Below are 55,825 nucleotides of genomic sequence, written 5' to 3' on the forward strand. Positions count from 1 at the left end.
GGAGGCTGTCTCAAAAGTAAAAATGGTAATTACAAAACGGAATTAAATTTCGCGAACCTTGTTTTCAATCTAGTATATCATGTAAAAGTGGCTACTTTCAAATCGAAAATAGCCTCTTTTGATTCCAAGCTTACCAGCTTTAGAATTTAATTTGGTGTTCTTTGTCAAAAAATGACTTTTGAGACAGTCTCTTGAAAATTTCTTTTTTATTCGGTTATTCCCACTTAAATACTTTTACGGCTACTGCGTAAATGCCAATGCCCCAAAGCAATAGGATCATAATCTGAAATTTAACATCCCACAAACCTAATCCTTCAAATGCTACCTTGCGCATGGCATCGTTTAAATAAGTAAGGGGTAAGGCTCTGCTAATCGGTTGTAGCCAGTTTGGAAAAGCCTCTATAGAAAAGAAGGTTCCCGATAGTAAAAACTGTGGCAGTGTAACGATATTCGAGATCGGGGGTACCATGCTCTCGTTTTTGGCAATTCCAGAAATGATAAAGCCAAAGCCCATAAACACGATCACACCGAGTGTGGCCAGTATGAGCATATTGACGACGGTGAGCACACCGTGAACGAGTGTAAAACCAAAAAAGAAATGGCCGATCAGGATAATAAACAGCGCACCAATTAAAGCAAAGCCGATACGTGCAATACCTTCGCCGATTACGATGCTGGAGCGTTTTACAGGGGTAGCAAAAAAGCGTTTAATGACCAGCGTTTGGCGCAGGCTTAAAAATACGAAAGCCGTTCCAAAAACACCAGTACTTAATAGGGAAAAGCCCAATTGTCCTGGAAGAATAAAATCAATGGTTTTATATTCGCGACCGGTAATGGTGCTTTCTTTTATCTCCGCTACTGTTGGTTTTAGGGTTTTATTATAAAAGATATTGTTTAAAACCGATTTTAAAATCCCGCCTTTATCCCTTGATGCAGAAGTATATACTACGTTAACCGAATAAGCGGCAGAGTTTACTTTTCTGTGCACATCGATCATCGCATCAACATTACCTTTTTCTAACAATTTGTCAAAGTCGGCTTTCGATTTATCTTTAACCAGTCGGATCATACCTGTTTTTTCAAGCATGCCCGTAACCGGGTTGTTCACATCCGATCCTGGTGTAACACCAACATCGATACGGGTTCCGCCGCCACCTAAAAAGCCGAAGACCAAAATAAATATCAAAGGAAAGGCAAGGGTAAATACCACTGCCGATGGGCTTCGCATAATCGATCGGAAACTTGCTTTGGCAAGGGCGAGGGTTGCGGTGGTGTTACTGTAACCCCCCAACCCCCTGAAGGGGGCTTTTTCCTTTCCAGTGTGAATATCGTTTTGCATATTGCTATTGTCTTATTTGTTCTTTAAAATCTATAATATTAAAAATGGTTGTTTTTGGAGTTTAGTCAAGATAAAAGAGAGAAATTAGTCTGTTTTTGCAATTGCTACTTCCATATCGGCTGTAATCCTTTCCAGTGTGAATATCGTTTTGCATATTGCTATTGTCTTATTGGTTCTTTAAAATCTATAATATTAAAAATGGTTGTTTTTGGAGTTTAGTCAAGATAAAAGAGAGAGATTAGTCTGTTTTTGCAATTGCTATTTCCATATCGGCTGTAATCCTTTCCAGTATGAATATCGTTTTGCATATTACTATTGTCTAATTAGGTCTTTAAAATCTATAATATTAAAAATGGTTGTTTTTGGAGTTTAGTCAAGATAAAAGAGAGAAATTAGTCTGTTTTTACAATTGCTATTTCCATATCGCCTGTAATTCCCCCTTCAGGGGGCTAGGGGGTGATTTACTCACGCCACTCTTGGCCTGTCAGGTTAATAAATACATCTTCCAGATTGGCTTTTTTAACTTCTTTTTTACGCTCAAAGCCACTGCTTACCAGTTTATCGATTAAGTTATCAGGAGTGTCTAAGGCAATAATCTGTCCGCGTTCTACAAAAGCCACACGGTCGCAAAGTTGCTCTGCTTCGTCCATATAATGCGTAGTAATTACCACTGTTGTTCCAGCATCGCGGATTTCGGTAATTAAATCCCACAGATTCCTTCTGGCCTGTGGATCTAGGCCGGTTGTAGGCTCATCAAGGAAAATAATCTTCGGTTGATTGATCAGGGTGGTGGCGATAGAGAAACGTTGTTTCTGGCCTCCGGAAAGGGCTTTGTATTTTGCCTTTGCCTTATCCTGAAGATTTACTTTCTCCAGCATTTCCATTGGTTTGATATTCGCACCATATAAACCGGCAAAAAGTTCAATCAGTTCAATCAGGTTTAAGTTAGGATAATAACCTGCAGCTTGTAGCTGTACGCCAATAATTTGTTTAATGTGCTGTGCTTGTTTGTCTACCGAAAAACCATCAACAATTATTTCACCCGATGTTTTATCTCTTAAAGTTTCGATAATTTCCAGTGTGGTTGTTTTGCCTGCGCCATTCGGTCCGAGTAAACCAAAGATCTCGTGTTCGTAAACTTCAAAACTAAGACCTTGAACAGCCACAAAATCATCATATTTTTTTACCAGGTTTTTAACGCTGATAATGGCTTTTTTTGTTTCCATATTACGAATGTAAGGAGCTTTAAATGAATAGAGAATGAATTTGTAACTGGATAACCGAAAATGTCGGTAAAATGATGTTTGTAATAGGTAAAATCATTAATTGCTGTTTTTTCGGATTAAAATAATAACATCCCGATCTATCGAATCTATTTTATAACTGTTTTTGGCTTTGTTAAAAATGCTATCAAAAATAACTTGATCTTTTAAGAAACTGAATGTTCCTTTTGTATTGATGCTGTCGCTCGGAATGGTGTACGATTCTCTATAGGTGCGATCATATTCCATGCGGTGTTTCCAGGGGTTTTGATATTCTCGTACTTTTTTCCCGGTATAGGTGCCGTTGGTTTTAAGCGATAACGAATAAGTAGTTTTTAAATCATATGATTCAGCACTCCATGTGCTGTCGGCTTTCTTTGTTGCTTTAAATTTATAGATCAACCCATATTGTACTTTTTCAACAAACGCTTTATTGTTGGTTACTGAATTTTGGAGTCTAAAATTGGCATTGGTTCCATACAGCGTATCTAAGTTTTTATTGGCTGCAAATGTCCAGTTAGTATAAATGTAATCTTCAGGCTTAATTACTTCATTTACTCTTTTGAGGTAGATGGTGTCAATACTTGAAGTAGCTCCTTTTTCCTGTCCACCACCAAAGGGGTTATGTCCTTCAATCGTATAGCTTAAAAAGCCTTCCTTTTTTATGTCTTCAGAAATGTGCAGTGGTGGAGCTTCCATCATGAAAATTTCAGGTATGAAAAATTTATTGTAGCGGATTTCTTTTAGATAAAACTTTCCGTTTTTGTCGGTAACCGTTTCGCCTACCTTACAGCCAACAACAGGTTTGTTCTGATAATCTAGAATTGTGCCGGTAATTGCTGGTCCGGACAGCCTGGAAATACATGAGCTTAAAAAACATGTCGAAAGCGCAAGAAAAGTAATCAGTAGGTCTTTGAGCATGGTCTAATTTAAATAAAAAAAACACTGCTCATATTTATTGGCAGTGTTTTAATGCTTTAACAGAATGACTGATATTTTACCAGCTTAATTCACCTTTCATTACCTCAACAAAATCGTCGAATAAGTAACGCGAATCGTGCGGGCCTGGAGAAGACTCAGGGTGATATTGAACTGAGAATGCCTTTTTGCCTTTCACGCGGATACCTTCGATAGATTTATCGTTTAGGTTAATGTGCGTGATTTCCACTTTATCTGAGTTTCTAACCTCATCAGGAACTACACCAAAACCGTGGTTTTGTGAAGTTACCTCGCAGTGGTTTTTAATGATGTTTTTTACTGGGTGGTTTAATCCACGGTGGCCATTAAACATTTTCATTGTGCCGATACCGTTGGCCTCAGCCAATAATTGGTGACCTAAACAGATACCGAACAATGGTTTATCAACCGCTAAAATGTCTTTAATGGTTTCTACTGCATAAGGCATCACTGATGGATCGCCAGGACCGTTAGAAATGAAATAACCATCAGGACTAAATTTTTCCATTTCGGCAAAAGTAGTTTTAGCAGGGAAAACCTGAACATAGATATCGCGGTTTTCGAAACTGCGCAAGATGTTTTTCTTAATGCCTAAATCTAAAGCAGCAACTTTTAAGCTTGCGTCAGGATTGCCATAAAAATAAGGTTCGGTTGTACTTACTTTAGAAGAAAGTTCTAAGCCATCCATTGAAGGTACTTCAGACAGTTTTTGTTTTAATTCTTCAAGATCAGTGATTTCTGAAGAGATAATTGCGTTCATTGCACCTTTATCTCTAATGTGGCGAACCAATGCACGGGTATCGATATCAGAAATGGCAACTAAATTGTCGTTCTGGAAATAATCCTGAATAGATTCGGTTGCTTCTTTACGGCTATAAACGATGTTGTAATTTTTACAAACTAAACCAGCAATTTTAATCGAACCTGATTCGATTTCATCTTTATGGATACCGTAGTTGCCAATATGCGCATTGGTGGTAACCATTATCTGTCCAAAATAACTTGGGTCAGTAAAAATTTCCTGGTAACCTGTCATCCCGGTATTAAAACAAATTTCGCCAGTAGTGGTGCCAATTTTTCCGGCCGCTTTGCCGTAAAAAACTGTGCCATCGGCCAGTAATAAAATCGCAGGTAACTTGGTGTAGTTAGTCATGGTAATTACAATATGGATTTTGATTTAAAAAAGAGTTGAAAAAAGAATGGCTTTCGGCATTAAAGCCGTTTTTGCGGGGTGCAAAAAAAGATGAATATATCCCTTCCATTTCGGGGTACAAAGATAGAGTTTTAGATTGGAAATGTAAAGAGAAAAATGAAATAAGGTTTGAGGTGTAGGGTATAAGGTGTAAGGTGGATTGGCCCTAAACCTTAAACCTTTTACCTTGTACCTTTTTAAAGAAAAAACAATACTTTTGGCAACACAAAACAAATCTTATGTCGGTACATAAAGAAATCAAACGCATCACCACACACACTTTACAGGAAATGAAGCAACGTGGTGAAAAAATATCTATGTTAACGGCCTACGATTTTTCGATGGCTACCATTTTAGATGATGCAGGATTGGACGTTCTACTGGTAGGCGATTCTGCTTCTAATGTAATGGCTGGTCATGAAACCACTTTGCCGATTACCTTAGACCAGATGATTTACCATGCTGCTTCGGTAATCAGGGCAGTAAAACGTGCTTTTGTGGTAGTCGATCTGCCTTTCGGCTCTTATCAGGGAAATTCGAAAGAAGCTTTGAATTCGGCAATCCGGATTATGAAAGAATCAGGTGCCCACGGCGTTAAATTAGAAGGTGGAGAAGAAATTATCGAATCTGTTCAAAGGATCATTACAGCAGGTATCCCTGTTATGGGACATTTGGGTTTAACCCCTCAATCTATCTATAAATTCGGAACCTATACGGTTCGTGCAAAAGAAGAAGAAGAAGCAAATAAGTTGAAAACTGATGTTTTGGCTTTACAGGCTGCTGGTTGCTTTGCCATTGTGCTGGAGAAAATTCCGGCTGCTTTGGGTAAAGAAGTAACAGAAAGCTTGCATATTCCTACGATTGGTATTGGTGCTGGCCAGGCATGCGACGGACAGGTTTTGGTGGTAAATGATATGATTGGCCTAACAAAAGGTTTTAAACCCCGTTTTTTACGTCAGTATATTAATTTATACGATGACATTTTGGGCGCTGCCCAATCCTATATCCGTGATGTAAAAGCAAACGATTTTCCGAACGAAAAGGAACAGTATTAACCCCAAACCCCTAAAGGGGCTTTTTGAATGCATTGGGATAGCTTGAGAAAATACAAATCAATATATTATTAAAACTTTAAGTTCCCCTTTAGGGGCGGAGGGGTTAAATGCCAATTACCGATAACGACATCCTTTTTGAAGATAACCATTTAATTGCCATTAATAAAAGGGCAGGTGATATTGTGCAGGTTGACGAAACAGGAGATGAGCCATTAGATGAGCAGGTAAAAAAGTATATCGCTAAAAAATACAATAAGCCGAATGGTGCTTTCTTAGGGGTGGTACATCGTTTAGACCGGCCTGTAAGTGGTGTAATTTTATTTGCTAAAACCAGTAAGGCTTTGGAGCGGATGAATGCTGTTTTCAAAAATAGGGAGGTAAAGAAAACCTATTGGGCAGTAGTGAAAAACAAACCGGAAAAAGAATCTGCTACATTGATCCATTGGTTGGTTAAAAATCCACAGAAAAATGTGGTTTCTTATTACAATACAGAGGTTACCGGTAGTCAACGGGCCGAACTTTCTTATAAAGTAAAGGCGAAAGTTGGCGATTATTACCTGTTGGAGGTAGATCCGTTAACTGGTCGTTCACACCAGATCAGGGTTCAGCTTTCCTCGATGGGTTGCCCCATTATGGGCGATAATAAATACGGTTATCCACGGGGAAGCCGAAAGGGAAGTATCTGTTTGCATGCCCGTCGTTTACAGTTTATACATCCCGTTAAAAAAGAACCTGTAAATATTTTTGCCAAATTGCCTGTTGATGGTTTTTGGGAACGTTTCGAAGACTTATAAAAGCAATACATTTAATATCATTAAGATATCCGGTTATAATATTTAATATTTGACCGGATTTTTTATGATTGGCATTATATTTCGTCTGTTCAAGATTAAAATCAAATTAACCATGAAAAATACCATCTTATCTATCGCTACAGTAGGCCTATTAGCGGCTACGTTGGTTTCTTGCGAGAGCACTAAAAAAACAGAAACGACTAAAGATTCGAGCGAAATTTCTGCTAATGGAGACACCATTACCAAAACAACAACGAAAACGACAGAAACGGTCAAAACCGACATCCCCACTTTCTCAAGTGAAGAAGTAAATAAGGGTTTAGCAGAATATACTAAACTTAAAGACGAGTATGTTGCCGCTGTGAAAAGTAAAAACGCTACTGAAATTAAAGCCATAAACGATAAATATACCGCTTGGGCAAATCAGGCAACTGGTTGGGCGGCCAAATTAAAACCAGATGAAATACAAAAGTATTCTGAATATATGATTAAGTTAAGTGAGGAGTGGGCAAAGGCTGCAAAAGATGCGCTAAAATAATTTGAAATAATAAAGGAGCTAATTATAATTTTTACTGTAACTGTCATGTTGAGCCTGTCGAAACGCCTTAAATACATTTTAATGTCCTTCGACAGGCTCAGGATGACAATCCTATTGTGATGGTTCAGCCTCTTTTATTTACAATCAACTTTACCAAAAGCCATTGAGCCATTAAATTTTAGCTTAGTTAAATCTTTATATTTTACTTCGCCTTTAACTTCCTGTACATCACCAAAACCTTCTACTAATTGATCACCCTGTTTTAAAAACGCAACTTCTCTAACCGATGTTTGTCCTTCAGACTGGAAAGTATAATTGGCAATAATGGTGTCGCCCCTAACCATACCAGCGATAGTACCCGAATTTTTATCTTTTTCGTATAAATTATAACCTAAGGTGCCTGTTATCTTGTTATCTTCTGTTTTTAACGAGAGCGTGGCGGTATCGCGGTTTTTAATGTATTGGTAACATTGAAGCGCACCAGGTGCTGCCTCTGCATTGGTTACAATTGTCGAATCTATTTTTGCCTGTGTTTTCTTTGCTGTACCGCCCTGGCATGAGGCCATAAATAAAGCAGCAACTCCTAGCATTGGAATAATGTTTTTCATAGGGATGTGATTTGTTTTCTTATCGGATTGATTTAACAATCTACTGCAAAGCCCCTGCCAAAATATGGCTATAAACTAGAAAGCCCCGCAATGCGAGGCTGACTAAACAATTTAACTATATAAATTTTACCAAACGTAAGTGCCAACAGCGCCTTTATCTAAACTGCTGCTTATCGTTTTACCATTATATTTAATATTGAATGCCGTTTCTGTACTGTTATTATTGCAAACTATGAGTACGTTTTTACCATCAGGTGTTTTAAATGCCACATTCTGAAGGTTATTCGTAATATTTGATGCAATCCTCACAGAACCTGGTTTTACGAATTTAGAAGCATGGGCAATTACATAGTAGGCCACATTTCTGCTTACCGCAGGAGCGATGGTAATCGCGCCCAAACAAGTGGTGCATCCCCCTTTATCGGTGTGAGGGTTGTAATTGGGATCGGCAGCCAGGTTCCACTCTAGAACATTGCGGCTCCAGTTACGTGTTGCACCAACAATTAAGGTAGATACATGCCATTTTAAATCTTCGGCAAAGTTGCCCGGACCACCAACCCACTGTTCGGTAAAGTAAACATTGCGGTCGGGATGTGCTTCATGTACCTGAGTAAGGGCTGTAATTGGACCTGCATATAAGTGGAATGCAGAACCATCCACATATTTCTTGGCATCAGCATCATTTAAGATCGTAATCGGATACTCTGGCTTATCTGCATTATGATCGTAAACAATAATTTTTGTTTTAATGTTATTGCTTTGGAAAATAGGTCCTAATGCTGTTTTAATGAAATCTGCCTGATCTAAAGCCGTCATATACATACTTGGATTATTGCCCGGGTGTAATGGCTCATTTTGAGGCGTGATGGCATCAATTACAATACCTTCGGCTTTCATGGCCTGAATATATTTCACCAGGTATTTTGCATAGGTTTGGTAATATTCGGACTTTAAACTGCCGCCAATAAAACTTTTATTTGTTTTCATCCAGGTAGGGGCTGTCCATGGGGAACCTAAAATTTTAATTGCTGGGTTTATAGCTACAATCTTTTTTAATATTGGGATTAAATCTGCCTGCTCTTTAGCGATAGAGAATTTAGCCAGATGATCATCTGTTTCGCCATCAGCTAAATCATTATAGGTAAAAGGCGTTGCGCTTAGATCTGAAGCGCCGATACTGATTCTGATGTAACTTACAGCAATGGCATCTTCGGTGCCCGCAAATAGCTCGTTTAACAGCTTATCTTGTGCTGCAGCGGGTAGGGCATTAATCAAGCTTGCGCTTCCGCCTGTTAAAGTATAACCAAAACCATCAATACTTTGAAAAGTGGTGGCAGGATCTACTTCAATAGTAGGATTGTTATTGGTTGAGGTAGAAAAGTTTAATGCAATATTTTGTTTTTTCAACAATTGCGACTGATCACCCTTGGTGAGCCAAAATGCAACGTCAGTTTTAATCGGGTCGGTAGAAGGAGGTGTTTCAGAAGTCCCACTGCTTGCTTCTGGACTTTTGCTGCAGGCACAGGCCATAATCAGAATGCTTAGCGCAGTGCCCAAGTTGTAAATAGGTTTCATAATTATGGCTTTGGTTAGAGATTTCAGGGTATTTCGCATAGTGTAAAAAATGTGGGTAATAAATAGAAGCAGATTTTAAAACTGTCATCCTGTCCAAAGGACTCCTACGGAGAGCCTGTCGAAGGACAAGTTTCAATGTTTCGTGAAACGTTGTGAAGCGCTTAACGTTTGGTTATTTTTTTTAAAAAAAAAGTTATAAAACAAAGGCGACCGTAGCCGCCTTTGTTCTAATAAAGAAATTAACGTAGGTTAGGATTTCTATCCAATTCAGACTGTGGAATCGGGAATAAAAGGTTTGCCGTGGTAATGTTGTAATTCAATGAATTACCGTTGCCATCTTTTTGAGCATTCATTACGGTAACAGCTCTGTTCGTTCTTAATAAATCGAACCAACGCTGTCCTTCAAATGCCAATTCTAAACGGCGCTCTTTCTCAATAGCCAAACGCATCGAAGCCTGATCGGCTGCTGGTGTTACACCTAAATTTACACGGTTACGTATTTCGTTAACAATTGTAGCCGCTGCAGACCAACCTGAAGCGCTTAATTCGTTTAGTGCTTCTGCTTTTAATAATTTGATATCAGCCAAACGGATCAAGTAAGTATCTGTTTTATCGTCAGCTCTATATTTATTGATGTGTGGATATACAGCAGGGTTTTTCCAATAATCATCATCCCATCCAACTCCATCGATCAAAATGCTCGATTTTTTACGTACAACATCATTTTCAGCATCAAACGTGCTTACTAAATCATTGGTTGGTGTATTAAATTTTTTCCATCCGGCACCAAATAGCTGACTTGGCATCCAGTTGCCATGTAAACCACCCCAGCCATCATATTGCATTTCCCAAATGGCTTCTGAGTTGTTTTTGTGGTTTTGATCCCATAGGAAATCATAATTTGGCACCAAAGTATAACCACCGCCAATAACAGCATCGGCATAAGTACTTACTTTATCCCAGTCAGGATTGGCCTTAGTAGCATATACTTTAGCTAAAAGCGCGTTGGCAACGCCTTTGGTCATTAATCCTTTGTTTGGTGCAGAAATGCGTGCATTGGCTGCACCATATTCAAGATCTGCTATGATTTGAGTATATATGGCGTCTACGCTTGCTTTTGGTGGTGAAAACTCTTCAGTTGTAGAAGGGATTTTTAAAACAAGAGGGGCAGCGCCGAACAATCTTACCACATTAAAATACATGTAGGCACGTAGAATCCTGGCCTCTGCAAGTATCTGCTTACGTCGGTCGTTTATATCTAATTTAGGATCCTGTATGTTAGGTACATTATCGGTTACCAAATTGGCATTTTTGATGTCCCTATACAATGCGGTATAATCTCTGGTAACATTTGCATTGGTATTTACTACTTTAAAAAGGTCAATCTGGATATTATCCGGGTTATCACCACCAGCATAACAGTTATCAGAAGTAACATCACCATTGGTCATAAAATCCATGATGTGGTAATCATTGTACATGCCATCATAAACACCTTGGATTAATTTTTCTGCAGCTGCGGCATCAGCAAAGGCAACATCTGGTGTTACCTGACTGATCGGTTGCTTATCCAGAAAATCTTTTTTACAGCTGCTTAGTGCCATCGTAACGGCTCCGACTGTTATTAATGAATATATTTTAAGTTTCATTTTCGTTTAAATTAAAAGCCTACGTTAACACCAAATAAGAAAGTTCTAGCTTGTGGGTATGTTCCATAATCGATACCCATTGATGGGCTATTTCCATCATAACGCTGTACTTCTGGATCGAAACCTGTGTATTTAGTAAAGGTTAACAGGTTATAGCCGGTTGCAAATACAGTTACTTTTGTCATATTTAATCTCTTCAACAGATCTGAGCTGAAGTTGTACGATAAAGTAGCCGATTTTAAGCGCAGGTAAGAACCATCTTCTACAAATCTGCTCGAAGTACGGGAGTTATCGGTATTGCCTTTTGATGCTTTTGGAATATTGGTAATCTGACCAGGAGTTGTCCATCTGTCTAATACTGCAGTTGATTGATTTTTTGAATCATAAAGCCCTTCAAGATCAATACGTGATGCATTAAAGATATCATTACCCTGAACACCCTGGAAGAAGAACGATAGGCCAAATGAACCATAATTCAATGTATTGTTCATCCCGTAAGTAAATTTAGGCTGTGCATTTCCGATGTAAGTACGGTCGGCTGCGGTTATTTTACCGTCATTGTCTAAATCAGCAAATATTGCATTACCATTTGCCGGATCTACACCTTGATAAACGTAACCATAAAAAGCACCTAGCGGTTTACCAACTTCTACTCTGATGGCGTTGTCGCGGCTATCGATGCCACCGAAATTGATCGAAGTTAAGGAGTTGCCTAAACTGGTTACTTTGTTGCGGTTTAAAGAGAAGTTTAAGTCTGTAGACCATGTAAATTTATCTTTAACAATGTTTTTTGTTGATAATACAAACTCAAAACCTTTATTTTCCATCGAACCTACGTTTCTGGCCTGGGTATCAAATCCAGTACTAAGTGCTAAAGGAACATTCAAAAGTAGATCGTCGGTTTTTTTAATATAGGCATCAGCTGTAAAGGTAATTCTTGAGTTAAACATGCTTAAATCTAAACCCACGTTGGTTTGTGTGGTTTTTTCCCATGTTAAATCAGGATTGGCCAGTTGAATAAAGTTGTATGAACCTGAAGTAGTGGGTTGATATAGTGCTAAATACGCGTAATCTCCAATACCTTCATCGTTACCCACTTTACCCCAGCTGCCTCTAATTTTTAAGTCGTTGATGGTTTTACTCTCTTTCATGAAGTTCTCACCAGAAATACGCCATCCAATCGATGCAGATGGGAAGTAACCATAACGGCCTTCTTTTGCGAAACGTGATGAACCATCTGCACGGAAATTAGAGCTGAACAGATATTTGCCATCGTAAGCATAGGTTACACGGGCCAGATACGAACGTTTAGACCATTGTGCGAATGATGGAATGGTTAAGGCTACAGAGGTAGCGGAGGGTAACAAATTTTTGTTTGCATCCAGGTATTTAGAATCTTCATAAGTAAAATATTTGTAATCAGATTCTTGAATAGTCATACCGCCAGTAGCCGTAAAAGCATTTTTGCCAACGTTTTTGGTATAGTTTACGATATTTTCGTTTAACCAAACATTATCTTTTGTCCGGTTACTCTGGTACCGTCCTTGTTGTGTTCTACCAAATTCAGAAGTAAAAGGATCCAAGAAACTTTGATAACGGTTTCTGTTTAAGTTGGTACTGATGCTCGATTTAAAGAATAAATCTTTGGTGAAATTGATCTGTGCAGCAAATGATCCTAAAAAACGGAAATTGTTGGTTCCGTTGGTCATACGGTAGGCATAAGAAATTGGATTTTCCCAGCCACCCTGGTTAGGATTACCTGCATATTGACCACTGCCATCTGGATTGTAAATTCCAATAGTAGGAGGGGTTGATAATGCGGCTAGGATTACACCACCACCGGCAACACCGCTGTTATCGCCAACGTCAACCGATTTTCTGTAAGTTAAAGCGGCTGTACCAGTTAATTTTAACCAGCTGGTGATGTTCTGTGAGCCATTAAAGTTAATGGTATATTTATCTAGTACCGCTGGAGCAACAGTACCTTTATCTTGTTGGTAGCCACTTGAGAAGTAATACTGCCCGCCTTTAATGCCTCCGGATAAGGAAACCTGATAGTTGTTCTGCGTTCCGGTACCAAAAGTAACATCCTGCCAATCGGTATTTTGGTTGCCGAATGCCGTGTAGTTCATTTCTTTTAGCAAAGCATTGTATTGCTCACCGTTTAACACATCCAGCTTCTGCCATAGGTTAGAAAAACCGGTAAAAGCATTAAAACCTACTCTTATTTTATCTGCACTTCCTTTTTTTGTTGTGATTAAGACAACACCATTCGCACCACTAGAGCCATAAATGGCTGCTGCAGATGCATCTTTTAAAATGGTTAAAGTTTCAATGTCTGATGGATTTAAGAAATCTGCATTTCGTGAAGTTACCCCATCAATTACATAAAGCGGACTGTTAGAACCGGTAATTGATGTATTTCCCCTAATGCTTACCGACACACCAGCACCAGGTTTACCCGATTGCGAGATGACCTGAACACCCGCTGCCTTACCCTGAATCGCTTGTAAGGGATTGGTAACCGGTTGATTTTCGATATCTTTTGCCGAAATAGAGGTTACCGCAGTGGTTAAATCTTTTTTGGTTGTGGTACCATAACCAATTACGACCACCTCATTTAGCTGTTGGTTATCGTCAGATAAGGTCATGTTTACCGTTGTGCGGTTATTTACCGCCTCTTCGATCGTTTTGTAACCGATAAAAGTAAATTCTAAAGTCGAATTTTGAGGTGCGCTAATGCTATATGCACCGTTTTCTGTGGTGGAAGTACCTTGGTTAGTTCCCTTCACTTTTACAGATACTCCAGGTAATGGTAAACCTTGTTTGTCTTTTACCAGACCTTTTACAGTTATATTCTGTGCCATACTCAGAGAGATACCGCATAGCATACACACTATAAGCAATGTAAACTTTTGTCTCATAATTTTGCTCTTATTAATATTATGCGGTAAAGTTAACACTCATTTAATGTTAAATACAAGTATTTGGGATGTTAAATTTAATGTAACTATCTGATATTTAGGTTTTTGTGTTAAATTCGATACGCTTTAATACCATAACATAAACGGCCATTTTGAGCCTGATAATCAGCGGTTAAGTGGCTTAGATAAGTAGTTCTTCGGATGGGATCTGATACGCTTAAATACCTGTCCGATTTTCTTTTAATAAAGTATGAAACAAACAAATTTGTGACGAACAACACTGGCATTTATTCAATTACAAGCTGGCTCCAACCGTTTTTGGCTGTTTTTTTCAAAGTTTTCTTCCGGTCGTCCATCACTTTTTTAATGCGGGCACCGAAGGTCCAGCAAGTGCTCTGCCGAATAGAGAGGAGCTCTGATAATTTATGAGAGGAGATGTTACCTTTGGTAGAGTAAATCAGGAAGATCATGTAAAATGCTTTATTGATCGGTATCCTAGTATTGTGAAAAATGGTATAGGTGGTTACCGATTCTTCGTAACCACATTTGCTGCAACGGCGGCTATTTAAAATATGGCCGTTAAAATAGTGGTCATTGCTGCATTTTCGGCAGTGGTAGCCATTGCTCCATTTCAGTTGGGCCAAAAATTCGTAACAAGTTTCCTTATCGGGATAAATTTTGCTGAACTCTTCAAAATCTACCTCGGTAGACATTACCCGATCTCGGGTAACCTTTTCTACGCTCGTTTGCAGTTCTACGTTATCATGTTCCAGCAGCACGTTCATCCGCGAAATTTCTTCCGCTTGTTGCTGTAGCAGGGCATTGACTTCTTCTAGTGCCTGATTTTTACTTTCGATGATGAGCGATTTGTGGTAAACCTCGCGGGTACGTTCCTCCACTTTGCTCTCAAGTTCTTGATTAATACTGTCTTTCAGTTTGGCGTTTACAGCCATTTGCCTGATGATTTTCTGCTGTGCTTTATCCTTTTTTACTTTAAGGATCCGCACTTTATCGCCTATGGCAAATGACAAAAAGATCATCTCCAGCACAAAGCAGAAACTTAAACTATAGTAACTAATAGCCCCAAAATTAAGCCAGCCAATGCCAAGCATAATCAGAAATTTAAGGATAAAACCCGCAAACAAAAAGCTATAACCTAAAACAAAGAAACGGGCAGGTTGATATCCTTTTTTATAAATATAAATCCCGGTAAAAAAAGCAACGGATAAGGGAACGGCCTCGATAAATTTATAACTGAATAACGTTTGATCGAAAAGATAGCAATAAACAAAAAATAGGATTCTGCACACAATGATGCCTACAATAAACTGATTGAGCTTGGGCGCCTTTGCTTTAACATATAAAAGTTCGCGGGTAAACAGCAGGGCAAAAATACTGGTGGCACATAAAGCAAAAGCATATGCTACCTGATTCCATACCGGGGCGTTGGGCCATAGATATTGATAGGCTATCCCATCAGTACTCATTTCGAAAAAGCCAACACTTAAGTTGTAAAGTACATAATAAAGGTATTGCTTTTGCCTGATGGCAACAAACATAATGAGGTTATAGAAACTGAAAACCAGGATCATCCCATAAAAAATACCAAAGTAAAAATACTCGTCTAAGGCATAAGAGATAAACCACTCAGTGGTTCTCAATACGATAATAACATCAGCTATTTGAGAAGAACTGATCTTGAAATAATAGGTCTGTATTTCGTTGCCATCATTTTGCAGCGGTATTTCAAAATTTTTATGGTGGATCAGGCGTTTGTCGAAAGGATTGGCATCGCCTAAATTTTTAAGCTTGTACTTTTGATTTCCCTGTGGGATATATGCAGTAATGTGATCGATAGTCTGATCGAAAAACTCCAACAAAAAAGGTTTATCAGCTAAATCATTCTGTTTAATTTTTATCCTGAACCAATATGTTTTATTGAGCTGTTTGGTTTGTGGAGTACTGCTTAAACTGGCTTTAAATTGTTGATCGAATGCACTGCTTTTAATCTCATCGAAGGTGTACCGGTTATCCGCATCTTCCAAAACCTCGATTTCTTTAAAGGTAAAGATGTGCTGTGCAACAGCATCCTGCATTTCTACTATTTTCTGCGCTTTTAAGCCCGAAACAGAAAACAATAAAATGATAACAGTAAAAAAAGATAAACGCTTTAAATAAGTTAGTGCCAGCATGAACCACAAAGGTACAAATTTGTATTTAGGTGATACCGATCAGGTTATCAGAAGAGTTTCATTTTAAAAAATTAATGAAATACTGGTTCCCTGGTGTTCTTCAGATTTAATGTCGATGTCGATTTTATGGAATTTGGCTATACTTTGAACAATTGCCAGGCCCAAACCAAAGCCACTTTCTTCGGTATTCCCTCTTTTAAAACGATCAAAGGCATCCTCCACAAGTACTTTGCTCATTCCCGACCCGGTATCGCTGATCATTAATACGTATTTTTCGAACTCGGTTTTATCCGTTATCACAATAGTCCCCCCTTCAATATTATATTTAATTGCATTATTAATAATATTGATCAGGAGCGTGTGGATCAATGCTTTATTGCCTGTAAAATGAAAATCTTTGCTCAGGTTTGCACTATAACTGATATTTTTATCTGCTATCCGATCTTCTAAATCTTCATAAATGTCTTCGATTTCTTGTTTCAGGCTGATTTCTTCAGTTTTTAAGTATTGGTTATTCTCAACCTTCGAGATGAGCAACAAACTGTTGATAATCACCTTTAAACGGTTTAATGTTTTTAGCGAAGCATAAATTTTGTTTTCGTGCTCTACCGGAATATTTGGGGTATTGAGCATATTCTCAAACCGGGTACTTAAAATGGAGATAGGCGTAAGCAACTCATGCGAAACATTGGCGATAAACTGTTTTTCTAAAGCGAAAAGTGTATTTATTTTCCGCATTAAAGAGTTGATGCTGTTATCCAGGATTTTAAAATCGTCGGTACTGGTGGGTATATTCTGGTAATTATAGTGAGATGGGTCATCAACCAGATTAATTTTTTTGTCGATAATGAGGTAAAATGGCTTCAACAAGAAATTAGAGAAGGTAAAGTCGGCTACAAGCGTAATCAGCAATGCAGCTACCAGTACAATGAGCATGTAAAAGCGGATCGAATTTTTAATCGATTGCAGGGCTGTCATAGTTTCCCCGATCTCGAGGTTGTACCAGTTTGTATGGTAAGAAAATTTGTAGTTGAGGATGCGGTATACCTCAATATCGCCTTCAATTTCCCGCTTTTCGGTAAATACTTTTGCTGTAGAATCTTTTTGGGTGTCTGGAATATCGGTTAAAACAATAAACTCTTCCTTTAAAATGTTATAATCGGTAAATGATTGTTCTTTGTTTAAAAGGCTATCGATCTCGTTATCGTTTAAATTCTCAATGATTTTGTTTTTCTTCTTGATTAAACGGTTATCGAGCTGGTTATAGGCAAGTCGGTCTAACGAGAATAAAATAATCGCTCCCAACAGCAGGATGATGGCGATTTTGGTTACTGCATTATATAAAGAAAACTTAACCTGTAACTTCATTTTGGTTTAATAGTTCAATGGTTCATTGGCCATTTGTTCATTGGGGGGTAATCGGTTAACTGTTTAATCGGTTAACTGAAGCCAAACCCGGAACTAAACTTCCGACCTCGGACCTCCGACTTTCCGACGCGCTAACAATTAATCCTGTATCCAATACTCCTTACGGTTTCAAACCAATCAGTCGGGCTCACCGCCGCCAATTTTTTACGTAAATTTTTAACATGCACATCAACGAAGTTCGAATCTGAGTTTACTTCTAAGATATCGCCCCAAACATGTTCGGTTAGGCTCATTCTCGATACCACCCGGTTTTTGTTCAGTACCAGGTAATTGAAAATTTCGAACTCTTTTTTGGTAAGGTTTAATCTTTCTTCTCCAAAAGCAACGGTCCTGTTTTGGATGTTGAGTAAAAAATTGTGAATGTTGATTTCATTTTTCTCTAGCTTATGTTTTCTACGCGTAATGGCATGCATCCGCGCTAAAAGTTCATTTAAGGAGAAAGGTTTTGGAAGATAATCGTCTGCACCTTCATCAAGACCTTTAATCCGGTCGTCTACAGCACTACGGGCAGTTAAAATAATTACCGCATCATCGCGGTCTTTTGTGGCTTTTAACTGTTTTAATATGTCAAAACCGTCGCCATCTGGCAGGCCTAAATCCAATAAAATGAAATCGTAATTATTTACAAATATCTTTTCCTCCGCAGAAGATTTTTTCCAGGCATGCTCTACAATAAATCCTTCCTTACTTAAGAATTCATCCATTTCAAGCGCTAAGCTCTTTTCATCTTCAACTATGAGTACGTTCATTCAGTTTACAATTAGTAGTTTTTAATATCCCCCGGTGCTTTGCGCTATGCTTTTAGCTTGCAACTAAGTTAATATTTTTTAGGATGATCGCACAGGCTTCTTCAATTTCTTCTTTTGTAATAATTAGCGGAGGAGCGATGCGCATAGAATTGCTGCAATGTAAAAACCAATCGGATAGTAGGCCATCTAATATGCAGGCGTCGATAATTTTTTTGTTGATCTCGAAACTGTCAAATTCAACGGCCAGCATTAAACCTTTCCCTCTGATCCCTTTAATCGCTGGGTGTTGAAGGAGCTTTTTAAACAATTGTCCCTTTTCCTCCACTTCATCAACAATATGATTGTCGACCAATGTGCGTAAAGTAGCTAAACCTGCAGCACAACAAACCGGATGACCGCCAAAAGTAGTCATGTGGCCTAAAATTGGTGTATGCGATAATACCGACATGATCTCTAAAGAGCTGATAAATGCGCCGATTGGCATGCCACCTCCAATGCCTTTGGCCAAAAGCAAAACATCGGGTACAGTATTGTAATGTTCGAAAGCAAACATTTTACCGCTGCGGCCAAAACCAGATTGTATTTCGTCGAAAATTAATAAGGTTCCTGTGTCGGTACACTTTTTACGCAAGGCCTGCATATAGCTTAAATCGGCCACTCTAATTCCGGCCTCACCCTGAATAGGTTCGATAAAAACAGCTGCAATTTCTGTTGTGATTTTATCCAGATCAGCGATATGATTATGTTCGATAAAACTTACATGGGGCAAAAAAGGACCATAACCAGAAGAATAGAAATCACTTTCCATTAAACTTTCAGCACCTTGGGTGCTGCCATGGTAGGCATTTTTACAGGCAATAAATCCTTTTCTGCCTGTATACCGTTTGGCCAGCTTCATGGCGCCTTCTACCGCCTCTGTTCCTGAGTTTAAAAAGTAGGTACAGCTTAAACTTTCTGGTAAAATATCGGCCAGCGCCTTGGCAAAATTTACTTGTGGTGTTTGCACGTATTCTCCATAAACCATAAGGTGCATATAGGTTTCTGCTTGCTCCTGGATGGCCTTAACCACAGCTGGATGGCAGTGGCCAACATTACTTACGCCGATACCGGCAATAAGGTCGATGTGTTTTTTGCCCTGCGCATCGTAAATGTAAATTCCTTTTGCCCTAACAAATTCGAGCATAAGCGGTTCAGGAGAGGTTTGTGCATTGTGTTGTAAAAACAACTGACGTTGGGTAAGCATGGCACAAAAGTACGGAAATGATGGAGCGCTTTAAAACAAAAAAAGACCTACATTGCTGTAAGTCTTTTTTGTTATGGCTTTTGACCGCCTTTAAATCTATTGAGTAACTCCCTTTTAAAGCCTTCCTGGGCCCTGTAAAATTTACCTACCACTTTAATGGGTAACGCAGATTTAAGCCTGTTGTAATATTTTTTGTCGAGATTAAGGTCTTTTTGTTTGAAATCAAATTCGCTGGTAATCAAACTTTGTACCTGTGCGTCGGTTAAATTATCAATCTCTGTTGTTTTGCGGAAAGAGATCATTTTCTGCATACGCTCTTTGCGTAATGCATTCTGTTCTTCTTGCATATCGTTGTAAATCGGCCAGAAAATTTTAGCCTCTTCAGGTGATAAATCCAGTTTTTGAGTAAAAAAAGCTATTTTAAGAGATTCTATTTCTTCGCCCCTTGGCCTTTGCGCCAATAGGGTGGTAGGTAATAAAAACATTAAAGCAACAAAAAGTAAATTCTTCATGTGTTAATTATTTAATTCTTGAGATAAATCGTTCGACGAGAAATTGCTCAGGATGTAGTTTTCCATTTCTGTATCTGACGCAGAAGTAGTTTTTATATTGGATGTTGTTGTATTTTCTGTTTCTAAATGATCGATGATTGTACTTTCATCAATATCGTATAACATTTGTTCGTTTACTGCTTCGGCAGATTGTACTTGCTGAACTGCAGTAGTTGAACCGTTCTGGTAAAAATAAACACCAAATGAAGCCATTAACAAGAAACAGGCAGCGCTTGCGTATTTAACAAAATTCCTTCTCCATAAAGGAATGATCTTAATTTCCTTTTTAGGTTCAGATGCCACAATTCTATCTGCAATTCTACTTTGTAAGGTGTCGAAATAATTTTCTGGCACAGCAAAAGCATTTTCTGCTTTAGGCAGCTCAGATAGGGCAATCCGTGTTTGTATGCGTTCCGTTAAATCTTCAAAATAATTTTGTGGAACTTCAAAATTATTGTCACTGGTTTTCTGTTTCAATCCATCTAAAAAGACAGCAGAAAAAATGGCCTCATCACAATTTTCGAAATATCCATCAGGAACGGAGAATGGATTACGTTTCCCCATGGCCGCAAGAGCAGGAGCTTCGTTCATCCAATCGTTATTTTCTATATTTTCGTTCATCACAGATATATGATACAATTAAAGTGAAAAGGTTTAATAGTCTATTTCATCATTTGTAATAAAAGCTTCAATTTTTTTCGCTGCGATGTGAAATGATGCTTTTAGAGCGCCTACAGAGGTGCCCAGAACTTCCGAAATCTCTTCATATTTCATATCGTCGAAATATTTCATATTGAAGATGATCCGTTGTTTTTCAGGTAAGGTAAGGATTGCTTTTTGCAATTTAAGTTCGAGCTTATCGCCATTAAAATACGATGAAGCCACCAGGTTATCGGCAAGCTCAGATGATACTTCATCCAAAGGAGTATTGTTGCGCTGTTTTTGTTTGTTTAGAAAAGTGATCGATTCGTTGGTGGCAATGCGGTAAATCCAGGTATATAATTGAGAATCACTCCTGAATTTTTCGAGGTTTTTCCAAACCTTTACAAATACCTCCTGCAAAAGATCATCACAATCATCGTGGTTTAAAACCAGCCTGCGGATATGCCAGTATATTTTCTGCTGATATTTTTTTAATAACAGGTTAAAGGCTTCATTTCGCGTACGCTCTACGGCAAACAGAGCAAGAATTTCTGAATCTTCAACTTGTTTCATAGTAATATAGATTTGAGATGTGAGAATTGAGATATGAGATTTGACTTTAGGTATCAAACCTCATATCCAATTTTTCAAATCTATTTTTTTCTGCCGATTACTTTTTGAACAGCTTCAACAATGTTTACAGCATCTAAGCCATATTTAGACATTAATTGATCTGGTGTTCCGCTTTCGCCGAAAGTATCGTTAGTGGCTACAAATTCTTGTGGGGTTGGCAATTCGGTAGTCAACAAACGTGCTACGCTTTCGCCTAAACCGCCAAATTTATTGTGCTCTTCGCAAGTCACTATACAACCTGTTTTCTTCACCGATTTTAAGATTGCTTCGTCGTCCAAAGGTTTAATGGTGTGGATATTGATGATTTCGGCATCGATACCCAATTCAGCTAATTTTTCTCCAGCTTCAATTGCTTTCCAAACCATGTGGCCTGTAGCAATAATGGTCACATCTGTACCTTCGTTAACCATCCATGCTTTACCAATCTCAAATTTTTGATCAGGATCTGTAAATACAGGAATTACCGGGCGACCGAAACGTAAATAAACGGGGCCTTCGTATTCTGCAATGGCTAAAGTTGCTGCTTTAGTCTGGTTATAATCGCAAGGATTAATCACCACCATTCCTGGCAACATTTTCATTAAACCAATATCTTCTAAAATCTGGTGGGTAGCACCATCTTCGCCTAAGGTTAAACCCGCGTGTGATGCACAAATTTTAACGTTTTTGTTAGAATAAGCTACCGATTGGCGGATCTGATCGTAAACACGACCGGTAGAAAAGTTGGCAAAAGTACCTGTGAAAGGAATTTTACCACCAATGGTCATACCTGCTGCAATACCGATCATATTTGCTTCTGCAATACCAACCTGTGTAAAACGCTCAGGAAAATCTTTAATAAAAGCATCCATTTTAAGCGATCCAACTAAATCGGCACATAAAGCAACTACATTTTCGTTTTTCTTACCAGCCTCATGTAAGCCAGCACCAAAACCCGAACGTGTATCTTTTTTTTCTGTATATGTATATTTTTTCATTGTTTTTTAGATATGAGATATGAGATTTTAGAGGTGAGCTTGAGCGATAGTTCGTCTCAAATCTCATGTCTTCTGTCTCCAATCTGATTTAGTAATCCCCTAAAGTTTCTGGTAATTGCGCTAAAGCTAAGGCCAATTGTTCATCATTTGGCGCAGTACCGTGCCATTTATGCGAACCCATCATATAATCTACACCAGCACCCATTTGTGTGCTCATTAAGTTTAAGATTGGTTTACCTTTTCCTGTTAAAGTTTTAGCGTAGTGTAATCCCTCAACAATTGATTGCATATCGTTACCATCAGTATTGATTACATGCCATCCGAAAGCTTCAAATTTTGCTTGTAAACTATCTAAAGAAAGTACCTTTTTAGTAGGGCCATCAATCTGCTGACCGTTATAATCTACACTGCAGATTAAAGTATCCAACTCATGGAATGGTGCAAACATAGCTGCTTCCCAGTTTTGGCCTTCTTGTAATTCTCCATCGCCATGCAGCGTGAAAACGTAAGATTTATCACCATTTAATCTTTTGGTTAAGGCAGCACCGATAGCTACCGACATGCCCTGACCTAATGAGCCAGAAGCTACACGGATACCTGGTAAGTGTTCGTGTGTGGTTGGGTGACCCTGTAATCTTGAATCAAGTTTACGGAAGGTTGCCAATTCACTTTTATCGAAATAACCTGCATGCGCAAGCGTGCTGTACCAAACCGGAGAAATGTGCCCGTTAGATAAGAAGAATAAATCTTCACCAATACCGTCCATAGTGAAATCTTTCTTGTGGTTTAAGACTTCAAAATATAGGGCGGTAAAAAAATCGGCGCAACCTAATGAACCACCTGGGTGGCCTGATTGACATCCGTGAACCATTCTTACGATATCTCGTCTGATCTGAGAGGCAATATCTTCTAGCTCTTTAATTGTATGTTTCATTAAAATAAGAGGTTGTTGTTACATAGCAAAGGTAATATTTTACCCGCTATATCATAATTAGTTATTGATTAAATCGAGTACTTGTTGTGTTGAATTTTTGGTGTCAACTTTTTTAATGATATGCGAAATTTTTCCGTCGCCATCTATAATGAAAGTGGTGCGTACTGTACCCATGTATTTTTTACCGTACATGTTTTTCTCTGCCCAAACACCATAATCGTTTACAATCTTCTGATCGGTATCTGCCAGTAGGGTAAACGGTAGGTTATGCTTCGTTACAAACTTATGGTGCGATTTTTCATCATCAACACTAACGCCTAAAACCATAATTCCTTTAGCCTGTAAACCCTGATAGTTATCCCTGAAATCGCAAGCCTCAGCCGTACAGCCTGGGGTATCATCTTTCGGGTAAAAATAAAGGACAACGGTTTTGCCTTTATAGTCGCTTAAAGAAACATTAGCTCCATTTTGATCTTTTGATGTAATTGCAGGTGCCTGATCACCTTCTGTTAACTCTGCCATATATAATGATTGAATTTTGAATGATTGATTTTTTGAATGATAGATGGTTTAACCATTTTCGCAATTTAAACAGTTTAACTTATTATACTGTTCGATATATGTTAAAAGATGACATTTTTTAGTACAAATCATTCCGTTTTGACCGCACTTTGATCATGACATCCTTAAATCTTAAAAATCCTGTTCCTATTTAAAGAACGTTACAGTATATTTTCTGGTATTCTCTTTCATATCCATTACCACCAATTCTAATGTATGTTTTCCTGCGCCAGTTCTTTCGTCGAAACTGTGCCACAGGGTCGCTGTTTTTGTGTCAAACTCCATTAAAACCCACTTGCCATCAATATAACCGTTAAAACTTTTAATGCCAGACAGGTTATCGCTGATTTTGAAAAATATTTTCGATAAACCAGCCATGTTTTTTCCTTCAGCAATATTTACGGGTACTACCCTTGGTGCAATGGTATCGGTAGCAATATAAAAGCTGCCGAAATTTTTTGGCGTAGCCTTAACATAGCCATTTTCGAAAAATCCACCTTGCGAGGAACCATTCGTATTTACAATTAAGGCCTTGCTTCTCAGGTTTTCGGGCAGATTATCCGCTTTGATCGAGATGTCGAAACCAATATGTAGTGGTGTATAACGATTGTGAATCTGGTGTACAGCCGACCATGCATTTCCGGTTGGTTTAGGTAGTTTTTTATAGGTGAAATTTAAATCACTATATAATGTTCCCAACGGGAAAACAACTTTAATATCATCGGTATTAAACTCGTTTACCCTATTGTAAGGATAAATTATTCCGGGAGGAACAACCGGACTTGCAATAGGTGCTGAGCCCGCATTTACGGTAAAGGGTAAAACGGATGAGTTTCCTTTTGAATCGGTAATGATGTAACGGAGTTGGTGTTGTGCGCCATCATTAAAATTAATGCGGCCACCGTTTACCAAACCACTATAAATTTTTAAAGGGTTACCAGGTTCTACAAAGCTTTTTTGGATACTCCTTTTGGTATCTAAATAAGTAGGATAATCGATATGCGAATTGATGGCCTTGCTGTCTTCGAAAGCAAAACGCTCCAAAGCCGAAGTGTACACTTTTTTGCCATCAACTTCTAACTGGATAGAATATACACCGTTTGTGCCCGATAAACCGTTGTGCCGATCGGTTACTACAATACCAAAGCCAACTTCTCCGGTTAAACTGATAGGGGCGGTGGTTTTGTAAGTTCCATTCGAACCCGTAATACTAATGGCCTGCTTTGGGGTAAATTCGTTAAAAGTTTTGCCATTTAAACGGTAAACATATAAACCATGGATCACCGGAGGGATGTTATCTGGAATAATAATGCCGAAAAACTGCGGGTTTATCGTCTCTTCTGTTTTGGTATCCCTGATTTCGAAGTGTAAATGTGGACCGCCCGAACTGCCACGGTTACCAGACCACGCAATAATTTCGCCTTTATGTACCGGAATTAATGTGGCATCAGGAAATTCATCGATCTCGAACGATTTTTTTTCGTATTCGAGGTTTTTAACAATGGTCGCAATTTTTGGGGCGAAACGTTGTAAGTGGCCATAAACGGTAGTAAATCCGTTCGCATGGTTGATGTACAAAGCTTGTCCAAAACCACTATTCTGGACCCTCAATCTCGAAATGTAACCATCGGCTACGGCATAAACGGGGTAACCTTCGCGCTGGTTGGTCCTAAAATCGATTCCGGAGTGAAAGTGGTTACCACGGATTTCTCCAAAAGATCCTGCAAGGGCAGGAGGAGTAATATCGAGCGGCTGCCTGAAATCGGTTATAGGATACTTATTCGTGCTGAAAATCTGTTGCGCCTGAACACAAACTGAGGCAAATAAAAGGCAAATTGAAACGGAAAATTTTAACTTGTACTGGATCGGATTTTTAATCATTCGTTACTTTACATCAAAATTTAAAAGTTGCTTTCCTTCTAACCAGGCTTCTAGTTTATCGCCCCTATTTGTTTTGCCTACACCCTGTGGCGTTCCGGTGAAAATTAAATCGCCTTTTTTTAAGGTAATATACTGGGAAACAAAGCTAATTATCTTCTCGAACGAGAATAACAAATCTTTAGTATGGCCAACCTGACGGCTTTCTCCATTAACCTTTAGCTCAAAATTTAAATTGTAAAGATCTTCGAAATCACTTTTGGGAAGAAAAATACTGATGGGAGCTGAGTTGTCAAAAGCTTTGGCAAGTTCCCATGGCAATCCTTTTTCTTTGTGTTTAGCCTGGATATCGCGAGCGGTAAAATCGATGCCCAAACAAACTTCATCGTAATAATTGGCCGCAAATTTTTCGGCAATATGTTTTCCTTCCTTGCAGATTTTTAGCACCACTTCTAATTCGTAATGAACGTCATCAGAGAAATCTGGCAAATAAAAAGGTTTGTTGTCTTTTAGAACGGCCGTATCCGGTTTCAAAAAAATTACTGGAATAGTTGGAACTGGATTGTTCAGCTCTTTTGCATGTTCGGCATAGTTTCTGCCAATGGCGATGATTTTCATTCTTAAGAATATGAAATATGATAAAATAGAAGGGAATTAAATCCGCATCAATCAAAAATAGAAAAGAAAATGATGTTATAAAACTGAGATGCGTTTTACTTGACTTTCTGACCCTGCGATAACCCTTAAAAAGTAAATACCAGGATTTATTCTGCTTGGAATAACGAAACTTTTGGTCTGTTCGCCCGCATTTAAGCGTTCGTTTGCTAACGTTGTTACCTCATTACCCAATAAATCGATGATTTTGATTGTCGTTTGAGTACCATCTTTTCCAATAGATAAGATAATATTTAACTGATCTTCTACCGGATTCGGATATATTTTTACAATGGTTAACAATTTATCTTTTGCTACAACCGCTGTGTTTTTTGGTGTTGTTGAATACGTATTGAACATTCCCGAACCACCAATAGAAGTGTAAAGTGGTTTATAGGGGGTGATATTTGCTTTGATTTCAGGAATTCTACTTGTTTTTTTAGTTCTGTTTTTTAAGCTAATGTGGATACTATCAGCTTGTTGTGCCCAAGAATTTATTCCACATAACAAAACAATGCACAATGTGCAGGCTAGTTTTGTGAGGAACGTTATCTTAGCGTAGAGTTTCATCAAATTGGTATAGCAAATGTATTAATTTAAAACAAAGAAATTAAACATTTTGTTTAAAAGCCATAATTTAACACAATTTAACAATAAAATTTAATTTTCATAGTGTTAAAAATACACAATAATTTGGTTGTTAAATTGTTATAGTTAGTTTACTTTTGCCGCACTAAAATAATCAACGAAGTGTCAAATCATAAAAATGTCAACGCGTTAACCGCCGGCGGTGTTCTAATTAGTTTAGGGATTGTGTTCGGTGACATTGGTACATCACCATTATATACACTTAACGCAATTTTTACCAGTATTCTGGGCGTAAAAGGAGGAGTGGTTGGAAGTCCGGGATCGATAACCACAGATGTTGTTCTTGGCGTACTTTCTTGTATCATCTGGACACTTACCCTGCAAACCACCATTAAATATGTTATTATAACATTAAGAGCAGATAATAAAGGTGAGGGCGGGATTTTCTCTTTATTCTCTCTGGTAAGGAAAAAGGCAAAATGGTTAATCGTACCAGCAGTTGTTGGAGGTTGCGCATTGCTTGCCGATGGGGTAATTACGCCAAGTATCACGGTAACATCAGCCATAGAAGGTTTAACCAATAAGTTCGATATACCAGTAGTACCCGTAGTAATTGCAATTCTAACGGTTCTTTTCATTATCCAGCAGTTTGGAACCAATTTGGTTGGGAAGCTGTTCGGTCCTGTAATGTTTGTTTGGTTTACGGTTTTGGGTATAGCCGGGCTTTTATTCATTGTAAAGGACTTTAGCATATTAAAAGCGCTTAATCCATATTATGCCGTGCATTTATTGGCCACCAATAGTAAGGCATTTATTATCTTGGGAGGTGTTTTTCTCTGTACTACCGGGGCAGAGGCATTATATTCGGATCTGGGGCACTGCGGTCGTAACAACATCAGGATCAGCTGGATCTTTGTGAAAATAACACTGATTTTAAATTATTTAGGTCAGGGTGTTTGGATTTTGCAGAACGAAAGCACTTTCATTCCGAGTTCGAAAATGAATCCTTTCTTTCAGATTATATCGAGTCATTTTCAGGTGCCAATGGTGATTTTGGCTACCATGGCGGCGGTTATTGCAAGTCAGGCGTTGATTAGTGGTTCCTTTACCTTAATCTCAGAGGCGGTTCGTTTAAACCTTTGGCCGAAAATCAAAATCGTATATCCATCTGTTCAGAAAGGCCAGTTATATGTGCCTTCTATTAATTGGATGCTTTGGTTAGGCTGTTGTAGTATCGTGTTTTTCTGGAAAGAATCGTCTAAAATGGATGCCGCTTATGGCCTGTCTATTACCATAGCGATGCTGATGACCACCATTTTGGTAAGTGTGTATTTAAGGAGCAAACGTTTCCCAAAATACCTGATCGCGATTTTTATTTCCGTATATGTGATTATTGAAGGTACTTTCCTTTTCAGTAACCTGCACAAATTCTCTGATGGAGGTTGGTTAACGGTACTGATCGGTTCGGCACTTTTCACTGTGATGTGGAGCTGGTTTGTGGCACGCAAGATTAAAAACAGATTTGTTAAGTACGTTGAAATTGAAGATTATTATGAGATTTTAAGCGAGCTGAGCAATGATGAATCGGTTCCAAAATATTCGTCTCAACTGGTTTATTTAACGAGTGCGAACTTTAAAACAGAAATCGAATCGAAGATTATCTATTCCATTATTCAAAAGGAACCAAAACGTGCCGATGTGTACTGGTTGGTGCATGTGGATGTAATGGATGAGCCTTATACATTAGATTATAAAGTTGAATTCCTCATCCCTGGTAAACTGATCAGAATTGATTTTAGATTGGGTTTCAGGATTGAACAACGGGTAAATTTATTGTACCGCAAGGTGGTTGAAGAACTGGTTAAAAACGGTGAAATTGATATTACGAGTCAATATACTTCATTGAATAAACATAAGATTGCCGGCGATTTCAGGTTCGTGCTTTTAGAAAAACACTTGTCTAAATTTACGAAATTGAGTTTTTACGAGCGACAGATCATGGATTACTACTTTATCCTGAAAAAACTAAGTTTATCAGAAGAGCGGAGTTTTGGTTTAGACAGCAGTTATGTTGATGTAGAAAAGGTTCCATTAATTTTTGTTACACCTGACGATATCGAATTACATAGATTGCCAGTTTAATTGATGAGGATGGCTATTTTAATATTGGGAATCGGCTTGTTCATAGCTGGGCCCGTAGCAAAAATATATCACCTTGATCATGCCAATAATTACATGATTGCATCTGGGTTAGGACTTGTGATGATTACCGTACTGGCTTTTATAAAAAAGAAATAAAATGAATCCTATCGGTCTGTGTCTCCACCGACCGATAGAGTTGAGGGAAACTTATGTTAAATTACTCCCTTATCCTTAGGTATTTACTCATGGTATTGGTGTAATTATCATCAAAACTAACAGATGAGATTTCTTTATATTTAATCTTTGTCGGTTCATCATCTATGTACCCTGCAGGATCGAAGTTCAGGATTTTTAAACTTCTTCTTTTCACTTTTACAAGCTCTCCGATTTTAAAAAAGAAGCGATCGTTGTTTTCGTTTTCTACAGCACATTTTAAGTTTATGTTTTTTATAGAATCGAAAATGCTTTCCCAGCTTTCTAGATCAATTTGGTAAGGCAGTTCGATCAGCTTTTTGTGGCCTTCCTGTTCCATAATGGAATCATAGAATTGATCAAATTCATTATGCCTGATTTTTGTAATCGAGGCTATTGGAAATATACGGTATCCGTCAAATACAAAATTATTATCCTCTACAATCAGAACGAAATCAAATGAATGAGTCAGAATGTAGCCGCGTGAAATTACATAAGATTTGTTGCCAACGTCTCTTTTAATCTTGACATAGTTTTTCTCTATCTGGTGTTTCTCTATTTTCTCAAAAATTGTCATATCAGTTATTAATGGCTTAAGGCTTAAACTTCCGGATTTGCCAGCTTACTGTGTCTGTAACCGTAAGCAAAATAAACCACAAGACCAATTACCAGCCAGATGCCAAAACCGATCCAGTTCGAAATGCCCAGTTCGCACATCATATACAAACAGCTGATCAATCCTAAAACGGGGATTAACGATAAGTTTTTGGTGATACAATAATAAGTAATCACCACGCAGATGATCAGAAAAATCCACATCGGGATTTTGTGTTTGAACAGGCCCCAGCCACTTTCGTATTTCTTTTCTACTGATACTTTGGATGCAGAAATAAACTGTTCGTAACGATCTGCAGGTAATGCACTCAGGTATGATTCTGCATCAACTTTCTCCGCTAAAATAATTTGTGGAGCTGCATTTTTAACAATTTCTTCCTTTACTATTTTAAGTTCGTCGCCGCTTAGGGAAGTCACAAAACTTACCGTTTGGATGGTTTTAGGCGAATTGAAAAAGAAAGCTTTTGTTTCTTTCCCATATTTTGTAAACGAGAAAATAATCGTCGCAATTAAGGCAATTGGAATAATGAATTTACTGTTTAAATAAGGTATTTTAAACTTCCCACGTTGTACATCAGGCCTGTTCTGTAATACCAAAACACCTGCACAAACCAATACGAAAGCGAAAAGCGTTCCAATAGAACAAAGATCGGTAACGATGGTCAGGTTCATAAACAAGGATGGAACTGCCACAACAAAACCAACTACTATGGTGGCAAAGGAAGGCGTTTTATATTTCGGGTGGATTTTTGAAAACGATTTTGGCAATAATCCATCCCTGCTCATACTCATCCAGATGCGTGGTTGACCCATTTGGAAAACTAAAAGTACACTGGCCATGGCAAAAACAGCACTTACTGCAATAATACCACTCATTAATTTTAAATTAATCTGGTCGAAAACGAATGCAAGTGGATCGCCTACGGCTAGTGTGTCCGATTTAACAATACCGGTTAAAACCAGAGCAATGGCAACATAAAGGATGGTACAGATGATGATCGCCCACATCATTCCGCGGGGAAGATCACGTTGTGGGTTTTTACATTCTTCGGCGGTAGTCGAAATGGCATCGAAACCGATATAAGCGAAAAATACTGCCGAAACGCCTTTTAAAACTCCGGCAACACCATTAGGCGCAAACGGATCCCAGTTTTTGGTATCTACATAAAAAATACCAACAGCTAAAACCAAAAGAATTACGGCGAGTTTAACCACTACCATGGCGTTACTGGCGTTGCGGCTTTCCTTCATGCCACGGTAAATTAACCAGGTAATTAAAATGATAATGCCCAGGGCCGGAATATCTGCAACCAGATGAAAACTACCGATTGTTGGAGCGGTAAGCCATGCGTTATTGGCCAAAGCCGTAGCCGCATCTAAATCAGCCAGGTTTTTGCCAGCTGCTAAAAGTGCTTCAGCATGTTTATGTCCGTTATATGCACTTAAGTAATCCATTGTCATCCAGTCGGGTACATGGATGCCATCTATGCCGAGTGGCGGTATTTTTATGGTGGAGAGTAATCCGGTAAAGTAATCAGACCAGGATATGGCTACGGTAATGTTCCCAATGGAATATTCCATAATAAGCGACCAGCCGATAATCCATGCCACCAGTTCGCCAAAGGCTACGTAAGAATAGGTGTAAGCACTGCCCGAAACCGGAACCATAGAAGCAAACTCTGCATAGGCAAAAGCAGCAAAACTACAGGCAACTGCTGTAAAAATAAACAAAAAGATTACCGCCGGACCGCCATCTGCACTTGCCTTGCCAATCGTACTAAAAATCCCTGCCCCAATAATCGCTGCAATTCCAAAAGCTGTTAAGTCGCGTACTCCGAGTGTTTTATGTAATGTGTTTTCGTGGTCGCCATAGCCTTTTGCTGCATCTTGTAATATCTTGGAAATAGATTTCTTTCTGAATAGCTTTTCGAACATCTTTTATTTGCTTGTTTCTTCAAACTTATAAAAAGTTTGGCTAAAAACGTTTAAAGCAGGATATAATTTTCATTACACTCCCTTTAAGCCATAATTGCCATCCTAAATCGCCTGATTTATTAGATTTAAGTAAAAATCTGCAATTATTTGGCTAGAATAATCCTTTGTTTGATTCGCATAATTTTAGGCTAAATGAAACTGTTAATTTTGTCGCTCTTAATCAATCAGGTAAATTAAAAGCCTTAAGTTCTTGTTTGATTGGAATATTTATATATCATTACAGTCACCCTATGAATGCAAATACGTCACAAATAAAATATATCAAAGAAGGTAACCAGGGTTTAGCCACCATCCTGGCTTTTGCTTTAATTCCGCTTTCAGGTTTTGCTACCGATATTTATATCCCATCATTACCTACAATGGCTGGCGAAATGCAGGTAAGCAACGTACAGGTACAACTTACCTTAAGCATTTTTTTAATCAGTTATGGTGTTGCCCAACTTTTTATTGGTAGTGTACTCGATAGTTTTGGGAGATATAAGATCTGTTTATACTCACTTTTAATCTTTGCTGCAGCCAGTATTATCATCGCTACTACGCATAACATTTACCTGATCTATTTGATGCGCATTGTTCACGGACTTACTGTAGGCGCAATCGTGGTGGCAAAAAGGGCTTACTTTGTCGACCTTTATGAAGGCGACCAGCTAAAACACTATCTCAGTATGTTTTCCATTATTTGGTCTACCGGACCAATTGTTGCACCATTTATAGGCGGATATCTGCAAACGGCATTTGGCTGGGAATCGAACTTTTATTTTTTGGCTGGTTTTGCATTGGTGTTTGCTGTTCTTGAGCTCTTGTTCAGTGGCGAAACATTAAGGCACTTTACCGATTTTCAACTCAAAAAGATCACTAAAATCTATGTTGAAATGATTAAAACCACTAGTTTTACACTCGGTATTGTGATGTTGGGTCTGGCTTATTGTATGGTGATGGTTTACAATATGACTGGTCCGTTTATCATTGAGCACCATTTCAATTTCTCTCCGGTTATTGCCGGTTACAGTTCGCTGTTTTTAGGTTTCGCCTGGATGGTGGGCGGCTTTATCGGTAAGGCAACCATTAATAAACCTTTTTTTAGAAGATTAATGATCAATTCGCTGTTCCAGGTGGCTTTTGTGATCCTGATGATATTGAGCTTAAATTTCGTGTCGAACCTTTGGTCGTTAATTTTCTTTGCCTTTCTGATCCATGTAGGAGCAGGATTTACCTTTAATAATTACTTCACTTTCTGTTTGAGCAAATTCCCGAAAAATGCGGGCATAGCCGGTGGATTAACGGGAGGGATTACTTATGTAATTGTTTCTTTTCTGAGTTATGGCATTGTAAACCTGATCCCGGCTAAAGATGAACGTAACCTGAGCTACAGTTATCTGATCATGATCTTGATATCTGTTTTGGTGATGTTTGTTATTTTGAAACTCAGAAGAAAAGAAGAGGTATAACTATCATTTAATCCGGCCTTCCTCATCCGTTACACTGGTTTTCCGCTGGCGGGTGCCCTTAATACTGCTGCTGCCAAAAATATAATTGAGGCTTAACCTGTAAACCCTGCTTTCTTGTTTTTGGGTTAGGTTATAATCTAAACCCGAAAGCGCACTGCTGATTCTTGCTTTTCTGTTATCGAAAACATCATTGGCTGCAAGTTTAACATTGAGTTTCTTATCGAAGAATGATTTCTTGATTCCAAAATCTATTCCATAATAGGGCTTAATGGCATAGGTGCCATAAATCTGCGAGGATGCATATTCTCCTGAAAGCTCTGCTGATGCTGAGGGGCTCAGGGTAAAAGTGTGACTACTGTTTAATGTAAAATTCACTTTCTTTCTGTCGTATACGAAATCACCCAGGTTTGCGGTTTTGATCTGGTTATAGGTGCTGGTAAACGTATTGTCCATGCTCCAGAATTTGGTAATGGTTGTAGGGTAGCCGATCGTTAAATCGTAGGCATATTGTTTATCGAGGTTTTTGACGGTTTGATATAAGGTCTTCTTCTCATTTTCAGGCAGCAAAACATCGAGGATTAAGTTGTTGGTAATGCTGTAACCCAATGAAATATTCAATGTTTTTTTATAATTATAGGCGAGTTGAAAAGTATTGGTATACTGCGGGTTAAGAAAAGGATTCCCCTGACTAAAAGTATATAGATCAACAAAATAAACAAAAGGATTAAGTGATTTATAATCAGGCCGGTCTATCCTTCTATTGTATGAAAAACCGATTTCATGATTGGGATTTAAAGTTTGGTTGATGTTAAAACTTGGGAAAAAATCAAAGTAACTGCGCTTTACAATCTTATTGTCGCTAATGGAGTTGCCCTTAGAGTTGGTTTGTTCGGTTCTCAAGCCAATTTCTACACTGGTCGACTTAAACTCGTGCTTTAGTGTAGCATAAGCAGCATTGATGTTTTCGTCGTAAATAAAATGGTTGCTTCTGCCCACATCATTCTTCCAATCTGTTCCGATCAGGTTTTCGAATTGAAAATCATTATCTGTATTTACCCAACTGCTTTTTAAACCTACAGCTAATTTAGTAGTGGTGTTTAGCGGAAGTGCATAATCAATTTTCGCAGCTTTAATTGTGATAAAAGAAGGGGTGGCATTTCGAAAAATGGCAGGTGATTTATACATTGAACCATTTTGATCGAAAAAGGAGTTCTGGTAAATGGTATTTTCTTCACTGTGGTATTTCGCATAATCTAAATCGATCGATAACTCCTGGCCTAAAGTATCGATTACACTTTTGTAATTGAGGTTATAAGCCTGATTGCGGTATTTATTCTGTGCTGGATTATCAGCAACAATCGATGAATCCACCTGTGCAAAACTTCGGCCAATAGCGGTTAGGCCGTTAGATGCATCATGACCATTGTTAAAGTAACCTGTGGTGAGGAAACCCAAAGTGTTTTTATCGTTGATGAAATAATCAATCCCAGCTTTATAATTGTTGTTATGTGTAGATCTTGTTTGCGTATTCGATTGATGGAAATAAGTATTTTGATCACTGCCATTTACTACCCTTAAAATATCCAGGTTTTCGGTAGCTTTATTGTTGTTGTTGGCGAAACTGCCAAAGATGTTCAGGTTTTTGTTCCGGTGGTTAATAGATATTCCGGCATCGCTTTTTGGATTCTTGCCATAACCAAAATCTAAATCGATGTTTCCATTGGTGCCGTAACTGGCGTTCTTTTTTAACCTGATGTTGAGCAGACCTGCGTTTCCTTCAGCATCATATTTGGAAGAAGGGCTGGTTATCAGTTCAATCGTTTTTATTTCATTGCTATTTAAAGATCGCAATCTGATAGCCAACTGTTCGGCAGATAAATAAGTCGATTTTCCATCGATGAGCACATTTGCACCTGACTTTCCCTTTATGCTGATGATCCCATCCTGATTAACGGATACACCTGGCATTTTAGCAAGCACTTCGAGGGCAGTATTTCCGGTAGAAACAATGCTGTTTTCTACATTCATTACTGTTTTGTCGTTATGGCGCTCTATTAATGCTTTCCGCGCAGCTACCACAACACTTTCGAGTTCTTTTACACCAGGCTCCAGGCTGAAGCTTAAATCGAGACTGGTTTTGCCCGTAAAAGCTTCGTGTATTTCTTTTAAAGGTCGATAACCTACAGCCTTCACCTCTACGGTGAATTTATTTGCCGGGAAGTTTGCCAACATATACTTCCCTTCATTATCAGAAGTAACTATTTTAATAAAAGCAGTATCTGCCAAACTGGTAAATTTGAGGCTAGCGGAGACTTTAACGCCATTTTTATTCATTACTGTGCCTGTAATGTGAATTCTTGTAGTCTGCGCAGAAACTACATTTAAAAATAACAGGGAGAGTACAAAATACGGAGCAAATATTTTCATTTTAATTAGGGAGCTGATGATTAGTTTTCCTCTTATCTGATTAAGAATTAGAACGAAACTAAATCATTAGGTGCATTAACCCTTGTATTTTAACAATGTTTAACCCAATTAACATTTTTTTACATTCGTTTAGTTCAATGGTTCATTATTGCCCAAAACTCATATGATGGTGCATATCTATAGCTAAGTTGAAGCTACCGTAATAATACTGGCCACGGAGGTGCAGAAACCAAAGAATAATTTAGACGAATTCTTCATGGTTTGTCACGCTGAGCGGAGTCGAAGAGTCTTTACAATATGCGTATCTTCTGTATTTAGATGTCCGAATGTCTGGGCAGGGAAGTAAGGATGAACACAGCGTTTTTTGCACACGGCAACCCTGAACATGCTGTCATGCTGAGGCACGAAGCATCTGTTTCATAGGGTTCAGATGCTTCGTGCCTCAGCATGACATTAAAAATTATCCTCCGTGGCAAACTTTCACCAAACAAAAAAGTCGTGGTATTTTGCCACGACTTTCATTTATTTAACTGTGAGGGAAAAGCCTTCCAGCCCTCCACCTTCAAACCTTCTAGCTAACCTAATTTCTCCAGCTCAGCTTTCACAAAACTGGCCAGTTCTTTTACATATTCGGCGCTGAAATCAAATTTGATGCCTGCGGTTTCATATATCTCGTTCATCGGTTTGGTATAACCCAAAGCAAGTGCAGCCAGATATTGTTCTAAAGCCTTTTCAGGGTTTTCTTTATAATTTTTCCAAACAGCGATGGCGCCTAACTGGGCAATCGCATATTCGATATAATAAAAAGGTACTTCGAACAAATGCAGTTGTTTTTGCCATCCGTTTCCAAATTGTTGTTCTAAATCTGTCCAATCGGCAAAACCTGCACCAAAACGGTTAAAAATCTGTTTAAAGGTTTCTTCCCTGTCGGCAGCGGTATGGTTAGGGTTGGTATAGATCCAATGTTGAAACTGGTCGATCACAGCAACCCAGGGCAAAGTTTTTAAAACATCAGCCAATTGCTCTTTTTTGGCACGGTTTAAATCTTCTGCATTGTCGAAATAAACATCCCAATTGTCCATAGAGATCAACTCCATGCTCATTGAAGCCAGTTCAGCAACTTCAGATGGACAGTGTTTAAAATCGTTTAACTCTAAATTTGCAGTTAAAAAAGTATGCACCGCATGTCCGCCTTCATGAACCATAGTGGTTAAATCACGCAATGAGTTTGCTGAGTTCATGAATATAAACGGCGCTCCGGTTTCGGCTAAAGGATAGTTATAACCACCAGGTGCCTTGCCTTTTCTGCTTTCAACATCAAAAAGGTTATTGGCTTTCATGGTAGCCAATTTTTCGCCTAATTTTTGATCAATGGCGTTAAAACAGGCAATACTTTTATCAATCAGTTCTTCGCCATTGTTAAAAGGTTTTAAAGCGGGTTTGCCGCTTATGCTCACTTCTAAATCCCAGGGTTTTAATACCTCAAGACCTAAAGCTTCGCGGCGTTTTTCGGCTTGTTCTTTTAAAATCGGCACAATCTCTTTTTCGATGGCATTGGCAAAATCGTAACAATCCTGCGGGGTATAATCAAAACGGCCCAAAGCCTGGAACATATAATCGCGGTAGTTCTCAAAACCAGCGTTTAAAGCTACCTGGGTACGCAATTTAATAAGCTCATCAAAAAGCATGTTTAAATCATCCTTATCTATTAAGCGGCGTTGCTGGATGGTTTTCCAGGCATTTTCGCGTACTTCACGGTTTAAATCTTTGATGAATATAGAAGCTTGCTCCAGGGTATATTCCTGACCGTTTAGCTCCACACTCATTGCGCCGGTAGTGCTTTGGTATTTCTGTTGTTTCACCTGTAATTCGGTAAACAGCTCGATATTTTCATCGCGGTATAGCTCTAATGCTTTTTTAATCGCGCGGCTGTAAACAAAATATTTCTCTTTGTCAAGATCCTCCATAAACGGACTTTCGACAAACTTCTTGTTCAATTCATTGGCTAACGGAGAAATTTTCGGTTCAATTTCTGTGGCAAAGTATTGGAAGTTTTTAACCAGTTCTTCGTTTGCCGTGTCGCAGCTCATTTTAATATACCTCCAGGCAAAATCTTCTTCCAAAGCGGCCTCAAGCTCAGAACGGTCTTTTAACCATTGTTCTAATTCAGCTGCGCTACTTATTTCACGGTTTTGCAGTTCGGTGAAAAGTGGTGCTAAGCTTTCCCAGGTAATGGTTAATTCCTGAGGGATATATGTTCTGGGTTTTTTCGTTATAATCATAGTATTTAATTATTGAATGAGAGAATGATGGAATGAGAGAATGAGAGAATGGTTTTCATTCAGTCATTTAAAACTCAATCATTCTGTCATTTTTATTTATGTCTCAAATATGCGTCTATTAAAAAACATGCTGCAAATACCACCGATGCATAACCGTTTAAGGTTTGAAAAGCCCGGTTTACTTTACTGATGTCGTTCGGTTTTACCAGTAAATGCTGATAAACCAACATCGAACAGAAAAACACAATACCTACGTAATATACCCAACTAAAGGATGTAAAAAACACCGGCAGTATTACGCAAGTAGCCGAAAGGATATGCAAGAGCACTGAAACATTTAAAGCATTTTTAATGCCAAGTGCGGATGGGATGGAGTGTAATTTTTCCTCACGGTCGAATTCTTCATCCTGTAGCGCATAAATAATATCAAATCCACTCACCCAGAACAATACGGTTAAAGAATATAGTACAGGAACCAATGCAAAATGTCCGGTTACGGCAATGTATGCACCAATAGGGGCAAGGGATAGGCCGAGGCCCAATACCAAATGGCAAAGTGCGGTAAACCTTTTGGTATAACTATAAAATAAAACCACAAATAAAGCTATCGGCGATAGATAGAAACACAGTGGATTAATAAAATAAGTCGTAATGGCAAAAAGTACGCAATTGGCGATTACAAAGATCAAGGCTTCATTTGCCGAAACTTTACCGGCTGGGATATCGCGCATTTGGGTGCGTGGGTTTTTCGCATCGATATTTCTATCGAGGTAACGGTTAAAGGCCATGGCCGAGTTACGGGCAAAAACCATGCAGAGCAAAACCAAAATCAGTTTATACCACGAAAATGGGTTTTCTGTGGTGGTTACGCCCAAAAAGAAACCAATCATGGCGAAAGGCAACGCAAAAACAGAGTGGGCGAATAATACGAGTGAAAAGTATTTTTTCATTTTTTTTAGAACTGATTAATTTCCCGTAGGGGATGATTACACAGATTATTTGATAACACAGATTTTTTAAAGTTAAACTGAAAATTGTACACTGCGAACTGAAAACTGTCTAAAACTTCTTATAATCTGTTGGTACAACAAAATCTTTATTCACCTCATAAATGAAGTTTAAAACCTCATCTTTTCCGGTTCCTTTTTCTGCAGAAGAAATAAAGGTGGCAGGAATCTCTTCAAAAAACTCACCTAGCTTTTTCTTAAACGAGGCTACATTTTTCTGGGTGGTTGTCATGCCCTGTTTATCGGCTTTGGTAAAGATTAACGAAAAAGGAATCTGTTTTTCCCCTAACCAATAGCAAAATTCAATATCAATTCCCTGAGGCTCTAAACGGCTATCTATTAAAACAAAAACACATTGCAGACTTTCTCTTTTGGTAATGTAGGCACGGATAAACTTTTCCCATTTCTCTCTGCTGGTTTTCGAAACCTTTGCGTAACCATAACCCGGTAAATCGACGATATACCACTTCTCATTAATCAGAAAGTGGTTGATCAGCTGGGTTTTACCAGGGCGTTGTGAGGTTTTGGCCAATCCATGTTGATTAACCAACATATTGATCAATGAAGATTTACCCACATTAGAGCGGCCGATAAATGCGTATTCGGGCATTGTTGGTACCGGCAGGGCCGAAATCTGGGTGTTGCTGCAAACAAATGTTGCCGTTTTGATAATCATGGTACAAAGGTAGGGTTTTGAGTCCGAAGTCCGAAGTCGGAAGTCAGAAGTCCAAATTGATCATCTTTTTAAAACTGATTTTTGACAATACACTGAATACTTTGCAGCAAAGACTTTGGACTCCGGACTAAAGACTCCCGACTTTTCTCTATCTTTGCCACATATCATGAATCAGAATATCACCCCATACCAAGTAGACGACGCAACTAAAAAAGAGCAGGTTGCAACCATGTTCAACAACATTTCTGGCACCTACGATTTTTTAAATCATTTCCTTTCTTTGGGGATTGATGTATTGTGGCGTAAAAAAGCGATCAAAGAGCTGGTTTCCATCCATCCAAGAACTTTGCTTGATGTAGCTACGGGCACCGGCGATTTTGCTTTCGAGGCGATTAAAAAACTTCAGCCCGAAAAGGTGATCGGTGTAGATATTTCTGAAGGCATGCTGGAGGTAGCCAAAAAGAAAATCAACGAACGTAGTTTGAACGAAGTTTTTACGGTTCAGGTAGGTGATTCGGAAGGTTTGCACTTTGAGGATAATACTTTTGATGCCATTACCTGTGCCTATGGCGTGCGTAATTTCGAAAACCTTGAAAAGGGATTAACCGATATGTACAGGGTGTTAAAACCCAACGGTAAAATGGTGGTGCTGGAGTTTTCGAAACCTAAAGTTTTTCCGGTTAAACAATTGTACAGTTTTTACTTTAAAAGGGTAACGCCTTTCTTTGGGAAACTATTTTCTAAAGACCATAGGGCTTATACTTATTTGCCCGAATCGGTGGCTGCTTTTCCAGATGGAGAAGATTTCACCAATCTGATGGAAAAAGTTGGCTTTAAAAGTACCAAACAAAGAATTTTAACGTTTGGAATAAGTTCGATATATATAGGAACCAAATGATCATCAGAAAATTAAGCCTCATTCTTTCTCTCTTCGCTATTTCTACCACGGCCTTTGCTCAAAACTGGGGCGGTGGAATTGATGATGAAGACTGGAGTTTTGGTTTTAATTTTCAATACATATCTGCCGAATACAAAATATTAAAAAAGGCCAATTGGCGATCACCCTTTTATGAGGTGCCAAATTCTTTGGGCGTTTCTTACGACCCAAATTCGGGTGTTCCCGTTACTTCAACATTAAATTCTATTTCAAGCGTACCCTCGCAGGGTTTTGGACTGGGCTTTGTAATGAATAGAAATCTGTCCGAAAATTTTGATATCCGTGCAACACCATCTCTTATTTTTAGCGATAGATCTGTAACCTACGAGTATGAGCCAATGGCGCCGATTAATGTAGGTAACGGGCAAACCAAGAACTTTCAATCGGTAGTAGAGCGAAAAGTTCAGGCCACCATGTTCGAATTTCCATTGGGCATAAAAGTAAAATCCGACCGCTTTAAAGACCTTCGGGTATATTGGTTGGGAGGAGCAAAATACTCGATAGACATTGCCTCTAAAAAGAAAACCTTCGATGATGGCGAAACAGCAGTAAACAAACTGTTAAAAAACAAGAGAAATTACCTGTCTTACGAAACGGGCATCGGCTTCGATATTTACTTCGAATATTTTAAAATGTCGCCCGAGATTAAGCTTTCTTATTCGAAAAATGATTTGCTTCAGCATGATGATACGGCCTATGCCAATCCGATAGATAAGTTGAAATTACGTCAATTAACATTCAGTTTAATTTTTCAATAGTCCTGCAAACCAAAAAAACTTACCTTTGCAAGAGCAGGTAAATCGAAAGGATTTTGTCTTACAGATTTATCGCGACTTAAAATTCATAAAGATGTCTAAAATAGCATTAATTACAGGTGCAACTTCTGGTATTGGCGAAGCTTGTGCACATACGTTTGCGCAACAAGGTTATCATTTGGTTTTATTGGCCCGAAGAGAAGACCGTCTGGCTAAAATTGCCCATCATCTGGAAGATAAATATGCCATTACCATTAAACAGGTTTTTGCTGATGTGCGTGATAAAGATAGCCTTACAGCCGCTTTAGAAGTATTACCGGCAGAATGGAAAAAGATCGACGTACTGGTAAACAATGCAGGCTTAAGTCAGGGGTTGGATCCGATTGATAAAGGCGATACAAACGATTGGGACACCATGATTGATACCAACGTAAAAGGTTTGCTTTATGTAACCAAAATTGTTTCCAATTGGATGATCCCACACCAATCAGGTCATATTATTAATATCGGATCTATTGCCGGAAAGGAAGTTTATCCAAATGGAAACGTATATTGTGCAAGTAAATATGCTGTTGATGCTTTAACCAAAGGTATGCGTATTGATCTGCTTACCCATGGTATAAAAGTAACGGCAATTAATCCGGGTATGGTAGAGACCGAGTTTTCGGTGGTGCGTTTTAAAGGTGATGAAGACCGTGCAAAAAAGGTGTACGAAAATTTTGAACCTTTAATTGCCGATGACATTGCTGATGCCATCTGGTATGTGGTAAGCAGGCCAAAACATGTTAACATTAACGATATGCTGATTATGCCAACAGCACAGGCTACAGCTACAATTATAAATAAAACCCCCTAGCCCCCTGAAGGGGGAACATAAGATTGGGAGGGAAATAACAAAATAATTTTTATTTTAAACTAATGAAAGGAAAGCCCCTTTAGGGGTTTGGGGTTAAAAATGATATCAACTACAATAGATCAGGAAATAAAAAAAGCCATGTTGGCTAAAAACAGTGCACAGTTAAGAGGTTTAAGGGCTATAAAAGCCGCCTTACTTTTGGCTAAAACCGAAAAAGGTTCTACTGAAGAAATTACAGAAGAAACTGAGCTTAAAATCCTTCAGAAACTGATTAAACAACGCCGTGAATCTGCTGATATTTACAAACAGCAAAACCGCGAAGACTTATATCAGGTTGAGGAAGAAGAAATTGAAGTAATTAACCAATTTTTACCTAAACAATTGGATAGGGTAGAGGTAGCAGCAATTATCGAAGCCGTAATCAAACAATCTGGCGCTACATCGGTTAAGGATATGGGTAAGGTAATGGGCATGGCAAACAAAGAACTGGCGGGTAAAGCCGATGGTAAATTAATTGCCGAGATTGTTAAGGAAAAACTAGCTTAAATGAGGTAAAAGGTAGGAGGGTAGAAAGGTTGAAGGCAATTTATCGCCAGCCGCTTACCCCTCTACGCATTACAAATAAAGTTTTTATACCGTTTTCGGTTTTATTTCAGAAAAATGGCATAGAAATGCATAAATTTAATTTTACTCTACTAACTTAGTAGCACAATACCATCTAGAATATATATGACTTACCCGATAATAGAAGAAGACGGATTTAAATACATCGAAGCTGGAACAGGCGAGACACTGGTATTGCTGCACGGCCTAATGGGCGAACTAAGCAACTGGGAGCTGGTTATTGAGCAGTTTAAAGATCGCTATCGTGTAATTATTCCGATTTTACCCATTTACGATCTGCCTATTTTAACATTGGGCGTAAAGGCACTTTCGAGATACCTTCATCGCTTTTTGAAATATAAAAATCTGAATCAGGTGGTGCTTGTGGGCAATTCGCTTGGCGGTCACGTAGGTCTGGTATTTACCGTTGCACACCAGGAGTTTGTTAAAGCCCTGGTACTAACCGGTAGTTCTGGTTTATATGAAAATGCTTTTGGTGGTTCTTTCCCGCGTAGAGAGAGTTACGATTATATTAAGGAAAAAGTAGAATTTACTTTTTACGATCCGGCAACGGCAACCAAAGAGCTTGTTGATGACGTTTTTAAAACAGTTAACGACAGATCGAGGGTAATCAGGATCTTAACCATGGCGAAATCGGCCATCCGCCACAACATGGCCAAAGAACTGTCTAAAATTACCATACCTGTTTCGCTGATTTGGGGAAAGAACGATAAAGTTACCCCGCCAGAAGTGGCAGAAGAGTTTCACCAGTTGTTGCCCAACTCTGAACTAAACTGGGTAGATAAATGCGGACATGCGCCTATGATGGAGCATCCCGCAGCATTTAATGCATATTTAGAGAAATTTTTAGATAGAATATTGTTGAAATAATGTTTGCTGCAGAAATCATATCAGATGCAATTCCATCATTGAGGACCGATGACACGGTGCAAAAGGCTTTAGATCGTATGAACGATTTTAAACTAAAGCATTTGCCGGTTGTTAACGAGGTTACCTTGTTGGGTTTGGTTTCTGAAGATGATTTATTAAACATCGCCGGTCACGATACACTTTTAAGTGATGCCGCAGTACACTTGCTTCATGTTTTTATCCTAAGCAATGCACACACTTACGATGTAATCAGGTTAATGAGCCAGCTCAAACTAACTGTTGTTCCGGTTTTAGATCAACAGAAAAACTACCTGGGTTCGATTAGCATCAATAATATGGTAAGCGCTGTAGCTGAACAGTATGCGGTAAACGAGCCGGGTGGAATTATCGTGCTGGAGATCAGTAACCGCGATAATTCACTGGCACATATCGCTCAGATTGTTGAAGCCGATAACGCACAGATCCTTTCTTCTTATGTTAATGCTTTCGAAGATTCTACCCGCTTAGAGGTAACATTAAAAGTAAACAAAACAGAAATTACTTCATTGGTAGCTTCTTTCGAAAGATATGATTATCTGGTGAAAGAAGTATACAATAACACACAGATTGATGATGGGTCGCAGGAGCGTTACGATTCGTTCATGAACTATTTAAATGTATAAACCTACTTTATGAGGATTGCAATTTACGGGAGAGATTTTAATGATACGGTTTTGCCCTACGTTCAAGAGGTTTTTGATCATTTAGCAGAACACCATATTCAGCCTGTTTTATATTCAAAATTTAAAACCTCGCTTCATGGCAAAATAAAACTGCCAGCCAATACCATTATTTTTCATAACCATGCCGAATTAAAAGAACGTGCTGATGTATTGTTGAGCCTGGGTGGTGATGGAACTTTATTAGATACTTTATCGTTAATCCGCAATTCGGGCATACCCGTAATCGGGATCAATTTCGGCCGTTTGGGTTTCCTGGCCAGTATCAATAAAAACGAAATCGGATCAGCCTTGCATGCCTTAATTAATGAGGAATATACTTTAGATAGCCGCTCCCTATTAATTCTGGAATCTGATAACGGCCTGTTTGGTGAAGAAAACTTTGCTTTAAACGATATTACCATCCACCGTCGCGACAATTCGGCCATGATGATTATCCACGCCTCGATGAACGATGAATTTATCAATTCATATTGGGCTGATGGATTGATTATTGCCACCCCAACGGGATCTACCGCTTACTCATTAAGCTGCGGTGGACCGATTATTTATCCGGATTCTGAAAATTTTGTCATTACACCTATTGCACCACATAACTTAAACGTTAGGCCAGTAGTGGTATCAGATAGCAACAAACTTTCTTTTGAAGTAGAAGCAAGGGAATCAAAATTTCTGGTTTCTTGCGATAGCCGCACGGTAACGGTAGAGCGATCGGTAAAAATTAGTATAAAAAAAGCAGATTTCTGTGTAAATCTTATCCGCCTTAACAATGAAACTTACTTAAACACGTTAAGGAATAAATTATTATGGGGCATTGATACCCGTAACTACTAAGTATGACGCCAAACAAACTCTTATTACTCATCTTCTTTTTTATTTCTGGTAGCCAGGTTGTTCATGCACAAGAGGGGACCTGGGAGCTTGGTGTGATGGGTGGTGTTGCGGGTTATATGGGTGATCTCAACCAGAACAATCCTTTGCAGATAAGCGGTTTATCAGGTGGGCTTTACGTAAAGCGCAACTTTAACCAATATCTGGGTGTACGTTTAAATTATACTTACGGACAGATAAAGGCCGACGATTCTTATTCGAGCAATGAGCAGTTTCGGGAAAGGAACCTGCGCTTTAAAACGATGTTGAACGAATTTAGCGGATTGATTGATTTTAATTTTTTCAACTTTAATATTGGTGGTGGCAACCGACGGTTTACACCTTATCTGTTTACTGGGGCGGGCCTGGTTATTTTTAAGCCAACCGTAAAAGTGGATGGCGAACGGTACCGCCTAGATCGATTGGGTACCGAAGGTCAGGAGAATGGGTACAAAAATGCCGTTTTAACCATTCCATATGGAGTTGGATTGAGATATAATTATAAAGATACCTGGAGTGTTTTCTCCGAAATTGGTTACAGAACACCACTTACCGATTATATCGATGATGTAAGTGGCCGCTATCCGGTTAATCCTGTTTTCGTGGGAAATGACCAAAATCAGGTTAATTTATCCGATCCTTCCCGTTATCAAATCGGACAACCGGGCACTCAAAGAGGCGATTTTCGAAAAAGGGACACTTATCTATTTGTTAGTGTTGGCATATCTTTTACCTTTGTATCCTCAAAATGCTATTCCTTTTAAGCTGATTTTGACATAATTAATGGGATTTAAAGAACAAATAGACTATAGCCGCCTGCCAAAGCACATTGCCGTAATCATGGATGGGAATGGAAGATGGGCAAAAGGCCAGGGTAAAGTGCGCGTTTTCGGTCACGAACAAGGTGTACTTTCGGTAAAAGACATTGTGGAAGGTTGTGTAGAAGTGGGTATCGAATACTTAACACTATATGCCTTTTCTACTGAGAATTGGAACAGACCTAAAGAAGAAGTAGACGCTTTGATGCAGATTCTGATTTCTACCATCAACAAAGAAACCGAAACACTTAATAAAAATAATATTAAGCTAAATGCGATTGGCAACATTGCGTCATTACCCCAAGAATGTATTGATGATCTAAAAGAAGCCATGGCTAAAACGGCCCATAACGAAAAATGTACCTTAACCCTTGCGTTAAGTTATAGTGCGAAATGGGAGATTTTAGAGGCCGCCAAAAAAATTGCGTCAGCTGTAAAAGACAATACCATTTCTTTGGATGATATCGATGAAAACCTGTTTTCGTCGAAACTAACAACCGTAAATATACCCGATCCCGAACTGATGATCAGAACAAGTGGCGAACACCGGATCAGCAATTATCTGCTTTGGCAAATGGCTTATACCGAGTTTTATTTTACCGATGTTTTATGGCCGGATTTCAGACGGGAAGATCTTTTTGAGGCTATTGTAGACTATCAAAAACGCGAACGCCGTTTTGGTAAAATTAGTGAACAATTAAACTAATTTTTCTTTTAACACTTTTTAACAAGCGTTTAAACTAACTTAGCACCACTTTTATACGATAAATGAAACCATAATAAGGGAAACAGAATAAAGAAAATTTTGCTTTATAAAACATTGTTACCTTCGTGGCCATTACTGAACAAATTATTTTAATGAAAAGAATATTTCAAGTTTTAATTCTACTAGTTTTAGCCGCTCCGGCCTTCGCTCAAGTACGTCCACAAGGTCAGGCACCGGTAACCCCTTCTTTAAAGGTTGGTGGCTTAGATCTCGATTATTTTAGTCCAAAAGAATATATCATTGGCGGTACCACGGTAACAGGAACCCAATATTTAGATAAAGAAGTATTAATTACCTTATCTAAATTAAGCAAAGGCGACAAAATCGTGCTTCCTGGTGAGGCAACTTCTGATGCAATTAAAACGCTTTGGGCACAGGGATTGTTTGATGATGTTAAACTTAATATCGAAAAGTTTGTTCAGGATTCGGTTTATTTTGAAATTGAAGTTGTAGAACGTCCGCGTTTGAGCTCTATCGATTTAAAAGGTATCCGTAAATCAGAAAAAACAGCCATTCAGGAAAAGCTAAATGATAAAACGGGTAAAATCGTAAATGATAACTTATACAATACCACTTCGGCCATTGTTAAAAAATACTTGTTGGATAAAGGCTTTTTCTTCACACAGATCGATTACAAAACACGTAAAGATCCAAACGCAGAAAACAGTGTAGTATTAGAAGCAAATATCAATAAAGGTCACCGCGTTAAAGTACAACACATCGATTTTACCGGAAACAAAGATTTTAAAGCGGCAAAACTCAGAAAATACCTGAAAAGCCCTAAGCAGTTTGCATGGTGGCGTTTTTGGGGTTCTGGAAAATTCGCGAAAGAAAAATACGAAGAGAACAAGGTAAAAATGATTGCTAAAATGCATGAAAAAGGTTACCGTGATGCTGAATTGTTAAAGGACACCATTTATCAGTACAACAAGAAAAAGGTAAACATCAGGATGGATCTTTACGAAGGGAAAAAATATTATTTCGGTAATATTAGCTGGGCAGGTAATGCCATTTATCCCGATAGTATTTTACAGAAAGTATTAACCATCGAAAAAGGTGATGTTTTTAGTGAGGAAAGATTAAACAAAAAATTAAATGGCGGTGGCGAAAATGGTGGCGACATTAACAGTATGTATACCGATAATGGATACTTAACTTTTAACATCGATCCTGTACAGACCAAAATTTACGGCGATACTGTTGATGTGGAATTACGCATGTACGAAGGACCGCAGTACACCAACAACCGCATTACCTTAAAAGGAAATACCATCACCAACGATAAAGTGGTGTTGCGTGAGATCCGTACCAAACCGGGACAGAAATTTAACAAAAGTGATTTAATCCGTACCATCCGTGAAATTGGTCAGTTGGGTAATTTCGACGAATCTAAAACGGTTCCTACACCTCGTCCTAATCCGGCAGATGGTACTGTAGATATCGAGTATGCAGTAGAAGAAAAACCTTCAGATCAGATTGAGTTATCAGGTGGTTTTGGTGGTGGCCGTATCATTGGTACATTAGGTTTAACTTTCAATAACTTCTCGTTACGTAACCTGTTCAACCTAAAAGCTTACAAACCATTACCAAAAGGAGATGGCCAGAAATTAAGCTTACGTGGACAAACCAACGGTAAATATTACCAATCATATAGTTTCTCATTCTCTCAACCTTGGTTTGGTGGCGAGAAACCGGTAAGTTTTGGGGTGAGTGCATTTACATCATTACAGTCTAATGGATTGAGTAATGGGGATGCGTTATTTCAAAAAATCCGTTTAAATGGGGTAACCGTAAGTTTAGGTAGAAGATTAAACTGGCCAGATAACTATTTTCAGTTAACCCACTCAGTGAGTATGCAACAGTACATTTTAAATAATTATGATGGATATTTATTTAGAAATGGTACTTCTTATAATTTAAGCTTATCGCAGGAGATTAGCCGCGATTCGAGAGATTCGCCAATCTTCCCTAAATCAGGCTCGTTCTTACGTTTCACAATTCAGGCAACGCCACCATATTCATTGTTTAATAAAACAAACTATGCTACTGCATCTGATAGAGAGAAATACCGCTTTACTGAGTACCATAAATGGAAATTCGATTCACAATGGTACCAACGTGTTGCCGGTAACTTAGTTATTAAAGCACAAGCACAATTTGGTTTCTTAGGTCAGTATAGCAAAGCAGTTGGCCAATCAGCATTCGAGCGTTTCAAATTGGGTGGTGATGGTATGCAGGGATTCGATTTCTTACAGGGGTCTGAATTAATTGCAATGCGTGGTTATGCAAACAATACTGTTATTCCAAATGGTTCTGATCCAGCAATTGCACAACAATCAGGAAGCCCAATTTATACAAAATACGTATTAGAGGCGCGTTATCCGGTTATTGCGAGTCAGCAAGCTACAGCCTTCGTTTTGGCCTTTGCTGAGGCTGGTAATACCTGGAACAGGTTTGGCGACTTTAATCCTTTTAACGTGAGAAGATCAGTTGGGGTAGGTGCACGTATCTTCTTGCCAATATTTGGTTTGTTGGGTATCGATTACGGTCATGCATTTGATAGGATCCCTGGAGTAGCAGATGGCGGAAAGCAAAACTTTACTTTTAGTATCGCACAACAATTAGGTGGATTTTAAAAAAAAAAATAACTTTTAAAAAAGGTGTTCTTTGGAACACCTTTTTTTTTGCCCAATTTTTTTGATATCAGCCACTTCACTGCTGTGGGTATGTTTTTTAAAATTTTGTGAAAGCATTTTAATCAGTTAAAATAACTTAGGCAGATTGGTTTTGTAAAACTAAACATTAAATGAAGTATAATTTATATTCGTTGTGTTACAGTTAATTAATATATTTTTTATTGTATTACTATTTTTTTAGTTGTATTTTTAATATTACATGGCTATGTTTGCTTCATATATAAAATAATCTATGAAAACAAAAAACGTAGCGCTAACCTTCCTGTTAGCAAGCTTTTCTTTAGCGACACTAAATTCATGCAAAAAGAATGCAGGTGAAGTTTCTGTCGATGAAAATGAAACTGTCTCAGTAAAAAATGGAATGTTGAATTTTAAATCTCAACAAGAATTTGATCAAACGATTTCTAAATTTCACAAACTACCGCTAAAGGAGGTAGATGGAATTATCAGCCACTATGGTATCAAAAGTTTGGCATTAGATACCGCAGAAGGTAAACAACCAAAAGTGTATGTCGCAGATCCTGTATTTGCACGATTATTGAATAGTGATGCATCCGTAATCATCGGAGGTAAAATTTTTCTTTTAAATGGTAATAATGAATACTTAATTAATAATGAAGATTTTAATTTATATAGTGATATCTTAAAAAATGCTAGTTATTTTGAAAATAATGAAAAAGTTAAATCACACGACGTTAGTGCGAATTACAAAATGATTGAAATTCCAGTTAAAGCTGGTTTAGGCAGAAATGCTGTAAATGCGAAGTCAGGCGGCAAGGTATCTGTTATTAATCCTGATGGAGAAGTAACTACTTCCGGCGAAACAACATTTGTTAATGGATCATTTCAGGGAATTAGGTACCATCGTTCACAAGAGTTTGAGTCGACAGGAAGACCAGAAAGAGCTCATTGTGAAATAACAGGCCAGGTTAATTTTGTAAATACTTCATATAACGTGATCATGAGAGGAGAAGTGTTTAGAAAAGGAGGTGCATTTGGAGGTAAATCATGGAGAGACTCTCAATTGGCATGGGGCAGAATTGATGGTATAACCAATGGAGGAGCCCCTTCTGGACCAGCAACTGATACAAATTTTTATATTGCTTTTAATTTAGAGCATACACAAGATTTAACGATTAATTGGAATTATAAAGTAGGCTATAATGACCCTACTCAATCTTTTGTACATTCGATAGTTATAAATTAATAATTAAATTTTTGTTAAAAAAAGTTAAAAGCCCAAGTTTACTTGGGCTTTTGCTATTTGATAGTATCTTTGTGAAAATTAAGTTTAGTACAATAAAATATTAAAAGCGGAGTTTAAAGAAAGCTTAGGTTATTAAAGTATCATTAACACACACACAAATGAAGAAGTATCTTTTTATCGCATTCCTACTTTGCACTTCTTTCGGTGCCTTCGCACAGAAGTTTGCTTATGTAGACACGGAATATATTTTGAAACATTTGCCAGAATATAAATCCGCACTCAGTCAGTTGGATGTTGCCTCAAAACAATGGCAGCAACAGGTTGATCAGAACTTTTCTGAAATCGACAGGATGTACAAGGCTTATCAGGCAGATCAGGTTTTATTAACTGATGATATGCGCAAACGCCGTGAAAACGAAATCATTGAAAAAGAAAAACAGGCCAAAGAATTTCAGCGTTCGAAGTTTGGCCCTGATGGCGATCTTTTCCAGAGCAGGAGCAAACTAATTAAACCCATTCAGGATAAAGTGGCCGAAGCAATTAAACAAATTGCAAAATCTAAGTACTTAGATTTTATTTTCGACAAGAGCAGTGAAGCTACCATGATGATTTATGCAAGCAGCAGTTACGATGTTAGTAATGATGTAATTGTAAAATTAGGTTACAAGCCAGGGACTGTAAATAATTAGTATATTCGCCCCTGATTTTTAGAAAAAACAATTAGAAAAAATAAAAAAAGTAAAATAGAACGATGAGAAAGTTAATTAACGTATTCTTTGTAACAGCAGGTTTATTGTTTACAGCGAATATGGCAAGTGCACAACAAAAATTGGGTCACATTAATTCTGAAGAGGTATTTGCAAATTTACCAGAGGCTAAAGCAGCTCAAGGAACTTTAGAGACCTTAGGTAAACAAAAACAAGCTGATATTGATGCAATGATCAAAGAATATCAGGGAAAATTGGCAGCAGCTCAGGCTAAAGAAAAAACTTTGAGCGAAGCCAACAAAGAAACTGTAGGTAAAGAATTACAAGTTGCTGGTCAGGAATTACAGGATTTAGAAAAACGTATCACTGATGCCCGTACTAAAGCTTCACAAGATATAGGTACTAAACAAGGCGAATTGTTCCAACCTATCCAGGCTAAAGTTGCCACTGCAATTTCTGCTGTAGCTAAAGAAAAAGGCCTGGCTTACGTTTTCGATATCGCAAACGGACAAGGTGGTAACAATTTAGTTTTCTGGGAGGGTGGTGATGATATTACTGCTTCGGTAAAAACTAAATTAGGGATTTCTGCAACTGCTGCAAAACCAGCTGCACCTAAGAAATAGTCTTTCAGTCTTGAGTCCTTAGTCTCAAGTCAGGTAACACAATATTGCGGAATTAAGTTTAACTTAGTTCCGCTTTTTTGTTTAAGCAATTCGTCATGCTGTACCGAAGTTTCGGGATCAGCATCTTTAATGTCTGGCATTTTTGTTAGGAAGATCCTGAAACAAGTTCAGGAAGACGACCGTTATAACGATTCAACTTTGCAATATTTATCAATAATTTTCCAACACCATGCAGTCATCACCCATAGGTATTTTCGATTCAGGTTACGGTGGTTTAACGGTATTCCGTTCTATTGCCGATAAACTGCCCGGTTACAATTATATCTATCTGGGCGATAATGCCCGTTCGCCTTATGGCGATCATTCGTTTGATACCATTTATAAATATACTTTAGAATGCGTTGAATGGCTTTTTGCAAAGGGATGCCGTTTGGTTATCCTTGCCTGTAACACCGCCTCAGCAAAAGCGCTTAGAACGATCCAGCAAAGAGATCTTCCGGCAAAGTATCCCGATAGGAGGGTGTTAGGGGTAATCAGGCCCACTGCAGAGGTTATAGATGCCTATACCAGTACGAAACAGGTTGGCGTAATGGGAACCAGGGGTACGGTTAATTCTCAGTCTTATCTTTTAGAAATCAATAAGTTTTTTCCTGAGATCAAAGTTTACCAGCAAAGCTGTCCGATGTGGGTACCCTTGATCGAAAACAACGAACACTTACAATCAGGTGCAGATTTTTTTATAAATGAGTACTGTGATCAGTTATTGAGCCAATCAAAAGAAATCGATTGTGTGTTATTGGCCTGCACACATTATCCCTTATTGATGCCTAAACTTAAAAAGGTATTTCCTGATCATATCAACGTTTTAACGCAGGGCGAGATCGTTGCCGAGAGTTTGGTCGATTATTTAACAAGACATCCGGAGATCGAAGAAAAACTGGCCAAACAAGGAGAAAGGCATTTCTATACCAGTGGCGATCCCCTGGCTTTTGATGCACACGCCTCTATATTTTTTGGAGAAGCCGTGGAATCGGGTAAAATGGAATGATGGTTAATCGGTTAACTGTTTAAATTGGTTAATCGTGTATGGTGGTGAATTGCTTGATGACTAAATTGTTGAAATTATTACCTGAAAACTGCCAATTGCCGACTGTAAATTGAAATCGGTTAACTGGTTAACTGTTGATCAGGAGGGATTGTTGAACTGTCAACTGAAAGCGGTTAATTGTTTAACTCTTGGTTAAGGTGGATTGCTAACTGACAACTGCAAATTGCCAACCGCCAACTGTATTTCAAACGAGTGTGTAAACTTTACACTAACTCTGCCAGTCGTTTAGGTATATCTGGATTAATTAGAAGGGCTGATTGGAGTTTGGGGATAACTGGCCGCAGTATCAGCATATCTGTCAGTTTAAACTCATCATAATAAAAGAAAGCATTTTTGTTTAGGTTGTAATGGTTTAAAAGGATAACTTTGCGGCTTCAAACCCACACAATGAGTGATCAGATAAAACACGAATGCGGAATCGCTTTTATTCGCCTGTTAAAACCACTTTCTTACTACCAGCAAAAGTACGGTACAGCACTTTACGGCCTTAACAAATTATACCTTTTAATGGAAAAACAGCATAACCGGGGCCAGGATGGCGCAGGTATCGCTACCATTAAGCTGGATATGAAACCGGGCAGTAGGTACATCAGCCGATACCGGAGCATGGCATCTAATGCGGTAGCTGATATCTTCGAATATGTGCAGAACAAATTTGTCGATATCCAAGAAAACACTCCTGAATTAATGCAGGATACAGAATGGCTCAAAAACAACGTAAGCTTTATCGGCGAGGTGTTAATGGGCCATTTGCGTTATGGTACGCATGGTAAAAACAGTATCGAAAATTGCCACCCTTTTTTAAGGCAAAACAACTGGATGACGCGTAACCTGGTAATTGCAGGTAACTTCAACATGACCAATGTTGATGAGTTATTAGAGCAATTGTACGAGTTAGGTCAACATCCAAAAGAAAAAGCAGATACCGTTACGGTATTGGAAAAAATCGGTCACTTTTTAGATGATGAAAACCAGGAGCTTTTCGATCAGTACAAAAAAGAAGGGCACGACAATGTGGCGATTACGCACAAAATATCTGATAACTTAGATATTGCGAACATCCTTCGCCGCTCGGCCAAAACCTGGGATGGAGGTTACTCGATCTGTGGTATGGTGGGTAATGGCGATTCGTTCATTATGCGCGATCCGGCAGGTATCCGTCCGGCGTATTATTATTATGATGATGAGATCGTTGTAGCGGCTTCCGAAAGACCAGCTTTACAAACAGCATTTAATATCCAGTTTAAAGATGTTAAAGAGATCGATCCAGGTCATGCTTTAATCATCAAGAAAAACGGCGAGGTGAGCATGGAGCAGTTCCGCGAGCCTACCGAAAGATTATCATGTTCTTTCGAACGCATCTATTTCTCTAAGGGAAGTGATGTGGAGATTTACCGCGAACGTAAACAGTTAGGCCGTTTATTGAGCGATAAAATCCTTCAGGCCGTTAATTACGATTTGAAAAATACGGTATTCTCCTTTATCCCGAATACCGCAGAAGTAGCCTTCTTTGGAATGGTTGATGGTGTACAGCAATATGTGCGCAGGCACCAGAAGGATATCCTTTTACATAAAAAAGAAACCTTAACCGATGAGCAGCTCGAGGCGCTGTTATCGCTGGCACCAAGGGTTGAAAAACTGGCGGTTAAGGATGTAAAACTGAGAACATTCATTACTCAGGATGCCGACCGTAGCGAAATGGTGGCCCACGTTTACGATACTACTTATGGTATTATCAACAACCACCAGGATACTTTAGTGGCATTAGACGATTCAATCGTTCGTGGTACCACGCTTAAGCAGAGTATCATTAAAATTGTAGACCGTTTACATCCGAAGAAAATTATTATTGTTTCTTCTGCACCTCAGATCCGTTACCCTGATTGTTATGGTATCGACATGAGCCGGATGGGCCAGTTTGTAGCTTTCGATGCAGCTATCCAGTTGCTTACCGAACGCGGCATGTGGCAGGTAATTGAAGATGTTTACACCAAATGTAAAGCTTCGTTGCTTTTACCAAAAGAGGAAATTGTAAACCACGTTAAAGATATTTATAAACCTTTTACACCTGAAGAAATTTCGGCCAAAATTGCACAGATTATTACCCCTAAAGGTACTGTTGCAGAGGTGGAAGTGATTTACCAGAGTTTGGAGAACTTGCACGAGGCTTGTCCGAAAAACAAGGGCGATTGGTATTTCTCAGGAAATTACCCAACCCCTGGAGGTAATAAAGTGGTAAATAAAGCTTTCGTTAACTGGAAAGAAGGAAATAACCAAAGGGCGTATTAAACCCCTAAATCCCCTGAAGGGGACTTGAATAACAAATAGCCCATATCGATATGGGCTATTTTTTTTTGCCTATTTTTTGCTGCCATTACACAAAGGCACAAATTGGTTAGTTTCATATTAAGAAAACAGCCCTTCGACTACGCTACCATTGACAGGCTCCAGTAAAGCGGTCGTCATCCGATAGCTATCGGATGCGAGGTACGAAGCCTGCCTGCTGCAGGCAGGCAATCCTAAAGCGCATGCTAGTAGCGATCGTTGTAAGATTGCTTCGTA

At 38.6% G+C, this 55,825-nt stretch carries 48 protein-coding genes; 21 read left to right on the forward strand and 27 right to left on the reverse strand.

Going from position 1 to position 55,825, the window contains the following annotated elements:
• Positions 1-214: 214 nt before the first annotated feature.
• The 4 genes from R2S57_RS24395 to carA all read right to left on the reverse strand — a co-directional run bounded on the left by R2S57_RS24395 (position 215) and on the right by carA (position 4,711).
• Positions 215-1,339 carry an ABC transporter permease gene (locus tag R2S57_RS24395; protein WP_316847532.1) on the reverse strand — a complete coding sequence of 375 codons (1,125 nt, stop codon included), beginning with the start codon at positions 1,337-1,339 and terminating at the stop codon, positions 215-217.
• Between the two features lie 461 nt (positions 1,340-1,800).
• The gene (locus tag R2S57_RS24400) at positions 1,801-2,565 is read right to left on the reverse strand and encodes an ABC transporter ATP-binding protein (protein WP_316847533.1); all 765 of its coding nucleotides are present in this window, start codon (positions 2,563-2,565) and stop codon (positions 1,801-1,803) included.
• A 96-nt stretch (positions 2,566-2,661) separates the two neighbouring features.
• On the reverse strand, positions 2,662-3,522 hold the full coding sequence (locus R2S57_RS24405; protein WP_316847534.1) for a hypothetical protein: 861 nt from the start codon (positions 3,520-3,522) through the stop codon (positions 2,662-2,664).
• Positions 3,523-3,598: 76 nt separating this feature from the next.
• Positions 3,599-4,711, reverse strand: a complete 1,113-nt coding sequence (carA, locus tag R2S57_RS24410) for a glutamine-hydrolyzing carbamoyl-phosphate synthase small subunit (protein ID WP_316847535.1) — start codon at positions 4,709-4,711, stop codon at positions 3,599-3,601.
• A gap of 35 nt (positions 4,712-4,746) precedes the next feature.
• Here carA and R2S57_RS24415 point away from each other — a divergent pair, with 35 nt between their 5' ends.
• From R2S57_RS24415 to R2S57_RS24430, 4 genes are all read left to right on the forward strand, one after another.
• Positions 4,747-4,890 carry a hypothetical protein gene (locus R2S57_RS24415; protein ID WP_316847536.1) on the forward strand — a complete coding sequence of 48 codons (144 nt, stop codon included), beginning with the start codon at positions 4,747-4,749 and terminating at the stop codon, positions 4,888-4,890.
• A 99-nt stretch (positions 4,891-4,989) separates the two neighbouring features.
• On the forward strand, positions 4,990-5,805 hold the full coding sequence (gene panB / locus R2S57_RS24420) for a 3-methyl-2-oxobutanoate hydroxymethyltransferase (protein WP_316847537.1): 816 nt from the start codon (positions 4,990-4,992) through the stop codon (positions 5,803-5,805).
• 107 nt (positions 5,806-5,912) lie between these two features.
• The gene (locus R2S57_RS24425; RefSeq protein ID WP_108198402.1) at positions 5,913-6,599 is read left to right on the forward strand and encodes an RluA family pseudouridine synthase; all 687 of its coding nucleotides are present in this window, start codon (positions 5,913-5,915) and stop codon (positions 6,597-6,599) included.
• Positions 6,600-6,711: 112 nt separating this feature from the next.
• A complete protein-coding gene (locus R2S57_RS24430; protein WP_316847538.1) occupies positions 6,712-7,137 on the forward strand; it encodes a hypothetical protein in 426 nt (141 codons plus the stop codon).
• Positions 7,138-7,271: 134 nt separating this feature from the next.
• On the opposite strand, the gene R2S57_RS24435 is transcribed toward R2S57_RS24430, so the two are convergent.
• From R2S57_RS24435 to R2S57_RS24515, 17 genes are all read right to left on the reverse strand, one after another.
• On the reverse strand, positions 7,272-7,745 hold the full coding sequence (locus R2S57_RS24435; RefSeq protein ID WP_316847539.1) for a hypothetical protein: 474 nt from the start codon (positions 7,743-7,745) through the stop codon (positions 7,272-7,274).
• Between the two features lie 126 nt (positions 7,746-7,871).
• Positions 7,872-9,320, reverse strand: a complete 1,449-nt coding sequence (locus tag R2S57_RS24440) for a glycoside hydrolase family 30 protein (RefSeq protein WP_316847540.1) — start codon at positions 9,318-9,320, stop codon at positions 7,872-7,874.
• 239 nt (positions 9,321-9,559) lie between these two features.
• On the reverse strand, positions 9,560-10,969 hold the full coding sequence (locus R2S57_RS24445; protein WP_316847541.1) for a RagB/SusD family nutrient uptake outer membrane protein: 1,410 nt from the start codon (positions 10,967-10,969) through the stop codon (positions 9,560-9,562).
• A gap of 11 nt (positions 10,970-10,980) precedes the next feature.
• A complete protein-coding gene (locus R2S57_RS24450) occupies positions 10,981-13,836 on the reverse strand; it encodes a TonB-dependent receptor (protein WP_316847542.1) in 2,856 nt (951 codons plus the stop codon).
• A gap of 344 nt (positions 13,837-14,180) precedes the next feature.
• Positions 14,181-16,085 carry a 7TM diverse intracellular signaling domain-containing protein gene (locus R2S57_RS24455; protein WP_316847543.1) on the reverse strand — a complete coding sequence of 635 codons (1,905 nt, stop codon included), beginning with the start codon at positions 16,083-16,085 and terminating at the stop codon, positions 14,181-14,183.
• Between the two features lie 63 nt (positions 16,086-16,148).
• A complete protein-coding gene (locus R2S57_RS24460; protein ID WP_316847544.1) occupies positions 16,149-17,453 on the reverse strand; it encodes a HAMP domain-containing sensor histidine kinase in 1,305 nt (434 codons plus the stop codon).
• A gap of 131 nt (positions 17,454-17,584) precedes the next feature.
• Complete coding sequence (locus R2S57_RS24465; protein ID WP_316847545.1) at positions 17,585-18,262, reverse strand: response regulator transcription factor; 678 nt, start codon at positions 18,260-18,262, stop codon at positions 17,585-17,587.
• A gap of 52 nt (positions 18,263-18,314) precedes the next feature.
• Positions 18,315-19,505, reverse strand: a complete 1,191-nt coding sequence (locus R2S57_RS24470) for an aspartate aminotransferase family protein (protein WP_316847546.1) — start codon at positions 19,503-19,505, stop codon at positions 18,315-18,317.
• A 71-nt stretch (positions 19,506-19,576) separates the two neighbouring features.
• Positions 19,577-20,017, reverse strand: a complete 441-nt coding sequence (locus R2S57_RS24475) for a hypothetical protein (protein WP_316847547.1) — start codon at positions 20,015-20,017, stop codon at positions 19,577-19,579.
• Between the two features lie 3 nt (positions 20,018-20,020).
• Positions 20,021-20,677, reverse strand: coding sequence for a hypothetical protein (locus tag R2S57_RS24480; RefSeq protein ID WP_316847548.1), 657 nt, complete (start codon positions 20,675-20,677; stop codon positions 20,021-20,023).
• A 33-nt stretch (positions 20,678-20,710) separates the two neighbouring features.
• Positions 20,711-21,271, reverse strand: coding sequence for an RNA polymerase sigma factor (locus R2S57_RS24485; protein ID WP_316827181.1), 561 nt, complete (start codon positions 21,269-21,271; stop codon positions 20,711-20,713).
• An 80-nt stretch (positions 21,272-21,351) separates the two neighbouring features.
• Positions 21,352-22,308, reverse strand: a complete 957-nt coding sequence (locus R2S57_RS24490; RefSeq protein WP_316847549.1) for a transketolase family protein — start codon at positions 22,306-22,308, stop codon at positions 21,352-21,354.
• Positions 22,309-22,396: 88 nt separating this feature from the next.
• A complete protein-coding gene (locus tag R2S57_RS24495) occupies positions 22,397-23,242 on the reverse strand; it encodes a transketolase (RefSeq protein ID WP_316847550.1) in 846 nt (281 codons plus the stop codon).
• A gap of 57 nt (positions 23,243-23,299) precedes the next feature.
• Positions 23,300-23,764, reverse strand: coding sequence for a thioredoxin-dependent thiol peroxidase (bcp, locus tag R2S57_RS24500; protein ID WP_316847551.1), 465 nt, complete (start codon positions 23,762-23,764; stop codon positions 23,300-23,302).
• A gap of 186 nt (positions 23,765-23,950) precedes the next feature.
• Entirely contained in the window at positions 23,951-25,684 is a 1,734-nt protein-coding gene (locus tag R2S57_RS24505; protein ID WP_316847552.1) for a M23 family metallopeptidase, read from the reverse strand.
• Positions 25,685-25,687: 3 nt separating this feature from the next.
• Positions 25,688-26,299, reverse strand: coding sequence for a fumarylacetoacetate hydrolase family protein (locus tag R2S57_RS24510; protein WP_316847553.1), 612 nt, complete (start codon positions 26,297-26,299; stop codon positions 25,688-25,690).
• Between the two features lie 75 nt (positions 26,300-26,374).
• On the reverse strand, positions 26,375-26,905 hold the full coding sequence (locus R2S57_RS24515; RefSeq protein WP_316847554.1) for a T9SS type A sorting domain-containing protein: 531 nt from the start codon (positions 26,903-26,905) through the stop codon (positions 26,375-26,377).
• A 180-nt stretch (positions 26,906-27,085) separates the two neighbouring features.
• On the opposite strand from R2S57_RS24515, the gene R2S57_RS24520 reads away from it, so the two are divergent.
• Positions 27,086-29,065: a KUP/HAK/KT family potassium transporter gene (locus tag R2S57_RS24520; protein ID WP_316847555.1), complete on the forward strand. Its 1,980-nt coding sequence runs from the start codon at positions 27,086-27,088 to the stop codon at positions 29,063-29,065.
• Between the two features lie 217 nt (positions 29,066-29,282).
• Here the strand turns inward: R2S57_RS24520 and R2S57_RS24525 are convergent, their stop codons facing one another.
• Positions 29,283-29,834, reverse strand: coding sequence for a hypothetical protein (locus tag R2S57_RS24525; RefSeq protein ID WP_316847556.1), 552 nt, complete (start codon positions 29,832-29,834; stop codon positions 29,283-29,285).
• A 23-nt stretch (positions 29,835-29,857) separates the two neighbouring features.
• A complete protein-coding gene (locus R2S57_RS24530; RefSeq protein WP_316847557.1) occupies positions 29,858-31,807 on the reverse strand; it encodes an amino acid permease in 1,950 nt (649 codons plus the stop codon).
• 290 nt (positions 31,808-32,097) lie between these two features.
• On the opposite strand from R2S57_RS24530, the gene R2S57_RS24535 reads away from it, so the two are divergent.
• The gene (locus tag R2S57_RS24535; protein WP_316847558.1) at positions 32,098-33,315 is read left to right on the forward strand and encodes an MFS transporter; all 1,218 of its coding nucleotides are present in this window, start codon (positions 32,098-32,100) and stop codon (positions 33,313-33,315) included.
• A gap of 3 nt (positions 33,316-33,318) precedes the next feature.
• On the opposite strand, the gene R2S57_RS24540 is transcribed toward R2S57_RS24535, so the two are convergent.
• The 4 genes from R2S57_RS24540 to yihA form a co-directional block, all read right to left on the reverse strand.
• Positions 33,319-35,742: an outer membrane beta-barrel protein gene (locus tag R2S57_RS24540; RefSeq protein WP_316847559.1), complete on the reverse strand. Its 2,424-nt coding sequence runs from the start codon at positions 35,740-35,742 to the stop codon at positions 33,319-33,321.
• 575 nt (positions 35,743-36,317) lie between these two features.
• A complete protein-coding gene (locus R2S57_RS24545) occupies positions 36,318-38,024 on the reverse strand; it encodes a M3 family oligoendopeptidase (RefSeq protein WP_316847560.1) in 1,707 nt (568 codons plus the stop codon).
• Between the two features lie 92 nt (positions 38,025-38,116).
• On the reverse strand, positions 38,117-38,974 hold the full coding sequence (locus tag R2S57_RS24550) for a UbiA-like polyprenyltransferase (RefSeq protein ID WP_316847561.1): 858 nt from the start codon (positions 38,972-38,974) through the stop codon (positions 38,117-38,119).
• A gap of 109 nt (positions 38,975-39,083) precedes the next feature.
• On the reverse strand, positions 39,084-39,707 hold the full coding sequence (gene yihA, locus R2S57_RS24555) for a ribosome biogenesis GTP-binding protein YihA/YsxC (RefSeq protein ID WP_316847562.1): 624 nt from the start codon (positions 39,705-39,707) through the stop codon (positions 39,084-39,086).
• A 166-nt stretch (positions 39,708-39,873) separates the two neighbouring features.
• Here yihA and ubiE point away from each other — a divergent pair, with 166 nt between their 5' ends.
• The 15 genes from ubiE to R2S57_RS24630 all read left to right on the forward strand — a co-directional run bounded on the left by ubiE (position 39,874) and on the right by R2S57_RS24630 (position 55,552).
• Positions 39,874-40,605 (forward strand): bifunctional demethylmenaquinone methyltransferase/2-methoxy-6-polyprenyl-1,4-benzoquinol methylase UbiE, encoded by a 732-nt coding sequence (ubiE, locus tag R2S57_RS24560; RefSeq protein WP_316847563.1) that lies wholly within the window; start codon positions 39,874-39,876, stop codon positions 40,603-40,605.
• Entirely contained in the window at positions 40,602-41,402 is an 801-nt protein-coding gene (locus R2S57_RS24565; protein WP_316847564.1) for an outer membrane beta-barrel protein, read from the forward strand. The genes ubiE and R2S57_RS24565 overlap by 4 nt, the downstream gene beginning before the upstream one ends.
• 91 nt (positions 41,403-41,493) lie before the next feature.
• The gene (locus R2S57_RS24570) at positions 41,494-42,255 is read left to right on the forward strand and encodes an SDR family NAD(P)-dependent oxidoreductase (RefSeq protein ID WP_316847565.1); all 762 of its coding nucleotides are present in this window, start codon (positions 41,494-41,496) and stop codon (positions 42,253-42,255) included.
• Between the two features lie 99 nt (positions 42,256-42,354).
• Positions 42,355-42,801 (forward strand): GatB/YqeY domain-containing protein, encoded by a 447-nt coding sequence (locus tag R2S57_RS24575; RefSeq protein WP_316847566.1) that lies wholly within the window; start codon positions 42,355-42,357, stop codon positions 42,799-42,801.
• Positions 42,802-42,984: 183 nt separating this feature from the next.
• Positions 42,985-43,749, forward strand: coding sequence for an alpha/beta hydrolase (locus tag R2S57_RS24580; RefSeq protein ID WP_316847567.1), 765 nt, complete (start codon positions 42,985-42,987; stop codon positions 43,747-43,749).
• Positions 43,749-44,411 (forward strand): CBS domain-containing protein, encoded by a 663-nt coding sequence (locus R2S57_RS24585; protein ID WP_316847568.1) that lies wholly within the window; start codon positions 43,749-43,751, stop codon positions 44,409-44,411. The genes R2S57_RS24580 and R2S57_RS24585 overlap by 1 nt, the downstream gene beginning before the upstream one ends.
• A 9-nt stretch (positions 44,412-44,420) precedes the next feature.
• Positions 44,421-45,302, forward strand: a complete 882-nt coding sequence (locus tag R2S57_RS24590; RefSeq protein WP_316847569.1) for an NAD kinase — start codon at positions 44,421-44,423, stop codon at positions 45,300-45,302.
• Positions 45,303-45,304: 2 nt separating this feature from the next.
• On the forward strand, positions 45,305-46,102 hold the full coding sequence (locus tag R2S57_RS24595; RefSeq protein ID WP_316847570.1) for a DUF6089 family protein: 798 nt from the start codon (positions 45,305-45,307) through the stop codon (positions 46,100-46,102).
• A gap of 19 nt (positions 46,103-46,121) precedes the next feature.
• Positions 46,122-46,862, forward strand: coding sequence for an isoprenyl transferase (locus R2S57_RS24600; RefSeq protein ID WP_316847571.1), 741 nt, complete (start codon positions 46,122-46,124; stop codon positions 46,860-46,862).
• Between the two features lie 152 nt (positions 46,863-47,014).
• A complete protein-coding gene (gene bamA / locus R2S57_RS24605) occupies positions 47,015-49,558 on the forward strand; it encodes an outer membrane protein assembly factor BamA (RefSeq protein ID WP_316847572.1) in 2,544 nt (847 codons plus the stop codon).
• Positions 49,559-49,850: 292 nt separating this feature from the next.
• A complete protein-coding gene (locus tag R2S57_RS24610) occupies positions 49,851-50,825 on the forward strand; it encodes a hypothetical protein (RefSeq protein WP_316847573.1) in 975 nt (324 codons plus the stop codon).
• 158 nt (positions 50,826-50,983) lie between these two features.
• Positions 50,984-51,514, forward strand: a complete 531-nt coding sequence (locus R2S57_RS24615) for an OmpH family outer membrane protein (RefSeq protein ID WP_316847574.1) — start codon at positions 50,984-50,986, stop codon at positions 51,512-51,514.
• 62 nt (positions 51,515-51,576) lie between these two features.
• Positions 51,577-52,155, forward strand: coding sequence for an OmpH family outer membrane protein (locus tag R2S57_RS24620; protein WP_316847575.1), 579 nt, complete (start codon positions 51,577-51,579; stop codon positions 52,153-52,155).
• Between the two features lie 229 nt (positions 52,156-52,384).
• Complete coding sequence (gene murI / locus R2S57_RS24625) at positions 52,385-53,203, forward strand: glutamate racemase (RefSeq protein WP_316847576.1); 819 nt, start codon at positions 52,385-52,387, stop codon at positions 53,201-53,203.
• 447 nt (positions 53,204-53,650) lie between these two features.
• A complete protein-coding gene (locus R2S57_RS24630) occupies positions 53,651-55,552 on the forward strand; it encodes an amidophosphoribosyltransferase (RefSeq protein WP_316847577.1) in 1,902 nt (633 codons plus the stop codon).
• Positions 55,553-55,825: the final 273 nt, after the last annotated feature.

This window comes from Pedobacter psychrodurus (assembly GCF_032678585.1).
GTDB lineage: Bacteria > Bacteroidota > Bacteroidia > Sphingobacteriales > Sphingobacteriaceae > Pedobacter > Pedobacter psychrodurus_A.

Excerpts from the sequence above, each read along its gene's own strand:
- murI (WP_316847576.1), top strand. The coding sequence starts at position 52,385 with ATGCAGTCATCACCCATAGGTATTTTCGATTCAGGTTACGGTGGTTTA.
- R2S57_RS24495 (WP_316847550.1), bottom strand. The coding sequence starts at position 23,242 with ATGAAACATACAATTAAAGAGCTAGAAGATATTGCCTCTCAGATCAGA.
- bcp (WP_316847551.1), bottom strand. The coding sequence starts at position 23,764 with ATGGCAGAGTTAACAGAAGGTGATCAGGCACCTGCAATTACATCAAAA.
- R2S57_RS24435 (WP_316847539.1), bottom strand. The coding sequence starts at position 7,745 with ATGAAAAACATTATTCCAATGCTAGGAGTTGCTGCTTTATTTATGGCC.
- R2S57_RS24465 (WP_316847545.1), bottom strand. The coding sequence starts at position 18,262 with ATGAACGTACTCATAGTTGAAGATGAAAAGAGCTTAGCGCTTGAAATG.
- R2S57_RS24510 (WP_316847553.1), bottom strand. The coding sequence starts at position 26,299 with ATGAAAATCATCGCCATTGGCAGAAACTATGCCGAACATGCAAAAGAG.
- R2S57_RS24475 (WP_316847547.1), bottom strand. The coding sequence starts at position 20,017 with ATGAAGAATTTACTTTTTGTTGCTTTAATGTTTTTATTACCTACCACC.
- R2S57_RS24630 (WP_316847577.1), top strand. The coding sequence starts at position 53,651 with ATGAGTGATCAGATAAAACACGAATGCGGAATCGCTTTTATTCGCCTG.
- R2S57_RS24580 (WP_316847567.1), top strand. The coding sequence starts at position 42,985 with ATGACTTACCCGATAATAGAAGAAGACGGATTTAAATACATCGAAGCT.
- R2S57_RS24470 (WP_316847546.1), bottom strand. The coding sequence starts at position 19,505 with ATGCTTACCCAACGTCAGTTGTTTTTACAACACAATGCACAAACCTCT.
- bamA (WP_316847572.1), top strand. The coding sequence starts at position 47,015 with ATGAAAAGAATATTTCAAGTTTTAATTCTACTAGTTTTAGCCGCTCCG.
- R2S57_RS24540 (WP_316847559.1), bottom strand. The coding sequence starts at position 35,742 with ATGAAAATATTTGCTCCGTATTTTGTACTCTCCCTGTTATTTTTAAAT.
- R2S57_RS24565 (WP_316847564.1), top strand. The coding sequence starts at position 40,602 with ATGATCATCAGAAAATTAAGCCTCATTCTTTCTCTCTTCGCTATTTCT.
- carA (WP_316847535.1), bottom strand. The coding sequence starts at position 4,711 with ATGACTAACTACACCAAGTTACCTGCGATTTTATTACTGGCCGATGGC.
- R2S57_RS24440 (WP_316847540.1), bottom strand. The coding sequence starts at position 9,320 with ATGAAACCTATTTACAACTTGGGCACTGCGCTAAGCATTCTGATTATG.
- R2S57_RS24490 (WP_316847549.1), bottom strand. The coding sequence starts at position 22,308 with ATGAAAAAATATACATATACAGAAAAAAAAGATACACGTTCGGGTTTT.
- R2S57_RS24575 (WP_316847566.1), top strand. The coding sequence starts at position 42,355 with ATGATATCAACTACAATAGATCAGGAAATAAAAAAAGCCATGTTGGCT.
- R2S57_RS24450 (WP_316847542.1), bottom strand. The coding sequence starts at position 13,836 with ATGGCACAGAATATAACTGTAAAAGGTCTGGTAAAAGACAAACAAGGT.
- R2S57_RS24615 (WP_316847574.1), top strand. The coding sequence starts at position 50,984 with ATGAAGAAGTATCTTTTTATCGCATTCCTACTTTGCACTTCTTTCGGT.
- R2S57_RS24395 (WP_316847532.1), bottom strand. The coding sequence starts at position 1,339 with ATGCAAAACGATATTCACACTGGAAAGGAAAAAGCCCCCTTCAGGGGG.
- R2S57_RS24400 (WP_316847533.1), bottom strand. The coding sequence starts at position 2,565 with ATGGAAACAAAAAAAGCCATTATCAGCGTTAAAAACCTGGTAAAAAAA.
- R2S57_RS24570 (WP_316847565.1), top strand. The coding sequence starts at position 41,494 with ATGTCTAAAATAGCATTAATTACAGGTGCAACTTCTGGTATTGGCGAA.
- R2S57_RS24425 (WP_108198402.1), top strand. The coding sequence starts at position 5,913 with ATGCCAATTACCGATAACGACATCCTTTTTGAAGATAACCATTTAATT.
- R2S57_RS24525 (WP_316847556.1), bottom strand. The coding sequence starts at position 29,834 with ATGACAATTTTTGAGAAAATAGAGAAACACCAGATAGAGAAAAACTAT.
- R2S57_RS24405 (WP_316847534.1), bottom strand. The coding sequence starts at position 3,522 with ATGCTCAAAGACCTACTGATTACTTTTCTTGCGCTTTCGACATGTTTT.
- R2S57_RS24445 (WP_316847541.1), bottom strand. The coding sequence starts at position 10,969 with ATGAAACTTAAAATATATTCATTAATAACAGTCGGAGCCGTTACGATG.
- R2S57_RS24430 (WP_316847538.1), top strand. The coding sequence starts at position 6,712 with ATGAAAAATACCATCTTATCTATCGCTACAGTAGGCCTATTAGCGGCT.
- R2S57_RS24535 (WP_316847558.1), top strand. The coding sequence starts at position 32,098 with ATGAATGCAAATACGTCACAAATAAAATATATCAAAGAAGGTAACCAG.
- R2S57_RS24610 (WP_316847573.1), top strand. The coding sequence starts at position 49,851 with ATGAAAACAAAAAACGTAGCGCTAACCTTCCTGTTAGCAAGCTTTTCT.
- R2S57_RS24600 (WP_316847571.1), top strand. The coding sequence starts at position 46,122 with ATGGGATTTAAAGAACAAATAGACTATAGCCGCCTGCCAAAGCACATT.
- R2S57_RS24530 (WP_316847557.1), bottom strand. The coding sequence starts at position 31,807 with ATGTTCGAAAAGCTATTCAGAAAGAAATCTATTTCCAAGATATTACAA.
- yihA (WP_316847562.1), bottom strand. The coding sequence starts at position 39,707 with ATGATTATCAAAACGGCAACATTTGTTTGCAGCAACACCCAGATTTCG.
- R2S57_RS24505 (WP_316847552.1), bottom strand. The coding sequence starts at position 25,684 with ATGATTAAAAATCCGATCCAGTACAAGTTAAAATTTTCCGTTTCAATT.
- R2S57_RS24460 (WP_316847544.1), bottom strand. The coding sequence starts at position 17,453 with ATGAAGTTACAGGTTAAGTTTTCTTTATATAATGCAGTAACCAAAATC.
- R2S57_RS24455 (WP_316847543.1), bottom strand. The coding sequence starts at position 16,085 with ATGCTGGCACTAACTTATTTAAAGCGTTTATCTTTTTTTACTGTTATC.
- R2S57_RS24585 (WP_316847568.1), top strand. The coding sequence starts at position 43,749 with ATGTTTGCTGCAGAAATCATATCAGATGCAATTCCATCATTGAGGACC.
- R2S57_RS24595 (WP_316847570.1), top strand. The coding sequence starts at position 45,305 with ATGACGCCAAACAAACTCTTATTACTCATCTTCTTTTTTATTTCTGGT.
- R2S57_RS24550 (WP_316847561.1), bottom strand. The coding sequence starts at position 38,974 with ATGAAAAAATACTTTTCACTCGTATTATTCGCCCACTCTGTTTTTGCG.
- panB (WP_316847537.1), top strand. The coding sequence starts at position 4,990 with ATGTCGGTACATAAAGAAATCAAACGCATCACCACACACACTTTACAG.
- R2S57_RS24515 (WP_316847554.1), bottom strand. The coding sequence starts at position 26,905 with ATGAAACTCTACGCTAAGATAACGTTCCTCACAAAACTAGCCTGCACA.
- R2S57_RS24485 (WP_316827181.1), bottom strand. The coding sequence starts at position 21,271 with ATGAAACAAGTTGAAGATTCAGAAATTCTTGCTCTGTTTGCCGTAGAG.
- R2S57_RS24480 (WP_316847548.1), bottom strand. The coding sequence starts at position 20,677 with ATGAACGAAAATATAGAAAATAACGATTGGATGAACGAAGCTCCTGCT.
- R2S57_RS24620 (WP_316847575.1), top strand. The coding sequence starts at position 51,577 with ATGAGAAAGTTAATTAACGTATTCTTTGTAACAGCAGGTTTATTGTTT.
- R2S57_RS24590 (WP_316847569.1), top strand. The coding sequence starts at position 44,421 with ATGAGGATTGCAATTTACGGGAGAGATTTTAATGATACGGTTTTGCCC.
- R2S57_RS24545 (WP_316847560.1), bottom strand. The coding sequence starts at position 38,024 with ATGATTATAACGAAAAAACCCAGAACATATATCCCTCAGGAATTAACC.
- ubiE (WP_316847563.1), top strand. The coding sequence starts at position 39,874 with ATGAATCAGAATATCACCCCATACCAAGTAGACGACGCAACTAAAAAA.